This window comes from Geodermatophilus sp. SYSU D01186 (genome assembly GCF_054050215.1).
In genome coordinates this window covers 1-43,598 of sequence record NZ_JBJGYW010000036.1, presented here as the reverse complement: position 1 = coordinate 43,598, position 43,598 = coordinate 1, and the positions used below count along the sequence as shown (strand labels likewise).

General features: G+C 73.8%; 40 protein-coding genes, 2 rRNA genes and 1 pseudogene. 10 read left to right on the top strand and 33 right to left on the bottom strand.

Annotated features, from left to right (window positions below; all coding sequences use genetic code 11):
* The 10 genes from ACI784_RS21420 to ACI784_RS21375 form a co-directional block, all read right to left on the bottom strand.
* Positions 1-1,860, bottom strand: a 23S ribosomal RNA gene (locus tag ACI784_RS21420); the annotation flags it as partial.
* A gap of 487 nt (positions 1,861-2,347) precedes the next feature.
* A 16S ribosomal RNA gene (locus ACI784_RS21415) occupies positions 2,348-3,868 on the bottom strand.
* 471 nt (positions 3,869-4,339) lie between these two features.
* Complete coding sequence (gene dapB / locus ACI784_RS21410) at positions 4,340-5,146, bottom strand: 4-hydroxy-tetrahydrodipicolinate reductase (protein WP_457014822.1); 807 nt, start codon at positions 5,144-5,146, stop codon at positions 4,340-4,342.
* A gap of 48 nt (positions 5,147-5,194) precedes the next feature.
* On the bottom strand, positions 5,195-5,563 hold the full coding sequence (locus ACI784_RS21405) for a VanZ family protein (RefSeq protein ID WP_456922072.1): 369 nt from the start codon (positions 5,561-5,563) through the stop codon (positions 5,195-5,197).
* Positions 5,560-6,942 carry a M16 family metallopeptidase gene (locus ACI784_RS21400; RefSeq protein WP_457014821.1) on the bottom strand — a complete coding sequence of 461 codons (1,383 nt, stop codon included), beginning with the start codon at positions 6,940-6,942 and terminating at the stop codon, positions 5,560-5,562. The genes ACI784_RS21405 and ACI784_RS21400 overlap by 4 nt, the downstream gene beginning before the upstream one ends.
* Positions 6,939-9,209 (bottom strand): polyribonucleotide nucleotidyltransferase, encoded by a 2,271-nt coding sequence (locus tag ACI784_RS21395; RefSeq protein ID WP_456922074.1) that lies wholly within the window; start codon positions 9,207-9,209, stop codon positions 6,939-6,941. The genes ACI784_RS21400 and ACI784_RS21395 overlap by 4 nt, the downstream gene beginning before the upstream one ends.
* A 240-nt stretch (positions 9,210-9,449) precedes the next feature.
* Entirely contained in the window at positions 9,450-9,719 is a 270-nt protein-coding gene (rpsO, locus tag ACI784_RS21390) for a 30S ribosomal protein S15 (RefSeq protein ID WP_072920360.1), read from the bottom strand.
* 150 nt (positions 9,720-9,869) lie between these two features.
* Positions 9,870-10,844, bottom strand: coding sequence for a bifunctional riboflavin kinase/FAD synthetase (locus ACI784_RS21385; RefSeq protein ID WP_456922075.1), 975 nt, complete (start codon positions 10,842-10,844; stop codon positions 9,870-9,872).
* A gap of 4 nt (positions 10,845-10,848) precedes the next feature.
* Positions 10,849-11,988, bottom strand: coding sequence for a branched-chain amino acid aminotransferase (locus ACI784_RS21380; RefSeq protein ID WP_456922076.1), 1,140 nt, complete (start codon positions 11,986-11,988; stop codon positions 10,849-10,851).
* Between the two features lie 124 nt (positions 11,989-12,112).
* Complete coding sequence (locus ACI784_RS21375) at positions 12,113-12,442, bottom strand: antibiotic biosynthesis monooxygenase family protein (RefSeq protein WP_456922077.1); 330 nt, start codon at positions 12,440-12,442, stop codon at positions 12,113-12,115.
* A 57-nt stretch (positions 12,443-12,499) separates the two neighbouring features.
* On the opposite strand from ACI784_RS21375, the gene larB reads away from it, so the two are divergent.
* Positions 12,500-13,174 (top strand): nickel pincer cofactor biosynthesis protein LarB, encoded by a 675-nt coding sequence (gene larB / locus ACI784_RS21370; protein WP_456922078.1) that lies wholly within the window; start codon positions 12,500-12,502, stop codon positions 13,172-13,174.
* Here the strand turns inward: larB and larE are convergent.
* The 12 genes and pseudogenes from larE to rimP form a co-directional block, all read right to left on the bottom strand.
* The gene (gene larE, locus ACI784_RS21365) at positions 13,165-13,998 is read right to left on the bottom strand and encodes an ATP-dependent sacrificial sulfur transferase LarE (RefSeq protein WP_457014820.1); all 834 of its coding nucleotides are present in this window, start codon (positions 13,996-13,998) and stop codon (positions 13,165-13,167) included. The genes larB and larE overlap by 10 nt on opposite strands.
* Positions 13,999-14,017: 19 nt before the next feature.
* Positions 14,018-15,028: a tRNA pseudouridine(55) synthase TruB gene (gene truB / locus ACI784_RS21360; RefSeq protein WP_457014819.1), complete on the bottom strand. Its 1,011-nt coding sequence runs from the start codon at positions 15,026-15,028 to the stop codon at positions 14,018-14,020.
* Positions 15,025-16,332: an MATE family efflux transporter gene (locus tag ACI784_RS21355; RefSeq protein WP_456922081.1), complete on the bottom strand. Its 1,308-nt coding sequence runs from the start codon at positions 16,330-16,332 to the stop codon at positions 15,025-15,027. Before ACI784_RS21355 ends, truB begins: the two co-directional genes overlap by 4 nt.
* Positions 16,329-17,330, bottom strand: a complete 1,002-nt coding sequence (locus ACI784_RS21350; protein WP_457014817.1) for a DHH family phosphoesterase — start codon at positions 17,328-17,330, stop codon at positions 16,329-16,331. Before ACI784_RS21350 ends, ACI784_RS21355 begins: the two co-directional genes overlap by 4 nt.
* Positions 17,327-17,560 (bottom strand): hypothetical protein, encoded by a 234-nt coding sequence (locus ACI784_RS21345; RefSeq protein ID WP_456922083.1) that lies wholly within the window; start codon positions 17,558-17,560, stop codon positions 17,327-17,329. The genes ACI784_RS21350 and ACI784_RS21345 overlap by 4 nt, the downstream gene beginning before the upstream one ends.
* Positions 17,557-18,063 carry a 30S ribosome-binding factor RbfA gene (rbfA, locus tag ACI784_RS21340; RefSeq protein ID WP_456922084.1) on the bottom strand — a complete coding sequence of 169 codons (507 nt, stop codon included), beginning with the start codon at positions 18,061-18,063 and terminating at the stop codon, positions 17,557-17,559. Before rbfA ends, ACI784_RS21345 begins: the two co-directional genes overlap by 4 nt.
* 87 nt (positions 18,064-18,150) lie before the next feature.
* The gene (locus ACI784_RS21335) at positions 18,151-18,444 is read right to left on the bottom strand and encodes a DUF503 domain-containing protein (RefSeq protein WP_456922085.1); all 294 of its coding nucleotides are present in this window, start codon (positions 18,442-18,444) and stop codon (positions 18,151-18,153) included.
* Positions 18,445-18,541: 97 nt separating this feature from the next.
* Positions 18,542-20,377, bottom strand: a complete 1,836-nt coding sequence (gene infB / locus ACI784_RS21330) for a translation initiation factor IF-2 (protein WP_456922306.1) — start codon at positions 20,375-20,377, stop codon at positions 18,542-18,544.
* Between the two features lie 1,035 nt (positions 20,378-21,412).
* Positions 21,413-21,553, bottom strand: a pseudogene (locus ACI784_RS21325) (translation initiation factor IF-2 N-terminal domain-containing protein); the annotation flags it as partial.
* A 163-nt stretch (positions 21,554-21,716) separates the two neighbouring features.
* Entirely contained in the window at positions 21,717-21,986 is a 270-nt protein-coding gene (locus tag ACI784_RS21320) for a YlxR family protein (RefSeq protein WP_457014824.1), read from the bottom strand.
* A 41-nt stretch (positions 21,987-22,027) separates the two neighbouring features.
* The gene (gene nusA / locus ACI784_RS21315) at positions 22,028-23,173 is read right to left on the bottom strand and encodes a transcription termination factor NusA (protein ID WP_457014816.1); all 1,146 of its coding nucleotides are present in this window, start codon (positions 23,171-23,173) and stop codon (positions 22,028-22,030) included.
* Positions 23,170-23,745 (bottom strand): ribosome maturation factor RimP, encoded by a 576-nt coding sequence (gene rimP, locus ACI784_RS21310; RefSeq protein ID WP_456922088.1) that lies wholly within the window; start codon positions 23,743-23,745, stop codon positions 23,170-23,172. The genes nusA and rimP overlap by 4 nt, the downstream gene beginning before the upstream one ends.
* 220 nt (positions 23,746-23,965) lie before the next feature.
* Here rimP and ACI784_RS21305 point away from each other — a divergent pair, with 220 nt between their 5' ends.
* From ACI784_RS21305 to ACI784_RS21295, 3 genes are all read left to right on the top strand, one after another.
* Positions 23,966-24,457 carry a hypothetical protein gene (locus ACI784_RS21305; protein WP_457014815.1) on the top strand — a complete coding sequence of 164 codons (492 nt, stop codon included), beginning with the start codon at positions 23,966-23,968 and terminating at the stop codon, positions 24,455-24,457.
* Positions 24,458-24,484: 27 nt separating this feature from the next.
* Entirely contained in the window at positions 24,485-24,946 is a 462-nt protein-coding gene (locus ACI784_RS21300) for a ferritin-like domain-containing protein (protein ID WP_457014814.1), read from the top strand.
* A 110-nt stretch (positions 24,947-25,056) separates the two neighbouring features.
* Positions 25,057-25,776, top strand: coding sequence for a hemerythrin domain-containing protein (locus ACI784_RS21295; RefSeq protein ID WP_457014813.1), 720 nt, complete (start codon positions 25,057-25,059; stop codon positions 25,774-25,776).
* Positions 25,777-25,800: 24 nt separating this feature from the next.
* On the opposite strand, the gene ACI784_RS21290 is transcribed toward ACI784_RS21295, so the two are convergent.
* From ACI784_RS21290 to dxr, 5 genes are all read right to left on the bottom strand, one after another.
* The gene (locus ACI784_RS21290; protein WP_457014812.1) at positions 25,801-27,696 is read right to left on the bottom strand and encodes a penicillin-binding transpeptidase domain-containing protein; all 1,896 of its coding nucleotides are present in this window, start codon (positions 27,694-27,696) and stop codon (positions 25,801-25,803) included.
* A gap of 301 nt (positions 27,697-27,997) precedes the next feature.
* Positions 27,998-28,849 (bottom strand): GNAT family N-acetyltransferase, encoded by an 852-nt coding sequence (locus ACI784_RS21285; protein ID WP_457014811.1) that lies wholly within the window; start codon positions 28,847-28,849, stop codon positions 27,998-28,000.
* 8 nt (positions 28,850-28,857) lie between these two features.
* Positions 28,858-30,018: a flavodoxin-dependent (E)-4-hydroxy-3-methylbut-2-enyl-diphosphate synthase gene (gene ispG, locus ACI784_RS21280; protein ID WP_456922094.1), complete on the bottom strand. Its 1,161-nt coding sequence runs from the start codon at positions 30,016-30,018 to the stop codon at positions 28,858-28,860.
* 65 nt (positions 30,019-30,083) lie between these two features.
* On the bottom strand, positions 30,084-31,421 hold the full coding sequence (locus ACI784_RS21275) for a M50 family metallopeptidase (protein WP_457014823.1): 1,338 nt from the start codon (positions 31,419-31,421) through the stop codon (positions 30,084-30,086).
* Between the two features lie 31 nt (positions 31,422-31,452).
* The gene (dxr, locus tag ACI784_RS21270) at positions 31,453-32,658 is read right to left on the bottom strand and encodes a 1-deoxy-D-xylulose-5-phosphate reductoisomerase (RefSeq protein WP_456922095.1); all 1,206 of its coding nucleotides are present in this window, start codon (positions 32,656-32,658) and stop codon (positions 31,453-31,455) included.
* Positions 32,659-32,878: 220 nt separating this feature from the next.
* On the opposite strand from dxr, the gene ACI784_RS21265 reads away from it, so the two are divergent.
* The 3 genes from ACI784_RS21265 to ACI784_RS21255 all read left to right on the top strand — a co-directional run bounded on the left by ACI784_RS21265 (position 32,879) and on the right by ACI784_RS21255 (position 35,339).
* Positions 32,879-33,205 carry a DUF2631 domain-containing protein gene (locus tag ACI784_RS21265; protein ID WP_456922096.1) on the top strand — a complete coding sequence of 109 codons (327 nt, stop codon included), beginning with the start codon at positions 32,879-32,881 and terminating at the stop codon, positions 33,203-33,205.
* Between the two features lie 145 nt (positions 33,206-33,350).
* The gene (locus ACI784_RS21260) at positions 33,351-34,262 is read left to right on the top strand and encodes an LCP family protein (protein ID WP_457014810.1); all 912 of its coding nucleotides are present in this window, start codon (positions 33,351-33,353) and stop codon (positions 34,260-34,262) included.
* 132 nt (positions 34,263-34,394) lie between these two features.
* Entirely contained in the window at positions 34,395-35,339 is a 945-nt protein-coding gene (locus ACI784_RS21255) for an LPXTG cell wall anchor domain-containing protein (protein ID WP_457014809.1), read from the top strand.
* 74 nt (positions 35,340-35,413) lie between these two features.
* On the opposite strand, the gene ACI784_RS21250 is transcribed toward ACI784_RS21255, so the two are convergent.
* Positions 35,414-36,133 carry a VIT1/CCC1 transporter family protein gene (locus tag ACI784_RS21250; protein ID WP_457014808.1) on the bottom strand — a complete coding sequence of 240 codons (720 nt, stop codon included), beginning with the start codon at positions 36,131-36,133 and terminating at the stop codon, positions 35,414-35,416.
* A complete protein-coding gene (gene rlmN / locus ACI784_RS21245) occupies positions 36,130-37,305 on the bottom strand; it encodes a 23S rRNA (adenine(2503)-C(2))-methyltransferase RlmN (RefSeq protein WP_456922100.1) in 1,176 nt (391 codons plus the stop codon). Before rlmN ends, ACI784_RS21250 begins: the two co-directional genes overlap by 4 nt.
* Positions 37,306-37,338: 33 nt before the next feature.
* Here rlmN and ACI784_RS21240 point away from each other — a divergent pair, with 33 nt between their 5' ends.
* Genes ACI784_RS21240 through ACI784_RS21230 form a run of 3 tightly spaced genes read left to right on the top strand, consistent with a single transcriptional unit; the run spans position 37,339 to position 39,898 of the window.
* Positions 37,339-38,022 carry a TrmH family RNA methyltransferase gene (locus tag ACI784_RS21240; protein WP_457014807.1) on the top strand — a complete coding sequence of 228 codons (684 nt, stop codon included), beginning with the start codon at positions 37,339-37,341 and terminating at the stop codon, positions 38,020-38,022.
* Positions 38,019-38,795: a polyphosphate kinase 2 family protein gene (locus tag ACI784_RS21235; protein WP_457014806.1), complete on the top strand. Its 777-nt coding sequence runs from the start codon at positions 38,019-38,021 to the stop codon at positions 38,793-38,795. Before ACI784_RS21240 ends, ACI784_RS21235 begins: the two co-directional genes overlap by 4 nt.
* Positions 38,792-39,898 carry a GNAT family N-acetyltransferase gene (locus ACI784_RS21230; protein WP_457014805.1) on the top strand — a complete coding sequence of 369 codons (1,107 nt, stop codon included), beginning with the start codon at positions 38,792-38,794 and terminating at the stop codon, positions 39,896-39,898. The genes ACI784_RS21235 and ACI784_RS21230 overlap by 4 nt, the downstream gene beginning before the upstream one ends.
* A gap of 16 nt (positions 39,899-39,914) precedes the next feature.
* Here ACI784_RS21230 and ACI784_RS21225 read toward each other — a convergent pair whose 3' ends face one another.
* From ACI784_RS21225 to tsf, 4 genes are all read right to left on the bottom strand, one after another.
* Positions 39,915-41,015 carry a phosphatidate cytidylyltransferase gene (locus ACI784_RS21225; RefSeq protein ID WP_457014804.1) on the bottom strand — a complete coding sequence of 367 codons (1,101 nt, stop codon included), beginning with the start codon at positions 41,013-41,015 and terminating at the stop codon, positions 39,915-39,917.
* Positions 41,016-41,038: 23 nt separating this feature from the next.
* Positions 41,039-41,596, bottom strand: a complete 558-nt coding sequence (gene frr / locus ACI784_RS21220; RefSeq protein WP_456922105.1) for a ribosome recycling factor — start codon at positions 41,594-41,596, stop codon at positions 41,039-41,041.
* Between the two features lie 72 nt (positions 41,597-41,668).
* On the bottom strand, positions 41,669-42,442 hold the full coding sequence (gene pyrH, locus ACI784_RS21215; protein ID WP_456922106.1) for a UMP kinase: 774 nt from the start codon (positions 42,440-42,442) through the stop codon (positions 41,669-41,671).
* Positions 42,443-42,616: 174 nt separating this feature from the next.
* Positions 42,617-43,432, bottom strand: a complete 816-nt coding sequence (tsf, locus tag ACI784_RS21210) for a translation elongation factor Ts (protein WP_456922107.1) — start codon at positions 43,430-43,432, stop codon at positions 42,617-42,619.
* Positions 43,433-43,598: the final 166 nt, after the last annotated feature.

The window sequence follows — 43,598 nt, the reverse complement described above, 5'->3', positions numbered from 1 at the left end:
CTCTACCTGACCACCTGAGTTGGTTTGGGGTACGGGCCGCTCGGAACTCGCTAGAGGCTTTTCTCGGCAGCATAGGATCATCCCATTCGCCTCAGTCGGCTATGCGTCAGGCCTCACCCACGTGCACCACGGATTTACCTATGGCGCGGGCCACACCCTTGCACCGGTACTACCACTCACCGGTGGGACTACCTTCCTGCGTCACCCCATCGCTTGCCTACTACCAGTCCGGGTCCCAGCCTCGACCACTCCGCTCCACAAGGGAGCTCGGCGGCCTCGGGTGGTTAGCATCGCTGGGTTCGGCATGGGCGCTCCTTCGCGGGTACGGGAATATCAACCCGTTGTCCATCGACTACGCCTGTCGGCCTCGCCTTAGGTCCCGACTCACCCTGGGCGGATTAGCCTGGCCCAGGAACCCTTGGTCTTCCGGCGGGGGAGGTTCTCACTCCCCTCTCGCTACTCATGCCTGCATTCTCACTCGCGTGGCGTCCACGGCTGGATTCCTCCGCCGCTTCACCCACCACGCGACGCTCCCCTACCCATCCCAGCCCCTGGCCGGCTCCACGAGGAAGACCGACGGGGTCGTGCTGGAATGCCACGGCTTCGGCGGTGTGCTTGAGCCCCGCTACATTGTCGGCGCGGAACCACTTGACCAGTGAGCTATTACGCACTCTTTCAAGGGTGGCTGCTTCTAAGCCAACCTCCTGGTTGTCTCTGCGATCCCACATCCTTTTCCACTTAGCACACGCTTAGGGGCCTTAGCCGATGATCTGGGCTGTTTCCCTCTCGACTACGAACCTTATCGCCCGCAGTCTCACTGCCACGCTCTCACTTACCGGCATTCGGAGTTTGGTTGACGTCAGTAACCTTGTGGGGCCCATCGGCCATCCAGTGCTCTACCTCCGGCAAGAAACACGTGACGCTGCACCTAAATGCATTTCGGGGAGAACCAGCTATCACCGAGTTTGATTGGCCTTTCACCCCTACCCACAGCTCATCCCCCAGGTTTTCAACCCTGGTGGGTTCGGTCCTCCACGCGGTCTTACCCGCGCTTCAACCTGGCCATGGGTAGATCACTCGGCTTCGGGTCTAGAGCACGCGACTGAGACGCCCTGTTCGGACTCGCTTTCGCTACGGCTACCCCCCACGGGTTAACCTCGCCACGTACCGCTAACTCGCAGGCTCATTCTTCAAAAGGCACGCAATCACCCCCGCCGCACAGGTGCGGCGCCGGGCTCTCACGGCTTGTAGGCACACGGTTTCAGGTACTATTTCACTCCCCTCCCGGGGTACTTTTCACCTTTCCCTCACGGTACTAGTCCGCTATCGGTCACCAGGGAGTATTCAGGCTTAGCGGGTGGTCCCGCCGGATTCACACCGAATTTCACGGGCTCGGTGCTACTTGGGAACACGTTCGGGAGGGACCGGATTTTCGTGTACGGGGCTCTCACCCTCTACGGCGACCCCTTCCAGAGGCCTTCCACTAACCACGGTCCTTTCTCACTCCCCGACACCCCGGCAGAGGTGCCAGAACGGTCCCACGACCCCGACCACACAACGCCTGCCGGCTATCACATGCGATCGGTTTAGCCTCATCCGCTTTCGCTCGCCACTACTCACGGAATCACGGTTGTTTTCTCTTCCTGTGGGTACTGAGATGTTTCACTTCCCCACGTTCCCTCCACACGCCCTATGTGTTCAGGCGCGGGTCACACCACATGACTGGTGCGGGGTTCCCCCATTCGGACATCCTCGGATCAACGCTCGGTTGGCAGCTCCCCGAGGCTTATCGCAGCCTCCTACGTCCTTCATCGGCTCCTGGTGCCCAGGCATCCACCGTGTGCCCTTAACAACTTGGCCACACAAAACCCCCACCACCGGACCCACCCGAAGGCAGGCACCGCGCGGCGGGGACCTACAAGAAACTCGCTACAGAGTTCAGTTAAAGATGCTCGCGTCCACTGTGCAGTTCTCAACGTACGACCGGACACCCCCGCATCCGCACCCGCCAGACCCCAGACCCTCCCCGAACGGAGAGGAACTGGGCGGTACGAGCGCCCGGAGGCCCCGCACGAGACACCGGATCGGCCACCCCACGGCGACCGGCCCGCTCCCTCAGGACCCAACAGCGTGCCTACGACCGACCCCGCGCACCCACCCCGTTCCCCACACCCCCGCAGGGATGCCGTACTAGGAGCAGCCACCGGCTGCCGGCCGAACTGGTCAGCGTTCCACCCTCGAGCACCACCCCAGACACCCGCGGACCACCACATCGGCGGTCCGTCCCGGCCTGGGCGCGGCCCTGGACCACCACAACCTCACGGTCGCGGCGGCCAGTGCTCCTTAGAAAGGAGGTGATCCAGCCGCACCTTCCGGTACGGCTACCTTGTTACGACTTCGTCCCAATCGCCGATCCCGCCTTCGACGGCTCCCTCCCACAAGGGGTTGGGCCACCGGCTTCGGGCGTTACCGACTTTCGTGACGTGACGGGCGGTGTGTACAAGGCCCGGGAACGTATTCACCGCAGCGTTGCTGATCTGCGATTACTAGCGACTCCAACTTCATGGGGTCGAGTTGCAGACCCCAATCCGAACTGAGACCGGCTTTTTGGGATTCGCTCCACCTCACGGTATCGCAGCCCTTTGTACCGGCCATTGTAGCATGTTTGCAGCCCTAGACATAAGGGGCATGATGATTTGACGTCATCCCCACCTTCCTCCGAGTTGACCCCGGCAGTCTCCCATGAGTCCCCGGCATTATCCGCTGGCAACATGGAACGAGGGTTGCGCTCGTTGCGGGACTTAACCCAACATCTCACGACACGAGCTGACGACAACCATGCACCACCTGTGCACGGCCCTTACGGACCCCACATCTCTGCGGGATTTCCGTGCATGTCAAGCCTAGGTAAGGTTCTTCGCGTTGCATCGAATTAAGCAACATGCTCCGCCGCTTGTGCGGGCCCCCGTCAATTCCTTTGAGTTTTAGCCTTGCGGCCGTACTCCCCAGGCGGGGCGCTTAATGCGTTAGCTGCGGCACGGAGACCGTGGAATGGCCCCCACACCTAGCGCCCAACGTTTACGGCGTGGACTACCAGGGTATCTAATCCTGTTCGCTCCCCACGCTTTCGCTCCTCAGCGTCAGTTGTTGCCCAGAGACCCGCCTTCGCCACCGGTGTTCCTCCTGATATCTGCGCATTTCACCGCTACACCAGGAATTCCAGTCTCCCCTGCAACACTCAAGTCTGCCCGTATCGACTGCAGGCCCGGAGTTGAGCTCCGGGATTTCACAGCCGACGCGACAAACCGCCTACGAGCTCTTTACGCCCAATAATTCCGGACAACGCTTGCACCCTACGTATTACCGCGGCTGCTGGCACGTAGTTGGCCGGTGCTTCTTCTGCTCCTACCGTCACTTGCGCTTCGTCGGAGCTGAAAGAGGTTTACAACCCGAAGGCCGTCATCCCCCACGCGGCGTCGCTGCGTCAGGCTTTCGCCCATTGCGCAATATTCCCCACTGCTGCCTCCCGTAGGAGTCTGGGCCGTGTCTCAGTCCCAGTGTGGCCGGTCACCCTCTCAGGCCGGCTACCCGTCGTCGCCTTGGTAGGCCACTACCCCACCAACAAGCTGATAGGCCGCGGGCCCATCCCCAGCCGATAAATCTTTCCACCACCGCCCATGCGGACAGCGATGAATATCCGGTATTAGCCCCAATTTCTTGGAGTTATCCCGGAGCCGGGGGCAGGTTGCCCACGTGTTACTCACCCGTTCGCCACTGATCCCCCCGCAAGCGGGGTTCACCGTTCGACTTGCATGTGTTAAGCACGCCGCCAGCGTTCGTCCTGAGCCAGGATCAAACTCTCCGTAGATGAATTTGCATCCCAGGCCGAGAACCGAGAGCTAGCACTCTCGATGATCCATCAACCAAAGGAATCCCTCACCACACGAAAACGTGCAGTGCGGGGGATTTGTTACTTGGCACTGACTTTCGGCACGCTGTTGAGTTCTCAAGGAGCGGACGCGCAGGAAGTAGACCCTCGCGGGGTTCGTCCCTGGCGGCTTGTCCTACCGTACGCCGTGCACGGCTCGCTGTCACACCCGGAGGTCTGACCGGCGGCTCCCGGGTCTCGGACCCGGTCTCGCTCGGCGCAGAGAGAAAGTTACGCGGCCGCGGGGGCCGCGTCAAACCGCTCCCGGCCCCGGAAGGGTCCGAAGACCCTTGCGGGACGGCCATGAGCAGTGAAATCGCAGGTCAGCGCGGTGCGGTTCGGGCCGACCTGCGACGCAGGTCACGCTCGGATCGCCACACCAGCCCCATCGGGGGCGTCGTGTCGGCGGGCTCAGATGCCCAGCAGGCTCTCGATCCCGATCGTCAGCCCCGGCCGGCGGGCCACCTCCCGCACCGCCAGCAGCACGCCCGGCATGAAGGACGCGCGGTCGTAGGAGTCGTGGCGGAGGGTGAGGGTCTCCCCCGGCGCGCCCATGAGGACCTCCTGGTGCGCGACGAGACCACTGAGGCGGACGGCGTGGACCGCGACGCCGTCGACGTCGGCACCCCGTGCACCGGGCAGCGAGTCGGTGGTGGCGTCGGGCGAGGGCGGCAGGCCGGCGGCGGCGCGTGCCTCCGCGATCAGGCGCGCGGTACGGACCGCCGTCCCCGACGGCGCATCGACCTTGTTCGGGTGGTGCAGCTCCACGATCTCGGTGGAGGGGAAGAAGCGCGCCGCCTCCTGGGCGAAGCGCATCAGCAGGATCGCGCCGATGCCGAAGTTGGGGGCGATCACGACGCCGACGTCCGGCTTGGGCTCGAGCCACCCGGCGACGGTGGCGAGCCGGGCCTCGTCGAAACCGGTGGTGCCGACGACGCAGTGGATGTTGTTGTCGATGCAGAACCGGATGTTGTCCATGACGACGTCCGGGCGGGTGAAGTCCACGACGACCTGCGCACCGGTGTTGGCGAGGTCGAACAGCCACTCCCCGGAGTCGACCATCGCCACGAGCTCGAGGTCCTCGGCGGCGTTGACCGCCTTGACCACCTCCGTGCCCATGCGGCCCCGGGCGCCGAGGACGCCGACGGGGATGAGGGGGGTCTCCCCCGCGGTCGTGGCGGATCCGTGCTGGTCAGAGGCGGGGGTACCGGTGGTCACGCGGTCAGGTTTCCCGGCGGGCGCCGGGGATGCAAGGCGGCCGCGCCGTCAGCCGGCGGTCCTCCGGAGCACGCCGGCGGCCAGCAGGAGCCCGACGAGGATGCCGACGACGTCGGCGCCCCAGTCCGCGACCGACGCCGACCGCTCCAGCGGCACCATGCCCTGCACGACCTCGCTGACGGCGGCGTAGGCGACCAGCAGCGCCGCGAGCAGACCCGCCCGGATGCCGGCCCACCGCCCGCTCAGTGCCAGCACGGCGAACAGGGCCAGGTGCACCAGCTTGTCCACCCCGGGGGGCGCCGACGGGACGTCGTCCCCCGGGGCGAACAGGACGGCCAGCGAGACGAGCACGGCGACGGCGAGGACGCCGCGGGAGAGCGCGCCGTGGACGGCGACCGCGGGGTGACGTGCGCTCATGCCAGCCGGTCGAGCTCCGACTCGCGGTACGGGCCGACCACCGCCAGGCACGTCTCGAGGGCCAGCAGCTCGGCGGCCACCGAGCGGACGTCGTCCTCGCTGACGCCGTCCAGGCGGGCGAGGACCTCCCGCACCGGCAGGTACTCCCCGTAGGAGAGCTCGCTCTTGCCGAGGCGGCTCATCCGGGAACCGGTGTCCTCCAGCCCCAGGACCAGGCCGCCCTTGAGCTGACCCCGCCCCCGGGCGACCTCCTCGGAGGTGAGCCCGTCAGCGGCGACCCGGGCCAGCTCCTCCCGGACCAGCCGCAGCACCTCCGGCACCCGCTTGGGCGAGCACCCGGCGTAGACCGAGAACGCCCCGGTGCCGGCGTAGTGGGTGAGCGCGGTGCCCACGCTGTAGACCAGCCCCCGCTTCTCCCGGATCTCCTGGAACAGCCGCGAGCTCATCCCCCCGCCGACGGCGGTCTCCATGACCGCCGCGGCGTAGCGCCGCTCGTCGAGGCGGCCCATCCCCACCGAGCCGAGCAGCAGGTGCGCCTGCTCGGTCGGGCGGTGGATCAGCCCGGTCCGGCGGGCGGGACGGGTCGAGGTGCCCTCCTCGCCCCGCCGCAGCGGGGCGGGCGTGGCCGGCCCGGCCAGGCGGGGGCCGAAGGCGGCGGCGACCAGGTCGAGCACCTCGCGGTGGTCCACCCGGCCGGCCGCGGTCACCACGATCGACGGGAGGGCGTACCGCCGCCGGTACCACCCGTCGACGTCGTCGCGGGTCAGCGCCTCGATGGAGTCCACCGTGCCGAGCACCGAGCGGCCCAGGGCGGTGCCGGCGAACAGGGTCTCGGCGAACAGGTCGTGCACGGCGTCGGCGGGCTCGTCGTCGCGCATCGCGATCTCCTCGAGCACCACCGTCCGCTCGGACTCGAGGTCCTCGGCGGTGTTCAGCGCGTCGGTGACCAGGTCACCGAGGAGCGTGACCGCCAGCGGCAGGTCGCTGGCGAGCACGTTGGCGTAGTAGCAGGTGTGCTCCTTGGCGGTGAAGGCGTTCATCTCACCGCCGACGGCGTCCATCGCCGTCGCGATCTCCAGCGCGCCGCGGCTGCCGGTGCCCTTGAACAGCAGGTGCTCGAGGAAGTGCGAGGACCCGGCGACGTCGTCGGTCTCGTCCCGGGAGCCCACCCCGACCCAGATGCCGACGGTCGCCGACAGCACCCCCGGCATGGTCTCGGTCAGGACCCGCAGGCCCCCGGGCAGCTCGGTGCGCTCCACCCGGCCGCCGAACTCGTCGACGTCGAGGACGACGGTCTCCCCGACACCGGCCGGGGCCGGGACGGGCGTCGCTGCGCCCGTGCCGGCCCCGGTCGTGAACTGCGTGGTGTCCGTGGTCACGCCTCCGCGGGCGCGGCCGCGTCGGCCGGGGCGTCGGAGGCGGCGGCCTCACCCTCGGCGGCGACCGGCACCAGGCTGATCTTGCCGCGGGCGTCGATGTCGGTGATCTCCACCTGCAGCTTGTCGCCGACGTTCACGACGTCCTCGACCTTGGCGATCCGCTTGCCACCGCCGAGCTTGCTGATGTGGACCAGGCCGTCCTTGCCCGGGAGCAGGGAGACGAAGGCGCCGAACGGCGTGGTCTTGACGACCGTGCCGAGGAAGCGCTCGCCGACCTTGGGCATCTGCGGGTTCGCGATGGCGTTGATCCGGTCCACCGCGGCCTGGGCCGAGGGGCCGTCGGAGGCGCCGACGTAGATCGTGCCGTCGTCCTCGATGGTGATGTCCGCGCCGGTCTCGTCCTGGATCGCGTTGATCATCTGGCCCTTGGGGCCGATGACCGCGCCGATCTTGTCCACCGGGATGCGCACCGTGGTCACCCGCGGGGCGTAGGGGCTCATCTCGTCGGGACCGTCGATGGCCTCGCCCATGACGTCCAGGATGTGCAGCCGGGCCGCGCGGGCCTGGGTCAGCGCCTGCGCGAGGACGTCGGAGGGGATGCCGTCGAGCTTGGTGTCCAGCTGGAGGGCCGTGACGAAGTCCTTGGTGCCGGCGACCTTGAAGTCCATGTCACCGAAGGCGTCCTCGGCCCCGAGGATGTCGGTCAGGGCCACGTACTCGGTCTTGCCGTCGACCTCGTCGGACACCAGACCCATGGCGATGCCGGCCACCGGTGCCTTCAGCGGGACACCGGCGTTGAGCAGGGCCAGCGTCGAGGCGCAGACCGAGCCCATGGACGTCGAGCCGTTGGAGCCCAGCGCCTCGGAGACCTGCCGGATCGCGTAGGGGAACTCCTCGCGGTCGGGCAGCACCGGCAGGAGCGCCCGCTCGGCGAGTGCGCCGTGGCCGATCTCCCGGCGCTTGGGCGAGCCCACGCGGCCGGTCTCACCGGTGGAGTACGGCGGGAAGTTGTAGTTGTGCATGTAGCGCTTGCGCGTCTCGGGCGAGAGCGTGTCCAGCTGCTGCTCCATGCGCAGCATGTTCAGCGTGGTGATGCCCAGGATCTGGGTCTCGCCGCGCTCGAACAGCGCCGAGCCGTGCACCCGCGGGACGACCTCGACCTCGGCCGACAGCGGCCGGATGTCGGTCAGGCCGCGCCCGTCGATGCGGACCTTGTCGCGCAGGATGCGCTGCCGGACGACCTTCTTGGTCACCGCGCGGAAGGCGCCGGAGATCTCCTTCTCGCGCCCCTCGAACTGGCCGGCCAGGGCGGCCTTGACCTCGTCCTTGAGGGCGTCGGTGGCGAGCTCGCGCTCCTGCTTGCCGGCGATGGCCTGCACCTCGGCGAGCTTGGCGGCGGCCTGCGCCTCGACGGCGGCGTAGACGTCGTCCTGGTAGTCCAGGAAGCGGGGGAACTCCGCGACCGGCTTGGCGGCCTTGGCGGCCAGCGCGCTCTGGGCCTCGCACAGCGCCTTGATGAACGGCTTGGCGGCCTCGAGACCCTGCGCCACGACCTCCTCGGTCGGGGCGGGGGCGCCACCGGCGACCAGCTGGATCGTCTTCTCGGTGGCCTCGGCCTCGACCATCATGATCGCGACGTCGCCGTCCGGGAGGACGCGGCCGGCCACGACCATGTCGAAGACGGCGTCCTCGAGCTCCTGGTGCGTCGGGAAGCCGACCCACTGGCCGTTGATCAGCGCCACGCGGGTGCCGCCGACCGGGCCGGAGAACGGCAGGCCCGACAGCTGGGTGGAGGCCGAGGCCCCGTTGATCGCCAGCACGTCGTAGAGGTGGTCGGGGTCCAGCGACAGGACGGTGATGACGACCTGGACCTCGTTGCGCAGGCCCTTGGCGAAGGTCGGGCGCAGCGGGCGGTCGATCAGCCGGCAGGTGAGGATCGCGTCCTCGGACGGCCGGCCCTCGCGGCGGAAGAACGAGCCGGGGATGCGCCCGGCGGCGTACATGCGCTCCTCGACGTCGACCGTCAGCGGGAAGAAGTCGAACTGCTCCTTCGGCTGGCGGCCGGCCGTGGTGGCCGACAGGAGCATGGTGTCGCCCATGGAGACGACGACCGAGCCGGCGGCCTGACGGGCCAGCCGGCCGGTCTCGAAGGTGACGCTGCGGCTGCCGAAGCTGCCGTTGTCGATGACCGCGGTGGCGGTGGTGACGCCGTCCTCGGGGTCGAACTCAGCAGCGGTGCTGCTGTTCTGCGTGGTGGGTGCGGACACGTCGTCCTCTTCCTACGTCGCATGCGGCGACGTCCTCTTGTGGCGTCCTGCGCCGAACTGCGCCCGGGTGACCGGTCTTCGATCGAAGCCCTCGGGAGGTTCCCCCTGAGGGGGACGACCATGCCCGGGGGCCACTACCGAGGACCGACCAGCGTGGGGGTCCGGCGAGGGGCCGGGGGTCTCGTGGGCGGGTGCCGCACGAGAGAGGGGACCGTCCCGGCGGGACGGTCCCCTCGTGGCTCACCGGCGCAGGCCGAGCCGCTCGATGAGCGAGCGGTAACGGTTGATGTCCGTCTTCGCCAGGTAGTTCAGCAGCCGGCGACGCCGGCCGACCAGCAGGAGCAGGCCCCGCCGGCTGTGGTGGTCGTGCTTGTGCTGCTTGAGGTGCTCGGTCAGGTCGCTGATCCGGCGGGTCAGCATCGCGACCTGCACCTCGGGCGAGCCGGTGTCCTTCTCGACCGTCGCGTACTCGGTCATGATCTGCTGCTTCGTCGCGCTGTCGAGCGCCATGGACTGCCTCCTGGCCAGGTCACGTGTGGCCCCCGGTCTCGGTCACGGGGGCAGGCTGCACACACGTCGGGGTTCACCGACGTCCCGCCCAGGCTACCAGCGGTGCGTTCGCGGTCGCCCCGCCGGGCGGGCCGGCCTCGCCCGCCGGGGTCAGAGGCCCAGCAGTGCGCGGGTCTCGGCGACGTCGCGGTCCATCGCCTCGACCAGCTCCCCGATGCCGGCGAAGGCGAGCATCGGGCGCAGCCGCTGGACGAACTCCACCCCGACGTGCTCGCCGTAGAGGTCGCCCTCGAAGTCGAGCAGGAACGCCTCGACGGTGCGCCGGGTGCCCTGGAAGGTCGGGTTGGTGCCCACCGAGATCGCCGCCGGGAAGGTGCTGAGCGTGACGCCGCTGCGCGGGTCGCGGGTGACCAGCGACCCGGCGTAGACGCCGTCGGCCGGGACGGCCGTGAAGGGCGGGGACTCCACGTTCGCCGTCGGGTACCCCAGCTCGCGGCCCCGGCGGTCACCGCGGACGACGACCCCCTCGATGCGGTGCGGCCGGCCGAGCGCGCGGGCCGCCGAGGTCATGTCGCCGGCGGCCACGCAGGCCCGGATGTAGGTCGAGGAGATGGTGATCTCCCCGGCCGCGGAGGAGTCGGGGCCCATGGTGACGTTGGCCAGCGGCACGCCCTCCACCGCGAAGCCGAAGCGGCGTCCCTCCTGGGTGAGCGTCGCGACCGAGCCCGCCGCCCGGTGGCCGTAGGTGAAGTTCTCCCCCACGACCACCGAGGCGACGTGCAGGTGCTCGACCAGCACGGTGTGCGTGAAGGTCTCCGGCGACAGCCGCATGAACTCCGGGGTGAACGGCAGCACGCACATGGCGTCTACGCCGAGGTCGGCCACCAGCTCGGCCTTGCGGTCCATCGAGGTGAGGATCGCCGGGTGGGAGCCGGGGCGCACCACCTCGGAGGGGTGCGGGTCGAAGGTGAGCAGCAGGCAGGGGCGGCCTGCCGACCGGGCCCGCGCCACGGCGGTGCCGATCAGCTCCTGGTGCCCACGGTGGACACCGTCGTACATGCCGACGGTGACCACCGTGCGACCGAGGTCACCCGGGGTGGCCTCCAGCCCCCGCCAACGGAGCACGGGTTCAGGCGACCCGGTGCAGCCAGCCGTGGGTGTCGGGCACCCGGCCGTGCTGGATGTCGAGCAGGTGCTCGCGCAGCTTCATCGTCACCGGTCCGGGCTTGCCGTCGCCGACGGTGAAGTCGCCGGTGCGGGCCTTGACCTCCCCGACCGGGGTGATCACCGCGGCGGTGCCGCAGGCGAAGGTCTCGGTGACGGTGCCGTCGGCGACCCCGGCCCGCCACTCGTCGACGCTGAACCGGCGCTCGGTGACGGTGTGGCCCATCTCCCGGGCGACGGTGATCAGCGAGTCGCGGGTGATGCCGGGCAGCAGGGTGCCGGTCAGCTCGGGGGTGACCAGCTCGGCGTCGTCCCCCTCGCCGAGGACGAAGAACAGGTTCATCCCGCCCATCTCCTCGACGTAGCGCTTCTCCACCGCGTCGAGCCACACGACCTGGTCGCAGCCGGCGTCGATCGCCTGCTCCTGCGCCAGGAGGCTGGCGGCGTAGTTGCCGGCGCACTTGACGTCGCCGGTGCCGCCGGGCGCGGCCCGGATGTAGTCCTCCGAGAGGTACACCGACACCGGGTGGACCCCGCGGGGGAAGTACGCGCCGGCCGGGCTGGCGATCACCAGGAACAGGTACTCGTGGGCCGGCCGGACGCCGAGGAAGGGCTCGGTCGCCAGCTGGTAGGGGCGCAGGTAGAGGGTCTGGTCGGGGCCGGTGGGCACCCAGTCGCGGTCGGCGTCGACCAGGGCGTCGACGGCGGCGAGGAACGCCTCCTCGGGCACCGGCGGCATCGCCAGGCGCTTGGCGCCGCGGACGAAGCGGGCGGCGTTGGCCTCCGGCCGGAAGGTCGCGACGCTGCCGTCGGGCTGGGCGTAGGCCTTGAGCCCCTCGAAGATCGACTGCGCGTAGTGCAGCGCGGCCGTGGCCGGGTCGACCTGCAGCGGGGCGTAGGCGGTGAGCCGGGCGTCGTACCAGCCCTCCCCCGCCCGGTACCGGGCCACGAACATCGAGTCGGTGAAGTAGCGGCCGAAGCCGGGGTCGGCCAGCAGCTCGGCGCGCTCGGCCGTGGGCCGCCGGCGCACGTCCTCCACGACCACCGGCACGCTCCCGGTGAACATCCGGGAGGAGGTACGGCTGTCGGCGAGCGTGTCGGTCATGGCTCCCACTTCGCAGCGTGCAGGCATCATCGGACGGCGTCAGGCGGAGTGCCGGACCCGCCCGCTCACCCTAGCCCCGCCACGGCGGGGGGCCGACGACGACCGTCCCCGGCCCCTCCGCCGGTCAGGCCTGGGACGCCTTCGGGCCGGCGGTCTCGATCACCTCGTAGCTCCACAGGTGGGAGGAGGTGGCGGCGGCCGGCGCGAGCGTGTCCCCGCCGCCGCTGTGGGCACGGTCGAAGTCCTGGCTGGACTGCCAGGACCGGTAGGCCTCCTCGCTGCTCCAGCGGGTGTAGACGAGGTACTGGTCGGTGCCCTCCTGCGGGCGCAGCAGCTCGAACCACTCGAAGCCGGGGGTCTGCTCCACCGCGCCGGCCCGGCCGCGGAACCGCTCCTCGAAGCGCTCCTGCTTGTCCGGCGGGACGGTGATCGCGTTGATCTTGACGACGCTCATGGCCCTCCCCTTCCCGGCCCCGGCGACGGTCAATCCCGGGTGGGGCACCCTGACCGGGTGACCTCCGAGCGCACCGCCGACCTGGGCTTCGCCCGCCTGGACCTCGACCGGGAGCGGCGCACCGGCACGCCCGAGGTGGTGTACGCCGCCGGGAAGTCCCCGGAGGAGACCGTCGCCTGCCTGGCCGCGCTGCTCGACGGCGGCGCGACGTCGGCCTGGGCGACCCGCGCCGACGCGGAGACCGTCGCGGCGGTGCGCCGGCGGTGGCCGGACGCGACCGTGGACGAGGCGGCCCGGTGCGTGGCCGTCGGCACGCTCCCCCCGCCGACGGGCGAGGTGCTCGTGCTCACCGCGGGGACCTCGGACGGCGCCGTGGCCGCCGAGGTGGCGTTCACCCTGGCCGCCTGCGGGGTGGGCTGCCGCCGGGTGGACGACGTCGGCGTCGCAGGCGTCCACCGGGTGCTGGCCGTGGCCCCCGACCTCGCCGCGGCCGACGCGGTCGTCGTGGTCGCCGGCATGGACGGAGCCCTGCCCAGCGTGGTGGCCGGCCTCACCGACCGGCTGGTGGTGGCCGTGCCGACGTCGGTGGGCTACGGCGCGGCGTTCGAGGGGCTGGCGGCGCTGCTGACGATGCTCACCGCCTGCGCGCCCGGGGTGCTGGTGGTCAACATCGACAACGGGTTCGGCGCCGGGGTGGCCGCCGCGCGGATCGTCCGCTCGGCTCAGCGGTAGCGGACCGGGTCCGGCAGCAGCTCGTTCATCGACCCCGAGCGGAAGCCCCGCGGGTCGACGTCCACCCGGTCGAAGCCGGGGATCGCGGCGAGCAGGTCCGGGCGCGCGGTCAGCGCGGGGACGACGGCCGCGTCCACCTCCACCCGCGCGACGTCGTCCCCCATGTCGCGCACCCGCAGGTCGCGCACCGGCAGACCGGCGTCGGCCAGCGCGGCGCGCAGGGCACCCTCGGCGGCCTCCACGCGGGCCAGCCGCTCGGCCGACACCGGGACGCCGTAGGCGATCCGGCTGGCCAGGCAGGCCGCGGCGGGCTTGTCGGCCAGGGCCAGCCGCCACCGGCGGGCGGCGGCGCGCACGTCGTCCTTGGTCAGCCCGGCGCGGGCCAGCGGCGCCCAGGCACCCCGGTCGGCCGCGGCGCGGATGCCCGGCCGGAACCCGGCGCGCAGGTCGTCGGCGTTGGTGCCGGTGACGACGTCGGAGATGCCGAGGCCCGCCGCCAGCGGCAGCAGGACGTCGACCAGCTCGGTCTTGCAGAAGGCGCACCGGTCGCCGGCGTTGGCGACGTAGCCGGCCCGGGACAGCTCGTCGGTGCGCGGCAGCTCGTGGCGCACCCCCAGGGAGGCGGCGAAGGCGACCGCGCCCTCCCGCTCGGCGGCCGGCAGGCTCGGGGAGACCGCGGTGGCGGCCACGACCCGGTCGGTGCCCAGGGCGCGCACCGCGGCGGCCAGCAGCAGCCCGGAGTCGACCCCGCCGGAGAAGGCGACGAGCACGCCGGGGAGCGGGGCGAGCTGGGCCTCCAGGGCCCGCAGGCGGTCGTCCAGCACGCCTGCAGGCTGCCACAGCTCAGGCGGGCGGGAAGCCGACCACCACGCGGGCGCCGGACCCGGCGTCCTCGACCAGGGCGACCAGCCGGCCGGCGCCGTCCACCGCGGCGTGCAGGCCGGGGGCGCCGGTCGGCCGGACCCGCTGCCCGTGGCCGAGCGCGCGGGCCTCGTCGTCGGTGAGGGCGCGTTCGGGGAAGACGGCGCGCGCGGCGTCGGTCAGGCCGAGCACGCCCGGGCCGCTGCTCCCGGCGGCCAGCGCGGCGCCGGCGTCCTCGACGGGCGCGGCGTCGGCGACGGAGAAGGGACCCGAGGCGGTGCGGCGCAGGGCGGTGAGGTGGCCGCCGACCCCCAGCGCGGCTCCGGCGTCGCGGGCGATGGCGCGGATGTAGGTGCCGGCGGTGCAGGCCACGGTGACCTCGACGTCCACCAGGTCCGGCGTCGGCCGGGTGGTCCGGTGCACCTCGATGCGGTGCACGGTGACCGCCCGCGGCTCCAGCACGACGTCCTCACCGGCGCGGACCCGGTCGTAGGAGCGGCGGCCGGCCACCTTGACCGCGCTCACCGAGGACGGCACCTGCAGCAGCGGTCCGGTCTGGGCGGCCAGCGCGGCGGCGACCGCGGCGTCGTCGACGTGCGCCGCGGAGGTGGTGGTGAGCACCTCGCCCTCGCGGTCGTCGGTCACCGTCGACTGGCCGAGGCGGATGGTCGCCTCGTAGGTCTTGTCGTGCCCGCCCACGTACCCGAGCAGCCGGGTGGCCGAGCCGACACCCAGGACCAGCAGGCCGGTGGCCATCGGGTCGAGGGTGCCGGCGTGGCCGACCCGCCGGACCGAGAGCACCCGCCGGGCCCGTGCCACGACGTCGTGCGACGTCATCCCGCCCGGCTTGTCGACCAGCAGCAGGCCAGGGGGGACGTCGGCGTCGGGACGGCGGCGGCCCCTGGTCCCGGTTCCACTCCGCGCCCGCTCCGCGCCTCGGTCGCTGGCGCTCCCCGCGATGCTCACGTCCGCGTCGTCGTCACGTCGGCTCACACCGTCACCGTCTCAGGTGCCTGCAGCCACCGGTCCCCCGCCACCCGGACCAGGACCGCGACCAGCCGCAGACCGACGAAGAGGACCAGGCCGGTCCAGACGCCGGCCAGCCCCCAGCCGAGCGGGATCGCCAGCAGCGACAGCGGCAGGAAGCCGACCAGGGCCGCGCCGACGGTCACCGTGCGCAGGTAGCCGACGTCGCCGGCGCCCATGAGGACGCCGTCCAGGGCGAACACCACGCCCGCCAGGGGCTGCATGCCAGCGAGGAACCACCAGGCGACGCCGGCCTGCGCGACCACCGCGGGGTCGTCGGTGAACAGCTGCGGCACCACCGGGCGCAGGGCCAGCAGCACGGCCGCGACGATGACCCCGGTGCCCAGGCCCCACGCCGTGACGCGGCGGGCGGTGGCGCGGGCGTCGTCCGGCCGGCCGGCCCCGAGGGCCTGGCCGACGAGGGTCTGGGCGGCGATCGCGTAGGCGTCCAGGACCAGGGCGAGGAAGAAGAACAGCTGGATGGCGATCTGGTGCGCTCCGAGCTCCGCGGTGCCGGCCCGCGCCACGACGCCGGTCGCGACGAGGAAGGAGACCTGGAGGACGGCGGCCCGCAGCAGCAGGTCGCGGCCGATGACCAGCTGTGCCCGGAGGGCGGCCACGCGGGGACGCCACGGGACGCCCTCCCGCAGCAGCGCCCGCACGAAGAGGGCCGCCGATACCGACTGCCCGGCGACGTTGGCGACGGCCGAGCCGGGCAGCCCGAGCCCCGCCGCGTGCACCAGCAGCGGGCACAGCACCAGGCTCACCAGGCTGCCGGCGAGCACGTAGCGCATGGGGCTGCGCAGCTCCTGCACGCCGCGCAGCCAGCCGTTGCCGGCCAGTGAGACCAGGAGCAGCGGCGCGCCCAGGCCGGCGATGCGCAGCCACGTCTCCCCCGCCTCGGCGACCGGGCCGGCGCCGCCCGCCAGCGTGCGGGTCAGCGGCCCGGCCAGGAGCTGGAAGGCCGTCAGCACGAGCAGGCCGAGGGCGAGGGCCAACCAGGTGGCCTGGACGCCCTCGGCGACCGCGCCCGCCCGGTCGCCGGCCCCCGCGCGCCGGGCGGCACGGGCGGTGGTGCCGTAGGCGAGGAAGTTCAGCAGGGCCGCAGCCCAGGCGAGCAGCCCGCCGCCGACGGCCAGGCCACCGAGGGCCACGGTGCCCAGGTTGCCGACCACCGCGGTGTCGACCAGCAGGTACAGCGGCTCGGCCGCCAGCACCACCAGCGCCGGCGCGGCCAGGGCCAGGACGCCGGGTGACGGCCGGGCTCTCACCCGCCGAGCTGGGCGCGGATCCGGGCCACCGTGGACTCGCGGTCCTCGAAGGACGTGAACCCGGCCGCGGCGCGGTGCCCGCCACCCCCGAGCGCCATGGCCACCCGGGCGACGTCGGTCGCGCCGCGCGAGCGCAGGGAGACCGACCACGACCCGTCGTCCTGCCCCTTGAGGACGCAGGCCACGTCGGCCTCCTCGGTGGAGCGGACGACGTCGACCAGCGCCTCGAGCTGCTCGCCGGGCAGGCCGTGCTCGGCGGCCTCGGCGGTGCTCGACCAGGTCCAGACCAGGCCGGCGCCGGTGCCGCGCTCGAGGACGGCCCGGCCCGCGACGACGGAGAGCAGCCCCAGCCAGCCGAACGGCGCGGTGTCGAACAGCCGCTGGCTGATCGCGGCGTGGTCGATGCCGGTGGCCAGCAGCCGCGCCGCGAGGTCGTGGGTGTCGGGCCGGGTGTTGCCGAACCGGAAGGAGCCCGTGTCGGCGGCCAGGCCCGCGTACAGGCAGGTGGCCAGCCGCTCGTCGAGCGTCACGCCCAGCCCGTCGAGCAGGTCGGCGACGAGCGCGACCGTCGCGGGGGCACCGGGGTCGACCACCCGCACCACGCCGAAGCCGGGGTTGCTGGCGTGGTGGTCGACCACGACGGACGTGCCCGCGCGCTCCAGCAGCCCCGCCAGCTCCCCCAGCCGGGTGGGCGAGGCCGCGTCCAGGCTGACGAAGACGTCCGGGGAGCCGGGGACGGCGCTGGAGGGCACCAGCCCCTCGACGCCGGGCAACCAGCTCAAGGACGCCGGCAGCACGAACGGGTCCGGGAAGGTCGCCAGCACCCGGGCGCCGCGGCGGCGCAGGCCCTCGGCGAGGGCGAGCGTGCTGCCGAGGGCGTCCGCGTCGGGCTGGACGTGCCCGGACAGGACGACCGTCGCCCGTCCCTCCGCGGCCGCGGACAGGACGGCGGCGGCGTCGGCGGTCAGATCGGTGCCGGGCGGGACGGAGGCCGTCACGCCCCGGGGCCAGGGTCGGCGACCGGCGGGGCGTTCTGCTCCTCGGTCACGTCCCCGCCGCCGACCGGGAACCCCGGCCCGCCGTCGTCCGGCTCGTCGGAGGTGATGCTGGGCGCGTCGCCGATCTGGCCGCGCTTGCCCCCCTCGGTGGGGTCACCGGTGGTGGGTTGGGGGCGGCCGCCCAGCTCGTTGCGGTCGGCGTCGGCCGGCTCCGGGTCGAGCTCGCTCACGATGCACTCCTGGTCTCGGTGGGGACGTCGACGCCGTCGTCGGCGGTGCCGAGGACGTCCTCGACCTCGCCGTCCTCGTCGTCCTCCGCCGGACGGCGGTAGGGGTCGGGCTCGCCGGCGTACTGCGCGCCCTCGCGGATGCGGGCGAGCTCGGCGTCGGCGTGCCGCACCCGCTCGAGGGCGGCGTCGAGCTCGCGCGCGGTGTCGGGCACGTGGTCGGCGACGAAGGTGAGGGTCGGGACGAACTTGATGCCGGTCTGCCTGCCCACGGTGGAGCGCAGCACGCCCGTCGCCGATGCCAGCGCCCGGGCGGAGTCCTCGACCTGGGTGGCGTCCCCGTAGACCGTGTAGAACACCGTGGCCTCGCGCAGGTCACTGGTCACGCGGGCGTCGGTGACGGTCACCATGCCGAGGCGGGGGTCCTTGATCTGCGTCTCGATCGCGGCGGAGACGATCTGGCGGATGCGCACCGCCAGCTTGCGGGCGCGGGCCGGGTCGGCCATCGGACCTCCTGGGTAAGGACCCTCTCCTCCCCACCCCTCGCACGCTCGGGGTGGGCCCGGAGGGGGCCGACGGACTTCTGGGGCTGCCTAGTCACTGTCGGAGAACAGCTGCCGGTGCGTCGACAGCAGCGTCACCTCCGGCCGCTCGGCCAGCAACCGCTCGCAGGCGTCGAGGACGTCGGTCACCTGGGCGGCGTCCGCGGCCACGGTGGCCACCCCGACCCGCGCGCGGCGGTGCAGGTCCTGGTCGCCGACCTCGGCCGCGGCGACGGCGAAGCGGCGCCGCAGCTCGGCCACGATGGGCCGGACCACGGCGCGCTTGCCCTTCAGCGAGTGGACGTCGCCCAGCAGCAGGTCGGCGTCCAACGAGCCGGTGAACACCGGATCTCCCCCGTCCTGCTGCTCTGCGACGTCGCGCCCCTGCCCTCCACCACCCGCCGCCGCGAGCGCGGGGCGGGTGGTGGGGGCGAAGGGTTCCTTACGCGCGCGGCTTCTCGCGCATCTCGAAGGTCTCGATCACGTCGTCGACCTTGATGTCGTTGAACGACCCCAGGCCGATACCGCACTCGTAGCCCTCGCGGACCTCGGTCGCGTCGTCCTTGAAGCGGCGCAGCGACTCCACCGACAGGTTGTCGGCGACCACGGCACCGTCGCGGATGAGCCGGGCCTTCGAGTTGCGGACGATCGTGCCGCTGCGGACCAGCGAACCGGCGACGTTGCCGATCCGCGGCACCCGGAAGACCTCGCGGACCTCCGCCGTGCCGAGCTGGACCTCCTCGTACTCGGGCTTGAGCATGCCCTTGAGGGCGGCCTCGATCTCGTCGATGGCCTGGTAGATGACCGAGTAGTACCGGACGTCGATGCCCTCGCGGTTGGCCAGCTCCGTGGCCTGACCCTCGGCCCGGACGTTGAAGCCCAGGACGATGACGTCGTCGGCCAGCGCCAGGTCGATGTCGCTCTTGGTGATCGACCCGACGCCGCGGTGGATGACCCGCAGCGAGACGTCGTCGCTCACCTCGATCTTCATCAGCGCCTCTTCGAGCGCCTCGACGGTGCCCGAGTTGTCGCCCTTGATGATCAGGTTGAGCTGACGGTTCTCCTTCAGCGCGGCGTCGAGGTCCTCGAGGCTGATCCGCTTGCGCATGGAGGCGTTCTGCGCGTTGCGGATGCGGGCCTGGCGGCGGTCGGCGATCTGCCGGGCCACCCGGTCCTCCTCGACCACGAGGAAGGTGTCACCGGCACGCGGCACCGAGGTGAGGCCGACGACCTGCACGGGGCGGGCCGGCAGGGCCTCCTTCAGCTTGTTGCCGTGCTCGTCGAGCAGCGACCGGACGCGGCCGTAGGCGTCGCCGGCCACGATCGAGTCGCCCTGACGCAGCGTGCCGCGCTGGACGAGCACCGTGGCGACGGGGCCGCGACCCTTGTCCAGCTTGCCCTCGATGACCACACCCTGCGGGTCCTGCTCGGTGTTGGCGCGCAGGTCCAGCGAGGCGTCGGCGGTCAGCAGGATCGCCGCGAGCAGGTCGTCGATGCCCTGGCGGGTGGTCGCGGAGACGTCGACGAACATCGTCTCGCCGCCGTACTCCTCGGCCACCAGCCCGTACTCGGTGAGCTGCTGGCGGATCTTGGCGGGGTTGGCCCCCTCCTTGTCGATCTTGTTGACCGCGACCACGATCGGCACGTCGGCGGCCTGGGCGTGGTTGAGCGCCTCGACCGTCTGCGGCATGACGCCGTCGTCGGCCGCGACGACCAGGACGACGATGTCGGTCACCTTCGCGCCACGGGCACGCATCGCGGTGAACGACTCGTGACCCGGGGTGTCGATGAAGGTGATCGGACGCTCCTCGCCCTCCAGCTCGCTCACGATCTGGTAGGCGCCGATGTGCTGCGTGATGCCACCGGCCTCGCGGGCCACCACGTTGGCGTTGCGGATCGCGTCGAGGAGCTTGGTCTTGCCGTGGTCGACGTGACCCATCACGGTCACGACCGGCGGACGGGCCGACCAGTCCTCCTCGTCGCCCTCCTCGTCACCGAAGGTGAGGTCGAAGGTCTCGAGGAGCTCGCGGTCCTCGTCCTCGGGGCTGACGACCTGGATGTTCCAGCCGATCTCGGCACCGAGCAGCTGCAGGGTGTCGTCGTTGACCGACTGGGTCGCGGTGACCATCTCGCCCAGGTGGAACAGGGCGGTGACCAGGGCGGCCGGCTGGGCGCCGATGCGCTCGGCCAGGTCGGTCAGCGAGGCGCCACGCGGCAGCCGGACGGTCTGCCCGTTGCCACGCGGGAGCTGGACGCCGCCCATGCTGGGCGCCGCCATCGAGTCGAACTCCTGACGCCGCTGCTTCTTGCTCTTGCGGCCACGGACCGGACCGCGGCCACCGGGACGGCCGAAGGCACCGGCGGTACCGGCACCCGAGCCGCCGCGGCCACGGCCACGGCCACCGCCGCCACCACGGAAGCCACCACCGGCCGGGGCGCCGGCGCCGCCGCCACCACCGGGGCGGAAGCCACCGCCGCCACCGCCGGGGGCACCACCGGGACGACCGCGGCCGGCGCCACCGGGGGCACCGGGACGGCCGGCACCGGCCGGGCGCGGCGGCATCATGCCGGGGCTCGGACGCTGCGGCATCATGCCCGGGTTCGGGCGCGGGCCACCGGGACCGGCGGCCGGACGCGGACCACCCGCACCCGGAGCCGGACGCGGACCACCCGCACCGGGAGCCGGACGCGGACCGCCCGCACCGGGAGCCGGTCGGGGACCGCCGGGGCCGGGACGCGGGCCCGCGCCGGGGCCGGGACGGGGCCCGCCGGCGGGCGCCGGACGCGGCGCGCTGCTGAAGGGGTTGTTGCCCGGCCGCGGAGCCGGCCGGGGGCCGGGACGCGGACCGGCGCCGGGCGCACCGGGAGCACCCGGACGCGGGGCGCCGGGGGTGGCCCCACCGGCGGGGCCGGGACGGGGAGCTCCCGCCGGACCCGGACGCGGGCCGCTGGGCGCCGCCGGTGCCTGCGGGGCCGGGGCGGCGGCCGCAGGGGCCTGGGGCGCCGCGGCGGGACGCGGACCCGGGGTCGGGCCACCCGGGACCGGGGCACCCGGACGGACCGCACCGGGGCGCGGACCCGGGGTGGGGCCGCCGGGGGCGCGCGTCGCCGGCGCCTGGGGCGCCGGTGCGGCGGGAGCGGCCGGCGCGGGAGCCGGAGCAGCCGGGGCCGGGGCCGGGGCGGCCGGCGCGGACGCCGCCGGAGCCTGCGGGGCGGGCGCGGGCGGACGCGGGCCGGGGCGGGGCCCGGGCTTGGGCGCGGCGGACGAGCCGCCACCGTTGCCGCCGCCGGAGCCGGCGACGAAGGCCTCCCGGAGCCGACGGGCCACGGGGGCCTCGACGGTCGAGGAGGCGGACTTCACGAACTCGCCCTGCTCCTTGAGCTTGGCGAGCACGGTCTTGCTGTCGACACCGAACTCCTTGGCGAGTTCGTGTACGCGGGCTTTGCCTGGCACGGATCTCCTCTTGGTGAGGCCGGCGGCTGGCCCGCTCGACCTCGTCGTCAGTACTGCATGGTCATCGTGGGGACTTCACGGCTTGCTCATCCGACGACGTCCTGACTCGACTGCGGACCGGCCGGTTGCCGGTCCGTCTGTGTTGTTGCGGTTGTCGTTCGTACTACCCGCCCGCGTCGGACCCGTACCCCGGTGGCGCCGCGGACGGCGTACCGAGGACGTGGACCCGGAGCGGACCGGCCTCCACCGGGCTGCTGCAGCGCAGTGCCCGGGCGAAGGCCCGGCGTCGTTCCGCTGCACGCAGGCACTCCGGGGTGGGGTGCAGTGACGCCCCCCTGCCGGGGAGCCTCCGTCGCGGATCGGGGACGAGTGCCCCGCCCGAGACGACGACGCGCAACAGGTCGGTGACCGGAGCGCGCTTCCGGCAGCCCACACAGGTGCGCACCGGGATCGACGTTTCGGCCACCCTGCACTCTAGCGCGCGGAACGCCCCGGGTGTTCCGCACTCCGGCCACCGGGCACCCGGCCGGGGCGTGATCCTCCACCCGCTCCCCCGCGGCGGGCGCCGGGACCCGCGGGGCCGGCCGCCGGGGCGCCGGACCGCAGCGGTGCCCGGCCCACCCCCGGGGACGGCGCGGCGTCGTCGGCCTCGGCGTCGCTGCGGATGTCGATCCGGCAGCCGGTCAGCCGTGCGGCCAGCCGCGCGTTCTGCCCCTCCTTGCCGATCGCCAGCGACAGCTGGTAGTCGGGGACGACGACCCGCACGGCCTTGGCCTGGGGGTCGACGACCTGGGCGCTGGTCACCCGCGCCGGGCTCAGCGCGGAGGCGACGAAGGTCGCCGGGTCGTCGGACCAGTCGACGATGTCGATTTTCTCGCCGTGCAGCTCGCTCATGACGTTGCGCACCCGCTGGCCCATCGGGCCGATGCAGGAGCCCTTGGCGTTGAGCCCGGGCACCTTGGTGCGGACGGCGATCTTCGAGCGGTGCCCGGCCTCGCGGGCCACGGCCACGATCTCGACGCTGCCGTCGGCGATCTCGGGCACCTCGAGCGCGAACAGCTTGCGCACCAGGTTGGGGTGGGTGCGGGAGACGGTCACCTGCGGGCCGCGGAAGGTGCGGGCGACCGACACCACGTAGGCCTTCAGCCGGCTGCCGTGCGCGTACGTCTCGCCGGGCACCTGCTCGGTGGGCGGGAGCACCGCCTCGACCTTGCCGATGTCGATCAGCACGGTGCCCTGCACGTTGCGGCGGTCGTGCGCCTGCACGATGCCGCTGACGATGTCGCCCTCCTTGCCGACGTACTCGCCGAAGGTCTGCTCGTGCTCGGCGTCCCGCAGCCGCTGCACGATGACCTGCTTGGCGGTGCTGGCCGCGATGCGGCCGAAGTCGCTGGGGGTGTCGTCCCACTCGCGGACGACCTCACCGTCGGCGCCCAGCTCCTGGGCGAGGACGGCGACCTCGCCGCTCTTGCGGTCCACGTGCACCCGCACGTGCTTGGCCGCGCCGTCCGCGTGCCGGTAGGCCGTCACCAGCGCGGTCTCGATCGCCTCGATGACCGTGTCGGCCGGGATGCCCTTCTCCCGCTCGACCGCCTTCAAGGCGGTCACGTCGATGTTCACTGTCCTCCTCCGTCGTCCTCGTCGTCCTCTGCGGGATCCGGCTGCGCGTCCGGCTCGGGCCGGCCGAACTCCACCTGCACCCGCCCGGTGCCGAGTTCCGGCCACGTCACGTGCCGCTGGGTCGGCGGGCGCTTCTTGGCCCCCGGCTTGCCCTTCGCCTCCACGGCCAGGGAGACCCCGGTGTCGTCCACCGCGAGCACGCGGGCGGTCACCTCCTCGGCGGAGCCGGCCGGGCCGACGGTCACGCTGACCAGCCGGCCGGTGTTGCGCCGCCAGTGCCGCGGTTCGGTGAGCGGGCGGTCCACCCCGGGGCTGGTGACCTCCAGCACGTAGGGCAGCCCGCCGAACTCGGTGTCGTCCTCGTCGAGGGCCGTGGACACCGCCCGGCTGACCTCGGCGACGTCGTCGAGCGTGACCCCCTCGTCGCGGTCGACCACCACGCGCACCACGCTGCGGCGTCCGGCCGGGGTGACGACGAGCTCCTCCAGGTCGTAGCCGGCGGCGTCGACGACCGGCCCGATCCGGCCGGCCAGCCGGGTGGCCACGGGGTCGGTGCGGGAAGCGGCGGACACGGGGCTCCCTCTCTCTCCGAGCTCGGTCGGGGCACACCGGAGCGGCTCCCGCCCGGTCTCGTGCCCCCGTGGGCGACGGCGGACACGCCGCCGGGCCCGGTACCGGGCGAAGAGCCAGGCTACCGCCCGCCCATCGCCCCCGAGACCGGGCGCCGGGAGGTCTCCGCCACCCCGGTGTGCCCGCCGCGGCGGCGCGCCCGCGGCTGAGAGGATGGGGGCGATGCTCCCCTCGCCCACCCCCGCACCCCGGGGGTTCTCGCGACGCGCGCTGCTGGCGGCCTCGGCCGGGCTGGCCCTCGCGGCCACCGGCTGCACCTCCGGCTCCTCCGGCGCCCCCCCGGTCAGCACCGCGGAGGCCGACCGGCTGGCCGGGCAGGTCGCCGTGCAGGAGGCCCTGGTGGCGGCGTACGCGGCCGCCGCGTCCGCCGACCCGGCCCTCGCCGCGGCGGTGGGTGCGCAGTCCGCGCAGGCCGCCGACCAGCTGGAGCGGTTGCGGGCGGCGGCCCCGTCGTCCGGTTCGCCGTCGGCCTCCTCGTCGCCGGCCGCGGGTGCTCCGCCGGCCGGGGGCGACGTGCGGGGCTGGCTGCGCGGCCAGGTGTCCACCGCCGCCCGCTCGCACGCGGACGCCGCCGTCGACCAGACCGGTCCCCGGGCCGCGCTGCTGGGGTCGCTGGCCGCGGGGCTCCGCGGGCAGGAGGCGGTGCTGGCGTGACCGGCGGTCCGGCGAGGGGGTGCGTCCATGGCTGACGACGGCGTCCTGGACGAGGGCACCGAGACCACCGCACTGCGGGAGGCCCTGGCCGCCGAGCACGCCGCCGTGTGGGGCTACGGCTCGGTCGGCGCCGGCCTGCCGCCGCAGTCGCGCCCGCAGGCGTCGGTGGCGGAGAACGCCCACCGCGACGTCCGCGACCGGCTGGCCGAGCTGCTGGAGGAGCGCGGCGACGACCCCGTGCCGGCCGAGGCCGGCTACGCCCTGCCGTTCCCCGTCGTCTCCCCCGTGGACGCCGCCGCGCTGGCCGCCGTCCTGGAGGACGGCGTCGCCGCGGCCTGGGTGCGGGTGCTCGACCAGGCGGTGCAGTCGACGGTGCGCCGGCTCGCGGTCGACGAGCTGGGCGCCGCCGAGGTGCGGGCCGTGTCGTGGCGGGGGGCGGCCGCGCAGACGCCGGTCACCACCGGGTTCCCGGGGCTGCCCGAGGGTTGACCGCGCAGGGCCGCGACCAGTCGGCCGCAAGCGCGCTGCAAGCGGAGCCCCCGAGGGTGGCGGTCGCCGGAGCGAGGACGCCCGGCTCCGACCCCCAGGAGTGACCCGCGATGAGCCCCCCCACCGACGTCCGCCGCCAGCTGGACCTGCCCGGTCAGGCCGCCGTGGCCGAGGGACCCCACGACCTCTCGGGCATGTACGTGATGCACCACGCCTTCCGCCGTGACCTGGACCGCTTCGCGACCGCGGTGCGGCAGACCCCGGTGGAGGACGGCGTGGCCTGGCGGGCGCTGTCCGCGCGCTGGCACCGCTTCGGCACGGTCCTGCACCACCACCACACCGTCGAGGACACCGCCATCTGGCCGCTGCTGCTGGCCCACGTCGACGCGGCCGGCGACGCCGACGGGCGGGCGACCCTGGAGGCCATGGAGGCCGAGCACGAGCTCATCGACCCGCTCCTCGATGCCTGCTCGACCTGCTTCACCGCCATGGCGTTCGCCCCCGACGCCGCGACCCGCGAGCGGCTGGCCGACCGCGTGACCGCGACCCGGGACTGCCTCGCCGAGCACCTGGTGCACGAGGAGACCGGGGCCCTCCCCCTGGCCCAGCAGCACCTGACGACCGCCGAGTGGCAGGCCGCCGAGCGGGCGGCGCAGTCCACGCACGGGCTGCGGGACATGCCGTTCCTGCTGCCCTGGGCGGCGCACGGGCTGACCGACGAGCAGGTGGACGCCGCGTTCGGCGACGGCGGGCGGGCGTTCCGGCTCCTGCTGCGCCTGACCCGCGGCCGCTTCGAGCGCGCGGAGCGGACCGCCTTCGGTCCCGCCTGAGACCGGAGCAGGAGGGCCGTCAGCTCAGCCGAGGCCGCCGAGGAAGGCGTCGGTCACGGCGACGGCGGCGCTGCTGGACTGGCCGCCCTCCACCAGGACGGCGAAGGCGAGGTCGCCCTGCGGACCGGCCACCTGGTAACCCATGAACCAGCCGTGTGCGTCCGGCGGGGTGTTGCTGCCGTACTCGGCCGTGCCGGTCTTCCCGTAGACCTCGCCGCGGTCGTCCAGGGCGGTGGCGGTCCCGGAGAGCACCACCTGCCGCATCATCGGCCGCAGCTGGTCGAGCACGGCGGGGTCCGGTCCGGCCGGCACGGTCCCCGCGGGCTCCGCGCCCACCACCTCGACCGGCGCCACCGGGGTCCCGCCGGCCACCCCTGCCGCGACGAGCGCCATCTGGGCCGGGCTCATCAGCACCTGGCCCTGGCCGATCGCGTCGGCCGCCTTCGTCGTCCCGGTGCTGTCGGCGGGGACGCTGCCGCTGAACACGTCCACCGGCAGCTGCCAGTCGGTGCCCACGCCGTAGGAGGCGGCCGCGGCGGCGAGGGCGTCGTCGGGCAGCAGCTCCAGCGACTGCTGCATGAAGGTGGTGTTGCAGGACTTCGCGAACGCCTCGGTGAACGGCACGGTGCCCAGGTCGAACTGGTCCTGGTTCTCGAACTCGCGGCCCTCGACGACGAACGTGCCGGGGCAGGGCACCGGCCTCTCCGGGGTCATGCCCTTGCCCAGCAGCGCGGTCGCGGTGATCGTCTTCATGCTGGAGCCCGGCGGGAACCGCCCGCTGAGCGCGTTGCCGGCGGCGGCCGCCTCGTTGGAGGAGACGGCGACGATCTCGCCGGTGCGGGGCCGCACGACCACGAGGTGGGTGGGCAGCGGCTGGCCGGCGACGGCGGCGTCCGCGGCGTTCTGGACCGCCGGCACCAGCGGCGTCTGCACCGGCTCGCCGGGCACCGGTGCGACCGCGTCGACCTCCCGGCCGGCGTCGCCGGTGCTCTCGTCGGTGCTCGCCACGCTGACGGTGAAGCCGGCGGTGCCGGTCAGCTGCTCCTGGAGGGCCCGCTGCAGGCCGGACAGGCCCAGCTGGTCACCGGAGGCGTAGGCGGGCTCGCCGTCCACCGTGGCCTCCTCCAGCACCTCCGCCGTCGCCGGGCCGACCCGGCCCAGCAGGGCCGAGGCGAAGCGGGCGGTGGGGGCCAGCAGCCGGGTGTCGGTGGGGAACACCGCGCCGGGCAGGTCGAAGACCTGCGCGCGGATGGCCTCGAAGTCGGGACGGCGCAGGGTGATCACCGGGACGAACTGACCGGCGGGCGCGGCCTGGACGTCGGCGGTGATCTCCTCGGCGGCGACCCCGGTGGCCGCCGACAGCGCCCCGGCCAGCGCGGGCAGGTCGGTGACCTGGCCCGGGTCGACGCCGACGTTGACCACCTCGGTGGGCGTGAACAGCGGCTGCCCGCCCGCGTCGGTGATCGCCGCCCGCTCGGGCAGCTCGCGGGCGAGCACCAGGTGCTGGCCCTCGCCGAGCTCGGGGTGCACGAGGGTGGGCTCGGCGACGACGTCCCAGCCCTCCTCGGCCTCGCGGAGCCGCAGCGTGGCCGGGTAGCTCCACTCGGGGGCGGCGGCGAGGTCCCAGGTGGCGGTCCACTCGACGGTGGCCGTGTCCTCCTCGACCGCGACGGCGCCCGGCTCCGGGCTCAGCGTGGCGTCGGGGAGGTCGGTCGCGGTCTGCTCCAGCAGCGCGGCGGCGGCGTCCGGATCCGTGGTGGCACCGGCCGCGGCGTCGACGTCGCCCGCGGCCCAGTCGTCGAGGAAGGCCTCCGCCGCGGCCCGCACCTCGTCGGTGGGGTCGCCCGAGCAGGCGGCCAGCGCCGGCGCGGCCAGCAGCACGAGCGTGGTTGCGAGGACCGTCCCCCGTCGTGTTCGCACGGGGAGACAGCGTTCCAGATGGCGTCGCCGATCCCCGGGAGGCCCGGCCCCCGGCCCCCTGCAGGGGCCCACCGCGAGCGTGCCAGTGGTGGGGGCAGGGGTCCCGCCTCGGCTCCTGGCCCCCTGCAGGGGCCCTCCGCGAGCGTGCGAGTGGAGGGGGCAGGGTCCCGCCTCGGCTCCTGGCCCCCTGCAGGGGCCCTCCGCGAGCGTGCGAGTGGAGGGGGCAGGGTCCCGCCTCGGCTCCTGGCCCCCTGCAGGGGCCCTCCGCGAGCGTGCGAGTGGAGGGGGGCAGGGGGTCCTTCTAGAACAGGACGCTGGCGAACCGCCCGACCTCCTGGAAGCCCACCCGCGCGTAGGAGGCCCGGGCGGGGGCGTTGAAGTCGTTGACGTAGAGGCTGACCACCGGTGCGATCGCGGCGCGGGCGTACTCGACGACGGCGGCGGTGCCGGCGGTGCCGATGCCGCGGCCCCGGTGGGCGGGGGCCACCCACACCCCCTGGACCTGGCAGACGGTGCGCGACACCGCGCCGATCTCTGCCTTGAACAGCACCTCGCCGCCCTCGATCCAGGCCAGGGACTGACCGGCGCGGACCAGGTCGGCGACCCTGGCGCGGTACCCGGCGCCGCCGTCGACCCGCAGCGGGCTGACCCCCACCTCCTCGGTGAACATGGCCACCGCCGCGGGCATGAGGACCTCCAGCTCCGCGGGGCGGACCGGCCGCACGCGGGGCTCGGGGGCGACCGCGGGCGGTCCCTCGATCGCGAGCAGCGGCTGGCAGGGGCGGTGGTCGCGGGCGGGGCCCCAGGAGGGTTCCAGCAGCTCCCACAGCGGCTCGACGGCGGCGGCCGGGCCGACGATCGTGGAGCAGCGCCGCCCGGCCCGCCGCGCCCGCTCGGCGAACGCGGCCGCCGCGGTGCGCTCGGCCCCCGGCACGGCGAAGGGGATCAGGTTCGCCCCGGCCAGACACACCGCGTCGAGGGAGCGGCCGCTGCCGACGCCCCACAGCGGGGCGCCGAGGGCCCGCGCCGCCGTCCCCGCGACCTCCACCCGCCCGGCGATGACGCAGGCCGCCACGGGGTCCGTGGCCAGCAGCCGGCGGACGGCCGGCTCGTCGGTCTCGTCGAGGACCCGGGCGGTCGGCGTGCGGAGCACCGGCCGGATCAGCCGACGGTGACGACGGGCGCGCCCGAGGGGACCCCGGCGTCGGCCTGCTCGCCGGCGAGCCGCATGGCCTCCTCGATGAGGGTCTCGACGATCTGCGACTCGGGCACGGTCTTGACGACCTCGCCCTTGACGAAGATCTGCCCCTTGCCGTTGCCGGACGCCACGCCCAGGTCGGCCTCGCGGGCCTCCCCCGGGCCGTTGACGACGCAGCCCATGACGGCGACCCGCAGCGGCACCTCCAGGCCGTCGAGGCCGGCGGTGACCTCGTCGGCCAGGCGGTAGACGTCGACCTGGGCGCGGCCGCAGGACGGGCAGCTGACGATCTCCAGACCGCGCTGGCGCAGGTTGAGCGACTCGAGGATCTGGGTGCCGACCTTGACCTCCTCCACCGGCGGGGCCGACAGGGAGACGCGGATGGTGTCGCCGATGCCCTGGGACAGCAGCGCCCCGAAGGCGACGGCGGACTTGATCGTGCCCTGGAAGGCGGGGCCGGCCTCGGTGACGCCGAGGTGCAGCGGGTAGTCGCACTGCGCGGCGAGCAGCTCGTAGGCCCGCACCATGACGACCGGGTCGTTGTGCTTGACCGAGATCTTGATGTCGCGGAAGCCGTGCTCCTCGAACAGCGAGCACTCCCACAGCGCGGACTCCACCAGCGCCTCGGGCGTGGCCTTGCCGTACTTCGCGAGCAGCCGCTTGTCCAGCGACCCGGCGTTCACGCCGATCCGGATCGGGATGCCCGCGTCGCCGGCGGCCCTGGCGATCTCGCCGACCTTGTCGTCGAACTTCTTGATGTTGCCGGGGTTCACGCGGACGGCGGCGCAGCCGGCGTCGATCGCGGCGAACACGTACCGCGGCTGGAAGTGGATGTCGGCGATCACCGGGATCTGCGACTTCGCCGCGATCGCCGGCAGCGCCTCGGCGTCGTCGGTGTCGGGCACCGCGACCCGCACGATCTGGCAGCCCGCGGCGGTCAGCTCGGCGATCTGCTGGAGGGTCGCGTTGATGTCCGCGGTCTTGGTCGTCGTCATCGACTGCACGCTGACCGGGGAGTCACTGCCCACTCCCACGCCACCGACGTCGAGCTGACGGGTCTTGCGGCGCGGGGCCAGGACGGGCGGGGGCGCAGCGGGCATGCCGAGACTGACGGGGGTCGCCATGACAACCAGTATCGCCCGGCGTGCACCGCGGTGCCGCCACCGCGGCTGTGACCCGCGCCGACGCGCTACTGCAGCGTGATCGGGTTGACGATGTCGGCCACGAGCAGCAACCCCGACAGCACGATGAACAAGCCGGCGACGACGTAGGCCACCGGCATGAGGCGGGCGATGTCGAACGGCCCCGGGTCGGGGCGTCCGCGCAGCCGGGCGACCACCGAGCGCGCCTTCTCGTACAGCGCCCCGGCGACGTGCCCGCCGTCCAACGGGTAGATCGGCAGCAGGTTGAACAGGAACAGCACCAGGTTGACGCTGGCCAGCAGGCTGAGGAAGAAGCTGATCTTCTCCGCGCCGCTGAACTGCGGGATGGCGAAGACCTCGCCGGAGATCCGGCCGACCCCGACGACGCCGATCGGGCCGTTCTCGTCCCGCTCCTCGCCGAGGAAGGCGGCGCGGAACAGCTGCGGCACCTTCTCCGGGATCTCGACCAGCCGCTCCACGGAGTTGGCGACGACCATCCCGAAGTAGCCGGGCAGGTCGGCCAGGGACTGGCGGGCCAGCTCCGGCGTCGGGGAGACGCCCAGGTAGCCCGCGGTGGTCGTCTCGTCGCTGCCGGCCTCGACGTACACGGTGTTGGCGATGGGCGTGACCGTCAGGTCGCGCCGCTGCCCGTCACGCTCGATGGTCAGCGGCAGCGCCTGGCCGGGGCTGGTGCGGATCGCCTCCTGCACCGCCGTCCAGCTGTCGTAGGACGTGGGCTCCACCGGCGTGCCGCCGAGGGCGACGATCGTGTCGCCGGGGCGCAGCCCGGCGGCCGCGGCGGGGCTGCGCTGCGGCAGCGCGCACCCGGCGGCGCCGGCCTCGCACAGCGCGCCGTCGGCGGTGATCGGCACCGAGCACGGGTCCTCGGCGGTGGCGCTGGCGGCCCCGGCCGGCAGCACGCAGGCGGGGACGTCGCGCACGGTGGTGGTGAAGACGCTCGTGCCGACGGCGGTCAGCGTGATCGCGAAGAGGACGACGGCCAGCACCAGGTTGTGGAAGGGGCCGGCGAACATCACGATGACCCGCTGCCACCAGGGCTTGGCGTAGAACACCCGCCCGGCGTCGCTGGGCAGCACGTCGTTGAGCGCCTGCCCGCGGACCTCGGCGATGAAGCTGCGCATCCGGGTGGCGCGCTTGCTCTCACCCTCCTCGGCCGGCGGGATCATGCCGACGATCCGGATGTAGCCGCCCAGCGGCACGGCCTTCAGGCCGTACTCGGTCTCGCCGCGGCGCCGCGAGAACACCGTCGGGCCGAAGCCGACCATGAACTGGGGCACCCGCATGCCGAACTTCCGGGCCCAGTGGAAGTGGCCGTACTCGTGGAAGCCGATCGAGAACAGCAGGCCGACCGCGAACGCGACGATCCCGAGGACGGTCAGGAGGATCCCGCTCAGCTCAGCCTCCGGCGATGACTCCCCGGGCGTGGTCCCGGGCCCACTTCTCCGCCGCCAGGACGTCCTCGACGCAGGTGGGGGCGCCGTGGTCCGGCGCGTCGTCGAGGGTACGCGCGACGAGGTCGACGATGCCCCGGAACGGCAGCCGACCCGCCACGAACGCGGCCACCGCCTCCTCGTTGGCGGCGTTGAACATCGCCGGCACCACGCCCGCCGCCTCGCCGGCGGCCCGGGCCAGCCGGACGGCGGGGAACGCGACCTCGTCCAGCGGGGCGAACTCCCACGTGCTCGCCGTCGACCAGTCCAGCGCCGGCTGCACGTGCGGCAGGCGGTCGGGCCAGGCCAGTGCCAGGGCGATGGGCAGGCGCATGTCCGGCGGGCTGGCCTGGGCGATCGTCGCGCCGTCGGCGAAGGTGACCATCGAGTGCACGATCGACTGCGGGTGCACCACGACGTCGATGTCGGCGTACGGGACGCCGAAGAGCAGGTGCGCCTCGATCAGCTCCAGGCCCTTGTTGACCAGGGTCGCCGAGTTGATCGTCACCACCGGCCCCATCGCCCAGGTGGGGTGGGCCAGCGCCTGCTCGACGGTGACGTCGACCAGCTCCTCGGCGCTGCGGCCGCGGAAGGGCCCGCCGCTGGCGGTGAGCACCAGCCGGGCCACCTCGCTCGTGTGCCCGCCGCGCAGGCACTGGGCGAGCGCCGAGTGCTCGGAGTCCACCGGCACCAGCTGCCCCGGCGCGGCCGCGGCTGTGACCAGGTCCCCACCGGCCACCAGCGACTCCTTGTTGGCCAGCGCCACGGTGTTCCCGGCGCGCAGGGCGGCCAGCGTGGGGCCGAGCCCGATCGAGCCGGTGATCCCGTTGAGGACGACGTCGGCGGGGCGGGCGGCGAGCTCCTCCGCGGCCCGCGGCCCGGCGAGGATCTCCGGCAGGGAGTACTCGCCCTGGGCCCAGCCCCGCTGGGAGGCGGCCGCGTAGAACGCCAGCTGGAGGTCCTGGGCGGCGGTGGCCCGGGCCACGGCGACGGTGCGGACGCCGAGCGACAGCGCCTGCTCGGCGAGCAGGCCGACGTCCCCGCCCCCCGCGGCCAGGGCGGTGATCCGCAGCCGGTCGGGGTTCTGCTCGGCCACCGCGATCGCCTGCCGGCCGATCGAGCCGGTGGAGCCGAGCACCGTCACCTCACGCACGTCGCTCACCGTGCTCATCGTTCGCTCCCGCGGCGCGCTGCGCTCCTCGGTCGCCGGCGCTCCCCGCGATGCTCACGCGCCTGTCCGCTCACGGGCCCATCCTGCCCCGGCGGCGCGCCGTCCCGACCTCGGGCGGTGGGCTCCGGGGGCTCCTGCCAGAATGGGCCGGAGGGCGAGCGAGCCCCAGGACACATCGGCGCCCGCGACGGCGGACGCCGGGCGCCAGCGAGGAGAGCGCGTGAGCGAGCAGACCCACCGCGAGCGGATCGCGACGGACAACCCCGCGACCGAGCGGGTCAACCAGCCGGGCCGCGAGGAGGCCGTCGTCCGCCGCGACGCCCACCCCGTCGAGCACGAGCGGCCGGAGGACTGGGGCTGGCACGGGGAGACCGGCCGCGCCGGCCGGATCGCCTCCTGGGTCGCGATCCTGTTCATGCTCGCCTACCTCGTCGGCAACCACGAGGGCCGCGTCGAGGACTGGTGGGTCGGCGCGATCGTGCTGCTCATGATCCTGCTCAAGGTCTACGACTACTTCCGGCGGAAGAACGCCTGGCGCAGCCAGTGACGCTCCGCTGACGACGACGAGAGGCCCGCTCCCCGAGGGAGCGGGCCTCTCGTCGCTGCGGGACCGGTACCGCCCGGCGAACGGCCCGCCGATCTGAGGTGGAGCAGTCCGGGTCCCGGATCCCCGACCACGCGGAGAGCCGCCGATGTCCCGCTCCACGCCCACCCCCACGGCCCTGCGGATCGCCCTGCTCGCGCTCGTGGCCGCCGTCGCGGTGCTCGGTGCAGACGTCGCCCTGCTGGTCACGCGCATCGACCGCGTGGCCGTCGACACGCACCCCGGGGACGAGCCGACGTGGGTGCTCCTCGGCCTGGACGACCGGTCCGCGCTGCCCGAGGGCGCGTCGACGGCGGAGTTCGGGACGGCCGACGACGTGCCCGGCAGCCGGGCCGACGTCGTCCTCGTCGTCCACCGCGGCGAGGTGCTCTCCGTTCCCCGCGACCTGGTCGTCCCGGGCGGTGACCGGCCCCGGCGGCTGGCCCTGACGTGGCTGCAGGGCCCGCAGTCGACCGTGGACGCGCTCTGCGACCTCGGCATCCCCACCGACCACCTGGTGACCGTCGACCTGGCCGGCTTCGCCGCCGTCGTCGACGCCGTCGGCGGCCTCCGCCTCGACGTCCCGCAGCCGGTCCGGGACCCGGCGGCGGGGCTGCACGTCCCCGAGGCGGGCCCACAGCACGTGGACGGCCGGACCGCCCTGGCGCTGGTGCGGTCCCGGCACCCCGAGCACCTGGTCGACGGGCGGTGGCAGCCGGCCGCGGTGGACCCCGACGGCCGGGCCTCGGCCGCGGCGACCGTGCTGACCGCCCTCGTCGGCGCCGTCCGCGGCGCCGGCCTGGAGCCGTGGCGGCTCCAGCGGGTCGGCTGGGCGGCGACCGGCGCGCTGACCGTGGACGCCGGCACCTCGGCCACCGACCTCACGTCGCTGGCGACGGTCGACCCCGGGGAGGTCGAGGTGCTGCCGGCCCGCGCACCGGACCCCGGCCTGCCCCTCCGCTTCGCCACCGCGGGCACCGGCGCGGCCCTGGCCGCCGCCGGGCTCAGTTGCTCCCGCTGACCGGGGTACGGAACCGTTACGAACCGGTTATCTGGCGGAGTACCCCACAGCTACACCTCGGCCGACTCCCTGCCGATCAGGAGGTCAGAGCAGTCCGGAGCGCCGGACTCCTGAGCGAGCGGAGAGCCGCTGATGTCCCGCACCACCACCCGTGTCGCCGCCGGAGCACTGCTCGGCCTGGCCGTCACGGGCTCGACCCTGATCGCCGCCCCCGCCGCGTTCGCCGCCCCGGCCGCACCGGTGGTGGCTCCCGGCTCCGTGGCCGCGGAGCAGGTCTTCACCGTCTCCGGCACCGACTGCCCCGAGGGCGTCCCGGGCAACCCGAACCTGATCATGGTCGGCATCGACGACGGCAGCCCGGAGCTGCTCCAGAACGGCGACTTCGCCGCGGCGGACGGCACGTGGTCGCTCGAGCTGGCGTTCAAGGCCGGCACCACGCCGGGCACCTACGAGGTCCACGCCGCGTGCGTCGACTACCTCGGGTTCTACGAGGTCTCCCCCACCTACACGACCAACGTCGAGTACCCGGTCGCCACGGTGACCGTCGTCGACCCGAACGCCGAGCCGACCACCCCCACCACGAGCACCCCTGCGCCGTCGACCACCCCGGCGCCGACCCCCGCGTTCGTCCCGGGCGCGAAGCCCAACACGCCGGGCATCGCCACGACCACCACCTCGGCGACCACGGACTCCACCCCCGCGCCGGGTGAGAAGGTCGTCCGGGTGATCAAGGGCTTCCAGCCGTACGAGCAGGTCTCCCTCGTGCTGCACTCGACCCCGACCCCGATCGGTACCTTCCCGGCCGACGCGCAGGGCGTGCTGACCGTCGAGTTCACCCTCCCGGCCGGCGTCCCGGCGGGCACCCACACCCTCGCCTTCGACGGCAACATGGGCAGCCACTTCGAGGAGACCGTCACCGTCGTCGCGGCCGGCGCGACCGTGGCCACCGCCTCGGAGAGCCTGGCCTACACCGGCGCCGACGTCACCGTCCCGCTGGTCGCCGGCACCGGCCTGGTCCTGCTCGGCGGTGCCACCGTGTTCGCCGCCCGCCGCCGCAAGGCCGCCGCCCAGGGCTGAGCACGCCCCGCACCCCCCGTCGGACGCCGGTCAGGACCTCCTGGCCGGCGTCCGCCGCGTTCCGGGGGTCCCCGTCAGGTGACGGTGACGCCGATGGCCAGCCCGATCGCGTAGGTCACGCCCGCGGCGATCCCGCCGAACAGCACCTGCCGCAGCGCGGCGGACCACCAGGGCCGCGGCGTGAACCGCGACGACAGCGCCCCGGCCGCAGCGAGCCCGACGCCGCCGCACAGCAGCGCCACCCACAGCAGCGAGACGCCGACCAGGTAGGGCAGCAGCGGGACCACAGCCCCGGTGGCGAAGGTCAGGAACGAGGACACCGCCGCGACCACCGGCGACGGCTTGTCCTCCGGGTTGAGCCCGAGCTCGGCGACGACGTGCAGCCGCAGCGCCGTGTCGGGGTCGCGGGACAGCTGCCGGGCGACCAGCGGGGCGAGCTCGTCGTCCACCCCGCGGACCCGCAGCATCTCCACCAGCTCGGCCAGCTCGCCGTGCGGGTTGCGCTCCAGCTCCCGGCGCTCCTTGGCGACCTCGAGGTCCAGCTGCTCGTTCTGCGTCCGCACCGAGGTGTACTCGCCCAGTGCCATGGAGATCGCCCCGGCGACCAGGCTGGCCACGCCCGCGAGCACGATCGCCCGCGGCGCGGCGCCACCGCCGCCCACCCCGGCCACCAGCGCGGTGTTGGTGACCAGCCCGTCCATGGCCCCGAAGACCGCGGCCCGCAGCCACCCGCCCGAGACGTCGGAGTGGGTGTGCTCGTGCGCCTCCGCCGGCGGCTCGCCGGCGGCGCTCACTCGTCCGCCTCGGCGCCCAGCTCCACCGGCGGCTCGAGGGACGGCGTCGGCACGGCCACGCTGGGGACTCCCTCCACCCGGTCGGCCGCGGCCAGCTGACCGCAGGCGCCGTCGATGTCCTGACCGCGGGTGTCGCGGACCGTCGTCGGCACCCCGGCGGCGCGCAGCCGCGCCACGAACTCGCGCTGGGCCGGCAGCGGGCTGGCGTCCCACGGGCTGCCCGGCGTCGGGTTGAGCGGGATGAGGTTCACGTGCGCCCGGCGCCCGGCGAGCAGCCGACCCAGCAGGTCGGCCCGCTCCGGCTGGTCGTTGACGTCCCGGATGAGCGCGTACTCGATCGAGTACCGGCGGCCGGTGCGCTCGGCGTAGGCGTCGGCGGCGCCGACGACCTCGTCGACCTTCCAGCGGGTGTTGATCGGCACCAGGGTGTCGCGCAGCTCGTCGTCCGGCGCGTGCAGGCTCACCGCGAGGGTCACGTTGAGGCCCTCCTCGGTCAGCCGCCGGATCGCCGGGACGACGCCGACGGTGGAGACGGTGATCGACCGCTGCGAGAGGCCCAGCCCGTGCGGGGTGGGCGTGACCAGCGCGTCGAGGGTCTTGCGCACCCGCGCGTAGTTGGCCAGGGGCTCGCCCATGCCCATGAAGACGACGTTGGACAGCCGGCCGGGGCCGCCGGGGATCTCGCCGCCCGCCATCGCCGCCGCGGCCGCGACCGCCTGGCCGATGATCTCCGCGGCGGACAGGTTCCTGGTCAGGCCGCCCTGCCCGGTCGCGCAGAACGGGCAGGCCATGCCGCACCCGGCCTGGCTGGAGATGCAGACGGTGGCGCGGTCCGGGTAGCGCATGAGCACGCTCTCGACCAGAGCGCCGTCGTGCAGCCGCCACAGCGTCTTGCGGGTGCGCCCCCCGTCGGCCGACTGGTGCCGCACCGGCGTCAGCAGGCCGGGCAGCAGCGCGCCGGTGAGCGTCTCGCGGACGGCGGCCGGCAGGTCGGTCATCTGGGCCGGGTCGGTGACGCCCCGGTAGAAGTGCCGGGCCAGCTGGTCGGCACGGAAGGCCGGCTGACCGAGCTCGGCGACCGCCGCGCGGGCCTCCTCACGAGTGAGGTCGGCGAGGTGGCGTGGGGGCTTGCCCCGGCGGGGGGCGTCGAAGACCAGGGGCAGGGCAGTCATGGCGCTTCCCATGGTCCCACTAGCGTCGGCCGGGTGACCGAGGCCGAGAGGGAACTCACCCCCGTGGACGGTGTGGGGGTCGGCCCCTGGGAGGGTCCGTGGCCCGACGACCCGCGCTACGACCCCGAGCTGCTGGCCGCCGGTGACCGCCGCAACGTCGTCGACCACTACCGGTACTGGACCGTCGAGGCGATCGTCGCCGACCTGGACACCCGCCGGCACCCGTTCCACGTCGCCATCGAGAACTGGCGGCACGACCTCAACATCGGGACCGTCGTCCGGACGGCGAACGCCTTCCTCGCCGAGGCCGTCCACGTGGTGGGCCGCAAGCGGTGGAACCGGCGCGGAGCGATGGTCACCGACCGCTACCAGCACGTGCGCCACCACGCCGACGTCGCCGCGCTCGCCGCGTGGGCGCGCGCCGAGGGGCTGCCGCTGCTCGCCGTCGACAACCTGCCCGGCGCCCGGCCGCTGGAGACCGAGCCCCTCCCCCGCGCCTGCGTGCTGCTGTTCGGCCAGGAGGGCAGCGGGCTCACCGACGAGGCGCGGGCGGCCGCCGACGGCGTCCTGTCCATCGCCCAGTTCGGCTCCACGCGGTCGATCAACGCCGGCGTGGCGGCCGGCATCGCCATGCACGCCTGGGTGCGGCAGCACGCCGCCCCGGCGAGCGGTCCGGATGACAGCCCGATCGCCGTCCGCCAGGCTTCCCCGTCATGAGCCGGTTGTCCGAGGTCGACCTGGGTGCGCGCCTGTCGAAGGCCGACGCCAAGAAGCAGCTCGCCGAGGCCCAGCAGCGGCTGGTGCACCTGCGCCTGCTGCTCGGCGGCCAGCTCGGCACCGGTGAGCTCGGTCCGCCGCTGTGCGTGCTCTTCGAGGGGTGGGACGCCTCGGGCAAGGGCGGGGCGATCAAGCGGCTGGTCGAGCAGATCGACCCCCGGCACGTGCGGGTCGCCCAGTTCGCCGCACCCACCCACGACGAGAAGCGGCACCACTTCCTGTGGCGGTTCTGGCCGGTGCTGCCCGGCTGGGGCGGCATGGCCGTCCTCGACCGCACCTGGTACGGCCGGGTGCTGGTGGAGCGGGTCGAGGGGTTCGCCTCCGAGGAGGCCTGGCGCCGGGCCTACGCCGAGATCGTCGACCTGGAGACCACGCTGGCTGCCGAGGGCATGGTCCTGGTCAAGTTCTGGATGCACGTCTCCCCCGAGGAGCAGCTGCGCCGCTTCGAGTCCCGCCGCGACGACCCCTACCGGGCCTGGAAGCTGACCGACGAGGACTGGCGCAACCGCGAGAAGCGGGACGCCTACGAGGCCGCCGTCGAGGAGATGCTCGAGCGCACCGACCACGAGGGCGGCCGGTGGCACGTCGTCGCCGGGGACGACAAGCGGTTCGCGCGCGTCCAGGTGGTCCGCACCGTCTGCACCCAGGTCGAGGCGGCGCTGGTGGCGGCCGGCATCGACCCCGACCCGCCGCTGGCCGCCGCCGCCCCGTGACGACGCCGCCGGTGCTCGTCCACCTGGCCGAACCGGCCGCCTGGCGGACGGCGCTGGCCGACGGCGCGCTGCGGCCGCCGTCCCTGGCCGACGCCGGCTTCGTGCACCTGTCCACGCCGGAGCAGGTGCACCTGCCCGCCGGCCGACTGTTCCCCGGACGCCGCGACCTCGTGCTGCTCGTCGTGGACCCGGCCCGGCCGGCCGGCCCGCTGCGCTGGGAGCCCGGCGCTCCCGAGGACCCGCCGGACCAGCGCTTCCCGCACCTCTACGGCCCGCTGCCCACCTCCGCCGTCGTCGCGGTCGTGCCGTTGCGCCCGCCGGTCGAGCCGGTCCTCCCGATGCCGGACGACGAGCTGGGCCGGGTCCAGGCGCTGCAGACCTCGCTGCAGGTGCGGCGCGCGGCCGAGGTCCGGGACGTGCCCGGGGGCGTGGCCGTCTCCGATCCCCGCTTCCCGCACTCCCGGGACGACAACACGCTCGTGCTCACCTCGCCCACCGACGCGGCCACCGTGGCCCGGACGGCGGCCACCGCGGCCGCCGAGCTGGACTGGCCGGTGGCCGCCGCGATCCTGCGCTGGACCGGGGCGGAGGCGGTCGCGGGCGAGCTGGGCGCGACGGGCTGGGAGGCCTCGGAACTGGTGGTGATGGCCCGCGATGCCGCTCCCCTGCCCGGCGGCGAGACGGCGGAGGTCGTCGACCAGCGGGAGCTGCACGCCCTGTGGGACCGCTCCTGGCGGCGCGGGTTGCCACCGGTGCCCGGCCTCGACGAGGTGGTGGCGCAGCTGATCGGCCGGGAGCACCGCACCGCCGAGGTCGTCGCCGTCCACGACGTCGCCGTCCGGGCGGCCGGGCGCCCGGTCGCCGCCGGCCAGCTGCGGGTCGACGGCGCGACCGCGGTCGTGGAGTCGGTGATGACCGAACCGGCCGCCCGGGGCCGCGGGCACGCCGACGCCGTCCTGGCGCGGCTGGTGTCGCTGGCCGCCGGGGCCGGCTGCGACCTCGTGGCGCTCGAGGCGGACGCCGACGACTGGCCGCGGCACTGGTACGCCTGCCGCGGGTTCCGGGTCGTCGGCTCCAGCTGGGAGGTCGTCCGGGGCGGGTGAGGCCGGCCGCGCCCGCTCAGGCCGGGGCGACCCAGGCCAGCAGCAGGTAGGCGACGGCCGCGGACGGCAGCAGCGAGTCCAGCCGGTCCATGATCCCGCCGTGGCCCGGCAGCAGGTTGCCCATGTCCTTGATGCCGAGGTCCCGCTTGATCAGCGACTCCCCCAGGTCGCCGGCGGTCGCCGAGACGGCCAGCGCGGCACCGAAGAGCACCCCGCCCCACCACGGGCCGTCCAGGGCCAGGGTCACGACCGGGGTGGCGATGAGCACGCAGGCCACCACCGACCCCGCCATGCCCTCCCAGGACTTCTTCGGGCTGACCGACGGTGCCATGGGGTGCCTGCCCAGCAGGACGCCGGCCGCGAAGCCCCCGACGTCGTTGCCCACGACGGTGGCGATGAACAGCAGCACCCGGGCGGCGCCGTCGTCCGGGACGAGCAGCAGGACGGCGAAACCGGCCAGCAGCGGCACGTAGGCGACGACGAGGACGCCGGCCGAGGCGTCGCGCAGGTAGCCCACCGGGCCGTCGCCGAGCCGCCACAGCAGCACCGCCAGCACGGTCAGCAGGAAGCCCACGACCAGGCCCGAGGAGCCCCGGGTCCAGGCCAGGCCCAGCATCGCCACCGCGCCGACCAGCACCGGGGCCAGCGGCGCGCGGGCCCCGCCGGCCTCCAGCGCACGGCAGAGCTCGACGATGCCGACGAGGATCGCCGCGCCGACCACCAGGAGGAACGCCGGCCGGTAGACCAGCAGCGAGACCACGATGACCGCGCCGAGGCCCACGCCCACGCCGATGGCCGCGACCATGTCCCGGCCGGCCCGTCCCGGCTTCTTCGCGCCGGGGACGAGCGTGGGACCGATCGACTCGGTGGTGGACGTGGGGACCGTCGCCTCCACGGTCGCCGGCGCCTCCACGGTCGCCGGCGCCTCCACGGTGGCGGGCGCCGCCACGGTGGCGGGCGCCTCCACCGTCGCGGGCGCCTCCTGCGGCAGCCCGGTGGCGCGGTGCTCGACCGCCGGGAGCCCGGACGTGCGGACCTCCGCCGCCGGCCGGGCCGGTGGCGGTGCGGGACGGCGGCCGACGATGGGGATCGGCCCGGTGTCGGGATCAGGTGTCATGAGCGGTGGAGCGACGGTGCGGCTCAGACCTCGAGCAGCTCGGTCTCCTTGTTCTTGACCGCCTCGTCGATGCCGTGCACGTGCTTGGCGGTCAGGTCGTCGAGCTCCTTCTCCGCGCGGCGGACGTCGTCCTCGCCGGCCTCGCCGTCCTTGGCGATGCGGTCGAGCTCCTCCTTGGCCCGGCGCCGCACGTTGCGGATGGCGACCTTCGCGTCCTCGCCCTTGGACCGCGCCATCTTGACCAGGTCGCGGCGGCGCTCCTCGGTCAGCTGCGGGAAGACGACGCGGATGATCTGGCCGTCGTTGGTCGGGTTGACGCCGAGGTCGCTGTCGCGGATGGCCTTCTCGATGGCCGACAGCTGCCCGTTGTCGTAGGGCTTGATGACCGCCATGCGCGCCTCGGGCACGGTGATCGACGACATCTGCGGCACGGGCGTGGGGCTGCCGTAGTAGTCGACCAGGATCTTGTTGAACATCGAGGGCGCCGCACGCCCGGTGCGCACAGAGCCGAGGTCCTCCCGAGCGACCGACAGGGCCTTGTCCATCCGCTCCTCGGCGTCGAGCAGGGTGTCGTCGATCACGGGTCTCTCCTCCTGGGGCGGCGGACGGTCTCCGCCGCGGGTGTCGCGGGTCTGCGGGCTGCGGCCGCCGGGTCAGGCGGGGTCGCTGATCAGCGTGCCGATCTTCTCACCTGCGACCGCACGGGCGATGTTGCCGTCGCGCAGCAGGTTGAAGACGACGATCGGCATGCGGTTGTCCATGCACAGGCTGATCGCGGTCGCGTCGGCCACCTTGAGCTGCTTGGCCAGCACGGTCGCGTAGTCCAGGTCGTCGTACATGACGGCGTCGGGGTTGGTGCGGGGGTCGTCGTCGTAGACGCCGTCCACCCCGTTCTTGCCCATGAGCAGCACCTGGCACTCGATCTCCAGCGCGCGCTGGGCGGCCACCGTGTCGGTGGAGAAGTACGGCATGCCGGCGCCGGCACCGAAGATCACCAACCGGCCCTTCTCCAGGTGCCGGATGGCCTTGCGCGGGATGTAGGGCTCGGCGACCTGGCCCATGGTGATGGCCGACTGCACGCGGGTCTCGAGCCCGGCCTTCTCGCAGAAGTCCTGCAGGGCCAGGCAGTTCATGACCGTGCCCAGCATGCCCATGTAGTCGGCCTTGGTGCGGTCCATGCCGGCCTGGGACAGCTCGGCCCCGCGGAAGAAGTTGCCCCCGCCCATGACGACGGCGACCTGGGCGCCCTTGCCCACCACCTCGGCCAGCTGCGTGGCGATGCCCCGGACGATGTCGGCGTCGACCCCCACCCTGCCGCCGCCGAAGGTCTCCCCCGACAGCTTGAGCAGGACCCGCTTGTAGCCGGCGCGGTCGGCGGGCTGGAAGGCGGTGGGCGCGGACAGGGGCACGGCAGCGGTGTCGGTCAAGGCTCATTCCCTCGCTCGGTGGCGGTTCCCCTGATCCTGCCGCATCGGCGTGCGGCAGCTCCCCGCGGGCGGGTTACCCACGGCAGGGGCTGGACAGACCACCGGCCCCGTCCCGGGGTCGGGACGGGGCCGGTGATCGGCGTGCTCAGTGGTGCTCGGGCCGCGTGGCGGACCTCAGGCCTGGCCGACCTCGAAGCGGACGAACCGCTCGACGGTCAGGCCGGCCTCGTCGACGATCTGCTTGACCGTGCGCTTCGGCTCGGTGATCGACGGCTGCTCGAGCAGGACGAAGTCCTTGTAGTAGGCGTTGACCCGACCCTCGACGATCTTCACGATCGCCTGCTCGGGCTTGCCCTCCTCCTTGGCCGTCTGCTCGGCGACGCGCCGCTCGGTCTCGACCGCCTCGGCCGGGACCTCCTCCCGGGTGAGGTACCGCGGGCGGGCGGCGGCGATGTGCATCGCCAGGCTGCGCGCGGCGTCCTCGCTGCCGCCGGAGTACTGCACGGCGACACCGATGGCCGGGGGCAGGTCGGTGGCCCGCTTGTGCAGGTAGGTGGCGGTGGTGCCCTCGAAGACCGCGAACCGGGAGATCACGAGCTTCTCGCCGATGCGGGCCGACTCGGCCTCGACCAGGGAGGCGACGGTCTGGCCGTCGACCTCGGTGGCCAGCAGCGCCTCGACGTCGGCCGGCTTGGTGGCCAGGACGACGTCGAGCAGCCGCTCGGCCAGCTTGACGAAGTCGGCGTTCTTGGCGACGAAGTCGGTCTCGCAGTCGAGCTCGAGCAGCGCGCCGTCCTTGTTGACGACGACGCCGTTGGTCGTGGAGCGCTCGAGGCGCTTGCCGACGTCCTTGGCGCCCTTGATGCGCAGCAGCTCGACGGCCTTGTCGTAGTCGCCGTCGGCCTCGGTGAGGGCCTTCTTGCAGTCCATCATCCCGGCGCCGGTCGCGTCGCGGAGACGCTTGACGTCGGCAGCGGTGAAGCCAGCCATGTCACTTCCCTACGGGTCTGGGGTGGGTGCTGAGTCTGTGGTTGCCGGACGGCGCTCGTCCGGACGTGCCGGGGGGGGGGGGGGGGGGGGGGGGGGGGGGGGGGGGGGGGGGGGGGGGGGGGGGGGGGGGGGGGGGGGGGGGGGGGGGGGGGGGGGGGGGGGGGGG

Coding starts and splice junctions, on each gene's coding strand:
- ACI784_RS21405 (WP_456922072.1), bottom strand. CDS start 5,563: ATGAGCGCACGTCACCCCGCGGTCGCCGTCCACGGCGCGCTCTCCCGC.
- rpsO (WP_072920360.1), bottom strand. CDS start 9,719: ATGGCGCTCGACAGCGCGACGAAGCAGCAGATCATGACCGAGTACGCG.
- ACI784_RS21300 (WP_457014814.1), top strand. CDS start 24,485: ATGGCTGACGACGGCGTCCTGGACGAGGGCACCGAGACCACCGCACTG.
- infB (WP_456922306.1), bottom strand. CDS start 20,377: ATGGCGGCGCCCAGCATGGGCGGCGTCCAGCTCCCGCGTGGCAACGGG.
- ACI784_RS21380 (WP_456922076.1), bottom strand. CDS start 11,988: ATGACCGACACGCTCGCCGACAGCCGTACCTCCTCCCGGATGTTCACC.
- ACI784_RS21225 (WP_457014804.1), bottom strand. CDS start 41,015: ATGACACCTGATCCCGACACCGGGCCGATCCCCATCGTCGGCCGCCGT.
- dxr (WP_456922095.1), bottom strand. CDS start 32,658: ATGAGCACGGTGAGCGACGTGCGTGAGGTGACGGTGCTCGGCTCCACC.
- ACI784_RS21255 (WP_457014809.1), top strand. CDS start 34,395: ATGTCCCGCACCACCACCCGTGTCGCCGCCGGAGCACTGCTCGGCCTG.
- ACI784_RS21260 (WP_457014810.1), top strand. CDS start 33,351: ATGTCCCGCTCCACGCCCACCCCCACGGCCCTGCGGATCGCCCTGCTC.
- ACI784_RS21235 (WP_457014806.1), top strand. CDS start 38,019: ATGAGCCGGTTGTCCGAGGTCGACCTGGGTGCGCGCCTGTCGAAGGCC.
- ACI784_RS21375 (WP_456922077.1), bottom strand. CDS start 12,442: ATGAGCGTCGTCAAGATCAACGCGATCACCGTCCCGCCGGACAAGCAG.
- tsf (WP_456922107.1), bottom strand. CDS start 43,432: ATGGCTGGCTTCACCGCTGCCGACGTCAAGCGTCTCCGCGACGCGACC.
- ispG (WP_456922094.1), bottom strand. CDS start 30,018: ATGGCGACCCCCGTCAGTCTCGGCATGCCCGCTGCGCCCCCGCCCGTC.
- ACI784_RS21305 (WP_457014815.1), top strand. CDS start 23,966: ATGCTCCCCTCGCCCACCCCCGCACCCCGGGGGTTCTCGCGACGCGCG.
- rbfA (WP_456922084.1), bottom strand. CDS start 18,063: ATGGCCGACCCGGCCCGCGCCCGCAAGCTGGCGGTGCGCATCCGCCAG.
- ACI784_RS21295 (WP_457014813.1), top strand. CDS start 25,057: ATGAGCCCCCCCACCGACGTCCGCCGCCAGCTGGACCTGCCCGGTCAG.
- rlmN (WP_456922100.1), bottom strand. CDS start 37,305: ATGACTGCCCTGCCCCTGGTCTTCGACGCCCCCCGCCGGGGCAAGCCC.